The sequence below is a fragment of the Paracoccus sp. Ld10 genome (assembly GCF_045064235.1).
Lineage (GTDB): Bacteria > Pseudomonadota > Alphaproteobacteria > Rhodobacterales > Rhodobacteraceae > Paracoccus.
The window spans coordinates 165,967-222,737 of the sequence record NZ_JBISHD010000027.1; the positions used below are offsets into that span (position 1 = coordinate 165,967).

Consider the following 56,771-nt stretch of genomic DNA (forward strand, 5'->3'; position numbering starts at 1 on the left):
TCTTCAACTTCGAGGGCGGCTGCTACGCCAAGACGATCAACCTCTCGGCCCAGGCAGAACCCGAGATCCACGCCACCACCAGCCGCTTTGCCACCGTGATCGAGAACATGGTCTTTGACGCCGACACGCTGGAGCTGGATTTCGAGGATAACTCGATCACGGACAACATGCGTTGCGCCTATCCCCTGGACGCGATCTCGAACACGTCTCCGACCAGCCTGGGCGGACACCCAAAGAACGTGATCATGCTGACCTGTGACGCCTACGGCGTGCTGCCACCCATCGCGCGACTGACACCAGCACAGGCGATGTATCACTTCCTGTCGGGTTTCACCTCCAAGACGCCGGGCACCGAGGTCGGCGTCACCGAACCGATCCCGACATTCTCGACCTGCTTCGGGGCGCCGTTCATGCCCCGCCGCCCCGAGGTCTATGGCAAGCTGCTGCAGGAAAAGATCGCCCAGCATGGCGCATCCTGCTGGCTGGTGAACACCGGCTGGACCGGTGGCGCCTTTGGCACCGGCAAGCGGATGCCGATCGCGGCCACCCGCGCCCTGCTGACGGCCGCGCTGGACGGCAGCCTGAACGCGGTGCAGTTCCGTCGCGATCCCAACTTTGGTTTCGACGTGCCGGTCAGCGTGCCGGGCGTCAGCCCCGTGTTGCTGGACCCGCGCCAGACCTGGGCAGACCCTGCTGCCTATGACGCCCAAGCCAGAAAGCTGGTACAGATGTTCTGCGACAACTTTGCCCAATATCTGGACGCCATCGACGACGAAATCCGCGCCGCAGCCATCGGCTGATCGCAGGGACGGCCCCCGCACGGGGCCGTCACGCGTCTGGGCGTCCGATACCTCGGGGATATTACCGCCCCCATCCGGCCACTTTGGCCCGCACACGGCATACCACCCCCGTTGCGGCTGTCCTCAGATACGGCAACTGTCGACGACATCACCACCGGTTCAGCCACACAGACAGCACATATGGCACCTATGCTGCACGCGGCCTGCTGCCGGTGGCCGATCTGTCGTCCGACCGTTGCTGCTGACACAGAATTTGCGCCGACCCATCGAATGCGATTGTGACAGGCGACCCAGCGCGCAGTTGAACAGGCATCTATCGGCTGTTTCTACACCGTCGTGATCTGTGGTTTCGCGCGCAGCCGCACAGCCATCGTCGCCGATACGTTCTTGCCGAACGAAGGGGGCAAACCCGGCACGTGTCGTCCCGATCACGGTCCGGAAACTGCCCTAGTCAACGCCTCCCGGGCGTCGAACCATGATCAGCCAGATCCCGACATACAGAGCGTATCTGGACGGGCCCCGCCTCGGGGCCTGTCCTCATGTCGTCGGGCGGCCTCTGGCCGCCCGCCATTCAGGTCACAGTCCCAGACAGTGCCGCATGATCGCCTTTTGAGCGTGCAGCCGGTTCTCGGCCTCGTCCCAGATGACGGATGCGGGGCCGTCCATGACGGCGCTGGTCACCTCATCCTCGCGGTGGGCGGGCAGGCAGTGCATGAACAGCGCATCCGGTCGCGCCTGCGCCATCAACGCCTCGTTGATCTGATAGCCGCGCAGCTGGTTGTGGCGGCGTTCCTTGGCCGATTGCGGATCGTGCATGCTGACCCAGGTGTCGGTGACGACCAGATCCGCCCCCTTTACCGCGCGTGCCGGATCGCGTTCGATCGTGACTGGACGCCCCTGCGACGCGGCATAGTCGAGGCAGGCCGCCTCGGGGTCCAGCGGCGGCGGTCCGGTAAAGGTCAGGTCGAACCCGAACTGCCCCGCTGCATGGGCAAAGCTTGCAAAGACATTGTTGCCGTCGCCCGACCAGACGACCTTCTTGTCGGCGATGGGGCCGCGATGCTCCTCAAAGGTCATCACGTCGGCCATGATCTGGCAGGGATGGGTGCGGTTCGTCAGCCCGTTGATCACCGGCACGGTGGCATGTTCCGCCATCTCCAGCAGGGTCGCCTCCTCAAAGGTGCGGATCATGATCAGGTCGACGTAGCGCGACAGCACGCGTGCGGTGTCCGCGATGGTCTCTCCGTGACCCAGCTGCATTTCCGACCCGGACAGGATCATCGTCTGACCGCCCAACTGGCGCACACCGACGTCAAAGCTGACCCGGGTGCGGGTCGATGGCTTTTCAAAGATCAGTGCGACCATGCGACCTGCCAGCGGCTGTTCGTCGTCTGGGGTGCCCTTGGGACGGCTGTTGCGGGCGGCTTTCATCGCGTGCGCGCTGTCGATGATGCTGCGCAGGGCGGCGCGCTCTGTGGTGTGGATATCCAGGAAATGGGTCATCGGTATGGGCTTTCGGCTTTTTGTCAGGAAGCCCCGCCGGACGGGCCGGGTCAAGAGGCGGATCAGGCTTTCTGCGCACCCACCGTTGTAGAAAACAGCCTGGCGGGGAAAGCCGCGTATTTGAACACGGAAAAAGCACGGTGCGCGCGCGTCGTTCAAGGCGGGTCATCATGCGGAGGCGTCGGCTCCGGGCGACAGGGCAAAGGTCGTCGCCTGCACCGCCCGACTGATGGTCGGCGGCGATGCGCAGGTGACCCAGCGCGGGACCGGTGGGCGGGATCGAATAATCCTGCCACAGCAGATTGCCAAAGCATACGCATCCAATCCGCGTCCCGGCCCAGCCAGTAAAGGCAGGGCAAGGACATTCCGCAACACGGTATCCTCGATCAGTGCCGTGACACGCCACGCGGGCCGGTGACTGCTGCCTAGAGCGACGCACCCATCGGTTCGACGGTGACCGGCATCATGACACCAGCACACTGCCGATGCGGTCCAGACCATCGCGGCACAGGGACAGGTGGCGGCCCGGACACGACCATCACGCGACGGGTTGCGACCGTGCGGGCCAGCCTGGGCCGTGCGTCATCGGTGGCCGTGCGGGCAGCGAAATCAACCCTCCATGGCAGCGGCGGCCCGGTCCAGACGCGCCACGGCCTCGGCGATCTCCTCATCCGTGATGTTCAGGGGCGGCAGCAGGCGCAGCGTATCATCGGCGGCGGGCACCGTCAGCAGATGCTGATCATAGGCGGCGCGGACCAGGTCGGACGGTGCCACACGGCACTTCAGCCCCAGCATCAGCCCTTGGCCCCGGACCCCCTCAAAGACCTGCGGACGGGCCGCAATCAGCCCCTCCAGCTTTTGGCGGAACAGCGCGGCCTTGCGGTTCACCTCGGCCAGAAACGCAGGATCGGCCACGATCTGCATGACGCGCGCGCCCACCGCGCAGGCCAGCGGGTTGCCGCCATAGGTCGAGCCGTGCGTGCCCGCGACCATGCCCGCCGCAGCACCTTCGGTCGCCAGCACCGCGCCCAGGGGAAAGCCGCCGCCGATCCCCTTGGCAACCATCATGATGTCGGGCGCAATGCCCGCGTATTCATGCGCGAAAAGGCGGCCCGTGCGGCCCATGCCGCATTGCACCTCGTCCAGAACGAGCAGCGCGCCGGTCCGGTCGCACAGATCGCGCAGCCCCTGCAGGCAGGCATCGGGCAGCGGGCGGATGCCGCCCTCTCCCTGCACCGGCTCGACCATGATCGCGGCGGTGCGGTCGGTGACGGCGGCCTTCAGCGCCTCGTGATCGCCAAAGGGCAGCGTGCGGAAACCGGGCATCAGCGGGCCGAAACCCTTGACCATCTTGTCGGACCCCGACGCGGCGATGGCCCCGGTGGAGCGCCCGTGGAACGCGCCGGAGAAGGTCAGGATCTCGATCCGGTCCGGATCGCCCGCGTGGTCCCAATGCTTGCGCACCATCTTGATGGCCAGTTCGGCGGCCTCGGTGCCGGAATTGGTAAAGAACACCGTGTCGGCGAATGTATGCTCGACCAGCAGGTCGGCCAACCGTTCCTGTTCGGGGATCTGGTACAGGTTCGACACGTGCCAGATCCGGCCGGCCTGTTCGGTCAGCGCCGCGACCAGGTCGGGGTTCGCATGGCCCAGCACGTTGACCGCGATGCCCGCGCCCAGGTCCAGGTATCGCGTCCCGTCGGCCGTGATCGCCCACGCCCCCTCGCCGCGTTCGAACGCCAGAGGGGCGCGATTATAGGTCGGCAGGACGTGCGGGATCATGGCAAAGCTCCGGCGGTGTAAGGGGGAATGGCGGAAACGACGACAGGGACGCGGGCCCGCAAAGGGGCCGGCATCAGCGTCGCGAACGGATGGTGCGTCGTTTCGTCATGGCGCAAAGGATGCGCAGCTTTGCCCCCCAAGGCAAGCGCAAATCAGGGCTTCATCCGATAGCCCGACCGCAGCCAGCGCCATGCCAGAAACAGAACGCCCGCCACGACGCCCGCACAGATCAGCGCGCCCCGCCAGACCGGCGCATCGCTGACCCCGGTCACGCCATAGCGCGCCCCGTCGATCAGGTAGAAGATCGGGTTCCAGTGCGACAGCGTGCTGAACGGCTGCGGCAACGCCTGCACCGAATAGAAGGTGCCCGACAGGAACGACAGCGGGGTGATCACGAAATTGGTGATCGCCGCCATCTGGTCGAATTTCTGCGCCATGATGCCCGCCAAGATGCCCAAGCCCCCCAGCATCAGCGCCGCCAGCAGCACAAAGGCCAGCGTCCAGCCCGGATGCGCGATGCCGCGCCCGGTGACCAGCACCATGCCGGTCCCGATCACCGTCGCCACCAGACCGGCCCGTACGACGGACCCGGCCAGGTACCCCGCCAGCAGTTCGGCCGCGGACAAAGGCGGCATCAGCGTGTCTATGATGTTGCCTTGGACCTTGGCCGACGTGATCGAGCTGGAGGTGTTGGCAAAGGCGTTCTGAATCACCGTCATCATCAGGATGCCCGGCCCCAGAAAGACCAGATAGGGCAGGCCCATGATCTGTCCCCGCCCCTGCCCCAGGGCCATCGCGAATACGACGACGAACAGCCCCGCCGTCATCAGCGGCGCAAAGATCGTCTGCTGCCACACGGCCATGAAGCGCATGACCTCGCGTCGGGCCAGCGTGCGCAGGCCCAGCCAGTTCACGCGGCCAAAGCGGCGCACGCCCATGGCGGGGCTGTCGGAAAGCGGGGGCAGGCCGGGCTTTGTGTGCGGGGTCATCTGGCGGTCCTTGAATTTCTGCGCTTCGGCGGCTAAATCTCGGCATCCCGTATGTGACGGGACCAATCGCAGGTTACAAGATGGGGCGGCAGGTCAGACCCGCCCGGAAAGGCTGCCATGTCCTGGACGGATGATCGCGTCGAGACACTGAAACGCATGTGGTCCGAGGGCCAGTCGGCCAGCGCCATCGCCAAGGAACTGGGTGGCGTGACCCGCAATGCGGTGATCGGCAAGGTCCACCGCCTTGGCCTGTCGAACCGCACCGAAGAGCCGGAGGCCGCACCCGCAGCCCCGCCCCCCGCACCCGAACCGGTCGCCCGTGAAAAGCCCGCGGCACCCCGCGTGGTTCCGCAGCCGGCGGCGGCGCCCGTACGCCCCGAACCCACACCGGAACCGGTCGCGGCACAGCCCGAACCGGAACCCGAGCCCAGCACGCAACCGGCCTTTGTCCCGGTTCCGCGTCGTCCGATCGTGCCGGCGGGCCAACCCCTGCCGCCCCAGCCCTCGGCGAACGAGATCTCTCCCGAAGCGTTGGCCTCGGTCCGTGAGGTCGAGAAACGCGCCAAGAAGCTGACCCTGATGGAACTGACCGAGCGGACCTGCAAATGGCCCATCGGCGACCCCGCGACGGACAAATTCTGGTTCTGCGGTTTGCCCTCGGTTGCGGGCAAACCCTATTGCGAGGCGCATGTCGGTGTCGCATTCCAGCCGATGAGCAGCCGCCGCGACCGCCGCCGCTGAATGCCGTTCACGATTGATGTGATAGGGTCGCCCTTGACGGGGCGGCCCTTTTTTCGGCGCGTGCCGGGGCGCGCGGGTTCAGCGCAAGAACGCTGATCCAGACGACCTGAAGGATGATGATGGCGGCAAACAGCTCCATCGCCTCCTCGCCGCGCCCGGCTGTGCGATTGGCCCAGTCAGAGATTTCGATCCCCCAGGGGGCCAGCTTGCGCCCCAGACCATCCAGTGTCTTGGCCACGCCATACAGGGTCAGACCCGTCAGCATCAGCCAGGCCCACGCGGATGACGCGCGCAGTCCGGCCAGCCACGGTCGCAGATCTCGCCGCAACAGCCGCATCCCCGCCCAGATCAGCACGACCAGGACCACCGCGCCGCCGACCTTCTGGATTATCGGCGCGTTGCCCGAATACAGGCCCAATGACAGGACGCCGCGGTCGGTGAAAGCCTTGTCCCAGTCCAGTTCCCGGAACGCGGCCGCGGCAACCAAGGCAACCAGATGCCACCGGCCCCAGGCCCTGCGCCGGACGACATCAACCCCAAGAGCCGCGACCGCAACGATCAACACCCTGACGGACGCTCCTTCGATGGGGCCTGATTCGGCAAACACCTGATCCATCGATTCCATCGGCACCAACGCGATCAACAGCCACCCCAATGCCAGTGCACAGGACAGGGCAAACAACAGGGCAGGATCGCGCAGGCGGTCAAAGGATATCATCGGACAGCTCATGACAGTTTTATGAAGGTCCTGAACCTGTGTATTCCCGGCGCCGATTGCAACGCCCGCGCCCCATGCGTGTCCGCGGCGCGGCCCGCTTTTCATCACGGCGCAACAGGGCTAGAGATGCGCGACCCCGAAAGGACGCACGCCATGGCCCGCCACCTGATCACCTCTGCCCTGCCCTATATCAACGGCATCAAGCATCTGGGGAACCTTGTCGGTTCCCAGCTGCCCGCCGACCTGTATGCCCGATACCTGCGGGCGCGGGGCCATGAGGTCATGTTCATCTGTGCAACCGACGAACACGGCACCCCCGCCGAACTGGCCGCCGCCAAGACCGGAGAGGCCGTGGCCGATTACTGTGCCCGGATGCATGGCGTCCAGACCGCGCTGGCTGACGGGTTCGGGCTGTCCTTTGATCACTACGGCCGGTCGTCCAGCGACCGCAACCGCGCCCTGACCCAGCATTTCGCAGGCCGCCTGGCGGACCAGGGTTATATCCGCGAGGTCGTCGAAAAACAGGTTTATTCCCACGCCGACAATCGCTTCCTGCCGGACCGCTACATTGAGGGCACCTGCCCCAATTGCGGCTATGACAAGGCCCGCGGCGACCAGTGCGAGAACTGCACCAAGCAGTTGGACCCGACTGACCTGATCAACCCGCGCAGCGCCATTTCCGGCAGCACCGACCTTGAGGTGCGCGAGACGAAACATCTGTATCTGCGCCAGTCCGCGTTGAAGGGCGACATCGCCGCCTGGATCGACGGCAAGGCTGACTGGCCGATCCTGACGACATCCATCGCCCGCAAATGGCTGAACGACGGCGACGGCCTGCAGGACCGGGGCATCACGCGTGATCTGGACTGGGGCGTTCCGGTCAAGCGCGGCGATGCCGACTGGCCGGGGATGGAGGGCAAGGTCTTTTATGTCTGGTTCGACGCGCCCATCGAATATCTGGGCGCGACCGCCGAATGGGCCGATGCGACAGGCGCGGACGACGCCGCATGGCGCCGCTGGTGGCGCCTGGACGAGGGGGCCGATGACGTGACCTATACCCAGTTCATGGGCAAGGATAACGTGCCGTTCCACACGCTCAGCTTTCCGGCCACGCTGATCGGGTCCGGAGAGCCGTGGAAGATGGTTGATTACATCAAATCCTTCAACTACCTGACCTATCAGGGCGGACAGTTCAGCACGTCGCAGGGCCGTGGCGTGTTCATGGACCACGCGCTGGAGATCCTGCCGGCGGATTACTGGCGCTGGTGGCTGCTGTCCCACGCCCCGGAATCCGGCGACAGTGAGTTCACGTGGGAAAATTTCCAACAGTCCGTGAACAAGGACCTGGCCGACGTGCTGGGCAATTTCGTCAGCCGCATCACCAAGTTCTGCCGCGCCAAGTTCGGAGAGGCCGTCCCCGAAGGCCCCGAATGGGGTCCCGCCGAACTGGCGCTGATCGACACGCTGACCACCCGCATCCGTGCCTATGAGGCCAACATGGAGGCGATGGAGGTCCGCAAGGCCGCGTCAGAGCTGCGCGCGATCTGGGTGTCGGGCAACGAATACCTGCAATCGGCCGCGCCCTGGACCGTGTTCAAGACCGACCCTGATCAGGCGGCGATGCAGGTGCGCATGGGCCTGAACCTGATCCGTCTCTATGCGGTGCTGTCGCAGCCCTTTGTGCCATTTGCCTCGGCCGCGATGCTGCAGGCGATGGATGCACAGGACGCCGACTGGCCCGCGGACGTGGCGCACGCCCTGCAGGCACTGGCCCCCGGCCACGCGTTCACCGTCCCCGAAGTGATGTTCGCCAAGATCAGCGACGAAGACCGCGAGACATGGTCCGCACGCTTTCAAGGTGTCCGCACCTGATGGCCACTGGTTCGCCACAGTAAGATGACAGGGCGGCCCAGTCCCTTTGGACCGCCCCGCCATGTCGGCGCCCAAGCGACCGGCTGTCTGGTTTACCAGCACCGGCGCCGGTCCGGCAGGTCACCATGGCAGGGGTGGTCTGGAACAACCGTCATGTCCTGATTTGGACAGGGGATAGCCAAAGGACCTGACGGGGTTCCCTCGGCCCGGGTGCCACGGCTGATACGATAGACCCTTCCGACGCTGCGAAGGCCGCCGCGATGATCCGGCGTCACCCGTGGACACGGTATCGGCATTTCTGACCTGTCGGGCCATATTGTGCCGATCGCGGCGAATGCCCCGCACCGATGCGCATGCATTGCTCCCAAGACAAGGTGCCGATGGAATCAGGCAGATCCAATTCCCCGGGCGTGTCGATACGGCATTGCATGCCAAAGCTGCCTCACCGAATGGAAACCAAAAGCCGCGCCGGTCCCTGTGATATGGTGGATGCAGATCACCTGCGGATCGTGGCGTGTCGCGGGACGTGGGTGTGTTCCCGGCGAATTGCCCAGCATTACCGCCGGGCGGCGCAATCCGCACGGTGCGGGGATGACCTGCACCGGTATTGCCAGCGATGGCATCGTCCTGCACGGCCGGATGAACCCCGATATACGGGGCCTTGCGCCCGGCTGGTGGACTTTCCCCGGTCCGGCGTGTTCAAACAGGGCACAATCCTCTCGGAGAGCCCCATGACCCATTGCATCCTGATCGGAGCCCCCGTGGACGAGGGCCAACGCCGCCCCGGCTGCTTGATGGGTCCCGCAGCCTATCGCACCGCGGGCCTGGCCGCGACCCTGTCGACCCTGGGCCACAGCGTCGAGGACAGGGGCGACATCACCCCGGACCCGTTGGGCGACGAAACCTGCACCAACCCCGCGGTCCACCACCTGCCGGAAACCATCGCCTGGACCGGCGCCCTCCAAAAAGCCACCCGCGAGGCCCTGCCGCATGGCATGCCGATCATCATGGGAGGCGACCATTCGCTGGCCTTGGGCACCGTCGCCGGTGTCGCCGCCCATGCCGCCGCACAGGGTCGGGCCCAATTCGTGATCTGGCTGGATGCGCATAGCGATTTCCACACCGTCGCCACCACCACGTCGGGGAACCTGCATGGCACACCGATGGCCTATGCCAACGGTCTGGACGGATTCGACCCGTTTCCGCCCTTTCCCGCGCCGATTCCGGGCGAGAACATCTGCATGTTCGGCATCCGCAGCGTCGACCCCGCCGAACTGGCACTGATGCAGCCGACCGACATCACCGTGAACGACATGCGGGTTCTGGACGAACAGGGCATCGTGGCCCCGCTGCGGGCGTTTCTGGACCGTGTCCGGGCCGCTGACGGGCTGTTGCATGTCAGCTTGGACGTGGATTTCCTGGACCCTTCTATTGCCCCCGCGGTCGGCACCACGGTGCCAGGCGGCGCGACCTTCCGCGAGGCGCATCTGGTCATGGAATTGCTGCACGAATCAGGGCTGGTCACATCGCTGGACCTGGTCGAGCTGAACCCGTTCCTGGATGAACGCGGGCGCACTGCGAAACTGATGGTCGATCTGGTCGGCAGCCTGATGGGTCGCAAGGTATTCGACCGCCCGACCCGCAGTTACGGTTGAAAAAGGGGCGGACCAAACGGCCCGCCCCCTTTCATTCAACATTGACGGACAGGACCTACCAGACCTTGGCTTCGCGGTCATGGAACCGCTGCGCTGCCGCCTCGACAAAGGCTGCCGCATCCAGCTTGGTCACGCCCTTGTCCGGCTGCACCCCGGCGGCTGCCAGCAGCTTGGCACTGGCATCGTCGGCCCCGATCGCCTTGAGATGCGCAAAGGCATCCGACACGAAATCAACCGCGGGCTTGAACTTGGCCAGCTTGGCTGCGTCATCGGCACTGATCACCAATGCCACGGCATCGAACAGCACTGACGGCGATCCGGCCAGCTGTGCCTCGGCCTTGCCGCGTTCCTTGGCGATCAGCACCACCGTGCCGCCCTGTACCTCGACCGCATCGCGCAATGCATCGACCTTGGCCTGATCACCACTGTCGCCCACCAGAATGCCGACCTTGCGGCCCATCAGAGTGTGTTTGGCGCGTTTCATGATCGACAATGCGTCCGACGGCGCCATGTCGATCGGGGCGCGCATCGGCGTTGCCGCGTCGGGCAGATCCTCTGCCAGACCCTCGGCCACGGTTTCGGCCAGATCCTCGTCGATGACACGCAGATGGCCCAGAACGCGTTGGATCACGTGACCCAGCCCGACCTTGGACAGCTCGAACGTAATCGCGTCGGCGATATGCGTCTGTTCGACCTCGGTCTGGCTGCGATAGAACATCCGCGCCTGGCTGTAATGATCGCCGAACAACTCGGCCCGGACACGCAGCTTTTCATCGGGCTGATTGCCCAGTTCGGTCATGTCCTTGTACGTGGCAAAGCCTTCGGCGCTGGCACGGGGGCCGGGCTCCTCTCCAGCCTGATCGAGGCTGTTGGGCTCATAGTTGGCGCGCCCTTTGGGCACCGCCATCTGCATCATGCCGTCGCGCTGGAAATTGTGCATCGGGCATTTCGGCGCATTGACCGGAATCTGATGGAAGTTCGTTGTACCAAGACGCGACTTCTGCGTGTCCAGATAGCTGAACAACCGTCCCTGCAGCAGCGGGTCGTCAGAGAAATCGATGCCGGGCACGATATTTGTCGGCAGAAACGCCACCTGCTCGGTTTCGGCGAAAAAGTTGTCAGGATTGCGGTCCAGCACCATGCGCCCGACGATGCGAACAGGAATGTCCTCTTCGGGGATCAGCTTGGTTGCGTCCAGCACGTCATAGGGCTGCTGGGCAGCCCACTCTGCGTCGAACGTCTGGATGCCCAGCTCCCATTCGGGGAAATCACCGGAATCAATGGCTTCCCACAGGTCCTGACGGTGATAGTCCTGATTCGCCCCAGCAGTCTTGACTGCTTCGTTCCAGACTTGGCTCTGCAGGCCCAGTTTGGGCTTCCAGTGGAATTTGACAAAGGTCGACTTGCCTTCGGCATTGACCAGACGGAACGTGTGGACACCGAACCCCTCGATCATGCGCAGACTGCGGGGAATGCCGCGGTCGGACATGGCCCACATGATCATGTGCATCGATTCGGGCATCAACGACACGAAATCCCAAAACGTGTCATGTGCGCTGGCGGCCTGCGGATAGCCACGATCGGACTCCATCTTGACCGAATGGATCAGGTCCGGAAATTTGATGGCATCCTGAATGAAAAACACCGGGATGTTGTTGCCGACCAGATCCCAATTGCCTTCCTGGGTGTAGAATTTGACGGCAAAACCGCGCACATCGCGCGGCGTGTCCACGCTGCCGGCACCACCGGCCACGGTGGAGAAACGCACGAACACGGGCGTCTTGCCCGGATTGGCCAGAACGCCCGCGCGGGTCAGTTCGGGGATCGGGTCGGTGCATTCGAAATAGCCGTGCGCACCTGACCCCCGGGCATGCACGATCCGCTCCGGGATACGCTCATGGTCGAAATGAAAGATCTTTTCACGAAGGACGTAATCCTCCAGCAGGGTGGGGCCGCGCGCCCCCGCTTTAAGGCTGTTCTGATTGTCGGAAATCGGAACCCCGTGGTTGGTTGTCAGGGCCTCTCCGCCGGTCTGGTGGATTTCTCCGCCGTTGCCGCGTGTTTCGCTGATGTTGGACATGACGTCCTCCTGTGGTGGCGCGTTGCCTATCAAACCAAGGTCGGTGCAAAGGGTTCCGGATTCGCGTGGCTATGATTTGTTCATCCGCTTGCCCTGCGCGGCGTGGCCTGCGATACGCAATGTTGATGATGATGCGGACGTGGCGAAATCGGTAGACGCACCAGACTTTGACAATTGGAGTGCCCGTCGGGAAACCGTCGGTGCAGAACCGCTCAAATTCGGGGAAAGCTGTGGGTTCGCCCGTGCCAATCCCGAGCCAAGCCCCTTTTGGGGAAGGTGTAGAGACTAGACGGGTGGCGCCTAAAACCCCTGCGGGTCATGGCGAAGGGATAGTCCAGACCACGAACGGGGCATCGCACCCCCGGCGGCGAAAGTCGAAGTGGTATGAAAATCTGTTTTCCGTAAGGAAGTGCGGGTTCAAGTCCCGCCGTCCGCACCATCATCGCGCGATATGGCACCGGCGCGGTCACGCACCGGCGCGGTCACGCACCGGTGCGCACAGGCGTCAGGTCTCGACCGAGGCCGGTTCACGCGGCGGGCGGCCGATGATGTCGCGCAACGCGTCCAGCTCAATGAAATTGTCGGCTTGGCGGCGCAGATCGTCGGCGATCATCGGTGGCTGGCTGCGGATCGTGGACACGACCGACACCCTGACCCCCTGACGCTGCAGCGATTCGACCAGCGGACGAAAATCGCCATCGCCGGAAAACAGCACCGCATGGTCCAATCTGGGCGCCAGTTCCATCGCATCGACCGCCAGTTCGATGTCCATGTTGCCTTTGACCTTCCGTCGGCCCAGTGCATCCGTGTATTCGCGCGCCGGTTTGGTCACGACGCAGAAACCGTTGTAATGCAACCAATCCACCAGCGGGCGGATCGGGGAATACTCTTCGCCCTCGATGAGCGCGGTATAGTAATACGCACGCATCAGTTTGCCGCGACGGTCGAATTCCTGACGCAAAAGCTTGTAATCTATATCAAAACCCAGCGCCTTTGCTGCAGCATAGAGATTGGCGCCGTCGATGAAGATCGCCAATCTGTCGTCTTTGTAGAACATGGATGTTGCCTTTAATGAACACAGACGTCACGGCACAGGCGCGGGCCAGGGTGAGGGACCTGTGATGCGCGGGCCCATGCCATGGACCTGTAAGGAAAGAGGAAAGCGTGGTTAACCTGTCTTTTGGTATCGTTGGTTTTGGGGCAAACCTTCCCGTGTCGGATCGGGACCCCGTTGCGACCCTATGCACGACGGTAAGCATTGTGCACAGCACACCCGGTATTTCAATCACCGCAATAAGTCGCATCTGGCGAACTCCCGCCATGCCTGCAGGGTCGGGCCCCGAGTTCGCCAATGCGGTGGCGTTGATCGCCACATCACTTGGCGCCAGTCAGGTTCTTGAGGCGCTGCACGAAATCGAGGCCCGTCACGGGCGCGACCGCAGCACGGGCCGTTGGTCCGCGCGCGTGCTGGACCTGGACCTGATCGCGATGGACAACCAGATCGTACCCGACGCCGCGCATCTGCGCACATGGATGGAGCTTTCCCCGGAACGTCAGAGGATCCAAACCCCTGACCGGCTGATCCTGCCCCACCCCCGGATGCAGGATCGACCCTTTGTTCTGGCCCCATTGGCCGAGATCGCGCCCGACTGGCACCATCCCTTGACCGGAGCCACCGTGGCCACGATGCTGGCGGCGCTTGGGCCCGCTGCACTGGAGGGATTGACCCCGGTCGAATTCCCAGGTTTTTCTTGACAATCAAGGCTGCACCGACCATCTGTCCGGTTCGCCCCGAATGTCCGATTCGCAACTGCACAGGTGATCCATGGCCCGCGTAACGGTCGAAGACTGCGTCGACAAGGTTCCCAACCGCTTTGATCTGGTGATGCTGGCATCGCATCGTGCCAGAGAGATCGCGGCTGGCAGTGCCGTCACTGTCGATCGCGACAACGACAAGAACCCGGTGGTCGCGTTGCGCGAAATCGCCGAGGAAACCCAGCCCGTCGATGATCTGCGCGAGCGGATGATCGAATCGACCCAGACACAGATCGAGGTCGACGAACCCGAAGAGGACGCCATGGCCCTGCTGCTGGGCGCCGAGGTCGATCGTCCCAAGCCGTCCGACGAGGAATCCGAGGAACGGATGCTGCGCATGATGCTGGAAGCAAACCAGCGCGCCTGACACGGTCACATCACAGAGGTCTTCGACACCATCATGATCGACGTCGAAGACCTGCTGGCCCTTGTCCGGAATTACAATCCTCGCAGCAACTGTGCCCTGATCAGCGACGCCTATGAATATGGCATGCGCATGCACGAAGGGCAGTTCCGCCATTCCGGCGAACCTTATTTTACCCACCCCATCGCCGTCGCCGCCATCCTGACGGAAATGCGGCTGGACGACGCGACCATCGTGACCGCGCTGCTGCACGACACGATCGAAGATACGCGGTCGACCAAGGATGAGGTCGTCGGCATGTTCGGCGCCGAGATCGCCGAGCTGGTCGACGGGGTCACCAAGCTGACCAACCTTGAACTGTCCAGCACCCAGTCCAAGCAGGCCGAGAATTTCCGCAAGCTGTTCATGGCCATGTCCCGCGACATGCGGGTGATCCTGGTCAAGCTGGCCGACCGGTTGCACAACATGCGGACCATCCGCTCCATGCGCCCTGACAAGCAGGTCAAGAAGGCGCGCGAGACGATGGACATCTATGCCCCGTTGGCGGGCCGGATGGGTATGCAGTGGATGCGCGAGGAGCTGGAAGATCTGGCCTTCAAGGTCATCAACCCCGAGGCCCGCAGTTCCATCATCCGCCGCTTTGTCAGCCTGCAGCGCGACAGCGGCGACATCATCGGCCAGATCACCGCCGACATCCGCACCGAGATGGAGAAGGAAGGCATCGAGGCCGACGTGTTCGGTCGCGCGAAAAAGCCCTTCAGCGTTTGGCGCAAGATGCAGGAAAAGCAGCTGGCGTTTTCGCGGCTGTCCGACATCTATGGCTTTCGGATCATCACCCGGACGGAAATGGACTGTTATCGCGCGCTTGGTGTGATCCACCATCGCTGGCGCGCCGTGCCGGGCCGGTTCAAGGATTACATCAGCCAGCCGAAATCGAACGGCTACCGGTCGATCCACACCACCGTGTCGGGCCGCGACGGCAAGCGGGTCGAGGTACAGATCCGCACCCGCCAGATGCACGAGGTCGCCGAGGCCGGTGTTGCGGCGCACTGGGCCTATCGCGACGGTGTGCGCACCCGCAACCCGTTCGCGGTCGATCCAGCCGAGTGGATCGCCCAGCTGACCGACCGTTTCGATACCGAGGACCACAATGAGTTCCTCGAACACGTCAAGATGGAGATGTATCAGGACCAGGTGTTCTGCTTTACCCCCAAGGGCGACGTGATGCAGTTGCCGCGCGGTGCGACGCCGATCGATTTCGCCTATGCGATCCACACGCGTCTGGGCAATTCCTGCGTCGGGGCCAAGATCGACGGCATCCGGGTGCCGCTGTGGACGCGTCTGAAGAACGGTCAGTCGGTGGACATCATCGCGGCCTCGGGGCAGCGGCCGCAGGCGACATGGCTGGACATCGTGGTCACGGGCCGTGCCAAGGCCGCGATCCGGCGGTCCCTGCGGGAGGAAGACCGCGACCGCTTTGTGCGCCTTGGCCGTGAACTGGCCCGCGTCAGCTTTGAGCATGTCGGCCGCAAGGTCACCGACAAGGCGCTGCGGACGGCGGCCAAACAGATGGGCCTGCCCTCGGCCGAGGATCTGCTGGCCCGCATCGGCAGCGCCGAGAATTCCGCCAAGGAGGTTCTGGGCGTCCTCTATCCGGAACTGGCCGACCACCACGACGAGATCGACGGCAAGCGCCCCTTTGCGGGGCTGGAGGCGGACGCCAACTTCAAGCGCGCGCCCTGCTGTGCGCCCCTGCCGGGCGAACGGATCGTGGGCATCACCTATCGCGGTGCAGGCGTGGTCATCCATGCCATCGACTGCCCGGTGCTGGCAGAGTTCGAGGACAGCCCCGATCGGTGGGTCGACCTGCAGTGGCGCGAGGGGCGGCACCCCGCCGCCTATTCGACCGTGCTGAATTTGACGATCCGGCACGATGCCGGCGTGTTGGGGCGCATCTGCACCTTGATCGGGGCGCAGGGGGCGAATATCTCGAACCTTGAGTTCATCGCCCGCAAGCCCGACTTTTACCGTATCGAGGTCGAGGTCGAAATGCGCGACCATGAACATCTGCACAACCTGCTGACCGCCCTCGAGGCGGAAAGCGATGTCGCGCAGGTCTCGCGCGTGCGGGACCCGGCGCTGAAACCCTGAGGCAGGCGCCCCCTGCCCGTCACGGATCGGGTTCGCCTTGTTCAAACGCCGCAAACCGCGCAGCTACGGCCAGTTGGCCAGCCAGATGATCTATCCGCCGGGCGGCTGGCGGCGTGCCGGCGCCTATGTCGTACACAGGCTGCGCCGCCTGCCTGACCAGCCCCACCGCATCGCGCGCGGTGTGGCGGCGGGGATCATGGTGAATTTCACGCCGCTGTTCGGGTTCCATTTTCTGTCGGCAGCGGCGGTTGCATGGATCATCCGCGGCAATGTGCTGGCAGCATTGCTGGCGACATTTGTCGGCAACCCGGTGACGCTGCCGTTTATCGCGCTGATGTCGGTCAAGCTGGGCCGTGAGATCCTGGGCCAGCCGGGCGACATGACGCCCCAGTTCATCTTTCATGAGTTTTCGAGGGCCACGGGCGAATTGTGGCACAATCTCAGCGCCGCGTTCGGCCCATCCCGGATGCACTGGCACCACATGGGCGATTTTCTGACACAGGTGTTCTGGCCCTACATGGTCGGCGGCGTGATTCTAGGGTCCATTGCGGGGGTTATCACGCATTACCTGACGGTGCCGATCTTTCTCGCCTATCAGCGTCGCCGCGAGAAAAAGATGGCAGACCGCATCACCCGCGCTTCGACCCGCGCGGCGCAACTGGCGGCAGAGCGGGCCAAGGGCGACACGGATCAATAACCGCGGTCGCGGTCCACCAGATGCAGCAGCGGTCGCCCGTCCATCGCCCGGCGCAGATTGTCGGAAACCACCGGGGCCGCGGTTGCGGGGCGGGTCTCGGCGGCGATATGCGGGGTGACTGTGACCGCGGGATGCGCCCAGAACGGGTGATCAGCAGGCAGCGGTTCGGTACGGAACACGTCCAGCACCGCGTGCCCCGGTCGGCCCCGGTCCAAGCCCCGCAACAGTGCATCGTCATCGATCAGCGTGCCGCGGCCCGGATTGATCAGCCACGCCCCGTCTGGCACCCGTGACAGGCGATCGGCGTCCAGCAACCCGTGCGTGGCGGGCGTATCGGGCAGCAGGCAGATCAGGATCTGTGCGCGTGCCAGCGCCTGGTCCAACTGCGCGATCGGGAGCACCGACACCCCCGGCGCCGCCCGCCCCGAGGCGCTGACGCCGGTCACCGGAAACCCCAGGGCGGTCAGCATCGTCGCCGTGGCCCGCCCCAACTCTCCCATCCCCAGCACGGTCACAGGGCGTTCAGCGGCCAGCGGCGGGACCTGTCCGTTGCGCCAGATGCCGTCCTGAGCATAGCGGTCCATGCCCAGATGGGCGCGCATCGCCCATCCGGCGCAGTATTCCGCCATTCCCTGCCGCAGGCCCGGATCGACCATCCGTGCCAACGGCTGGGTCAGCGTCGCGTTGCCGACGATGCGTTCGACCCCGGCCCACAGGCTCTGCACCAGCCGCACGTTGGCATAGGGCGCGAAATCGGTGATGTCGCCGCCGGGCGCGTAAATGATCGCGTCGAACGTGGCGGGGTCGCCGTCCCGCTGCAGCCGCATCTCGGGGCAGGCCGCGCGCAGGGCGGGGGCCCATTCGGACCACGCGTCATCGCGGGCAGAGAACCGGACCCTCATCGGGGCCTGTGGACATGGGCGGATTGCACCAGCCCGAACCCCAGCATCAGGATCATCAGCGACGTCCCCCCATAGCTGACCAGCGGCAGCGGCGACCCCTTGGCGGGCAGCAGCCCCATCACGGTCGCCATGTTGATCGCGAAATACAGAAAGAACGCGCCGGATATGCCGATGGTGATCAGGCTGGCAAATCGGTCCCGATTGCTGAGCGCCGAATACAGGCAGAACCCCAGGATCAGCATGTACAGCACCAGAAGGGACGACGCGCCGATGAAACCGAACTCTTCGGACAGGACGGTAAAGATGAAGTCGGTGTGCTTTTCAGGCAGAAAATTCAGCCGCGACTGTGTGCCCTGCATGAACCCGCGGCCCGACAACCCGCCCGACCCCAATGCGATCTGGCTTTGAATGATGTTATAGCCCGCACCCAGAGGGTCGGAGGTCGGGTCCAGGAACGTGTCGATGCGGCGGAACTGATAGTCGCGCAGCAGTTGCCAGTCGGTGCCACGGCTGCGCATGACCGCAACCACCAGCCCGACCGCCGCCCCGATCACCACCCCGAAATACCACAGCGACACGCCCGCGGCGAACATGACGATCCCGCCCCCCGCGATCAGCATGATCGAGGTGCCAAGGTCCGGCTGCATCAGCACCAGCGCGGTGGGCGCCAGGATCAGCAGCACTGGCACAATGACCCACAGGGGCCGTGATACGCGGGTCAACGGCAACCAGTCGTAATACGCGGCCAGCAGCAGGACCAACGAGATCTTCATCAGTTCGGACGGTTGGATGCGAATCGGGCCGATGTCGATCCAGCGCTGTGCACCCATGCCGATGACGCCGAACATGTCGACCGCCACCAGCATCAGGAAGCACGCCACATAGGCGGCGACGGAAATCCCCCGCCAGAACCACATCGGCACAAAGGCCAGCCCCAACATGATCACCATGCCCACGGCAAAGCGGATCATCTGCGGCTCGGCCCAGGTGTCCATGCGACCGCCCGCGACCGAATACAGCATCAGAAACCCGATGCAGCAGACGGCGGTGATCAGCAGGACCAGCGGCCAGTTGATGTACAGCACCTTGCGGAACCCCGTCGGGACCTGCGCCACCTGATAGTCGAGATAGGACATCGCGTTACGCCCTGCTGCGGCCGGGGCGCGGGGCCTCGGGCTGGTAAAGGTGCATGGCGTCGTGGCGGGCCTCCAGCGCGGCGCGCTGATCGGACGGCACGGCGTCGGATGGTGGCAGCCCGCCGTTCAGCGCGAACAGCAGGATGTCGCGCGCGATGGGCGCGGCCACGGCCGATCCGCCGCCGCCATGTTCGACCACCAGCGAAATTGCGTATTTCGGCGCGTCAAAGGGCGCATAGGCCACGAACAGCGCGTGATCGCGCCGCTCCCACGGCAGCTGGTCGTTCGAGATGACGCCGCGGGCGCGCTCGGCGGCGGTGATGTTGCGGACCTGGCTGGTGCCGGTCTTGCCCGCCATGCGCCATTCGTCGCGCGTGATGCGGGCGCTGCGGGCCGTGCCACGCGCGCTGTTCATCACCGCATCCATGCCAAGCCGCGCGACACGCAGCGATGCCGGGCTGATGTCCAGCAGCGGGTATTCGGGCGGCGGCTGCCGGACGCCATCGACGGACCGGATCAGCTGTGGCCGGACCTCGCGCCCCGACGCGATGCGTGCGGTCATCACCGCCAGCTGCAGGGGCGATGCCAGCACAAAGCCCTGCCCGATGGACGCATTCAGGCTGTCGCCGATCTGCCACGCCTGACCGTGGCGGGCCATTTTCCAGGCACGGTCGGGGGCGATCCCCTCGGCCACCGCAGACATGGGCAGGTCGTGGCGCTGACCCAGGCCCAGTTTTCGCGCCATGATGGCGATGCGGTCGATGCCAACCCGCTGCGCAAGCTCATAGAAATAGACGTCACAACTTTCTTCCAGGCTTTTGATCGCATCGACGGTGCCATGCCCGCCGCGCCGCCAGCAGTGGAACCGACGGCCGCCCAGTTCCGTGTGGCCGGGGCAATAGAACCGGCTGCCCGCGTCGATGACCCCAGCCTCCAGGCCCGCCATCAGCGTGACCATCTTGAAGGTCGAGCCGGGGGGATAGACGCCCTGCACCGTTTTGTCGGCCAGGGGTCGGTGGTCGTGGTCCATCAGCGCGCGGTATTCGGGGCTGCTGATGCCACGCACGAACTTGTTCGGATCGAAACTGGGCGACGAACAGATCGACAGCAATTCGCCGGTCTGACAGTCGGTGACCACGGCGGCGGCGCTTTCGGTGCCCATCCGCTGTGCGGCGTAATTCTGCAACGCCGCGTCCAGCGTCAGCTGCAGCGTGGCCCCCTGTTCGCCCTGCTGGCGCGACAGCTGGCGCATCTCGCGGCCCTGGCTGTTCACTTCGACGCGGCGGGCGCCCGCCTTGCCGCGCAGGATCTCCTCCATGCGGCCCTCGACGCCGATCTTGCCCAGCTGGAAATCCGGCAACAGCAGGACCGGGTCCGGGTCCTCGATCCGCGACAGGTCGTAATCACTGACGGGGCCGACATAGCCCATGACATGCGCGAAATCGCCCGCCCGCGGATAGGCCCGCGACAGCGCCGATTCGGGCGTGACGCCGGGCAGCGACGGCGCGTTGACGGCAATGGCGCTGAACTGTTCCCACGACAGCCGGTCCGCCAGCACGATGGGGGTGATGGCGCTGCGACGGGAAAACTCCTCCATCAGCTCGGCCATGCGGGCATCGGTCATGGGCACCAGCCGCGACAGGCGATGCAGCACGGCCTGCACGTCGCCGCCAGCCTCTTCGCGGGTCAGGGTGACGCGGTAATTCTGTTCGTTGCCGGCGATGATGATCCCATTGCGGTCCAGAATCAGCCCGCGCGACGGCGGCAACAGCCGGATCTTGATCGAGTTTCCATCCGCCAGGGTGCGGTATTCCTCGGCATGGTCCAGCTGCATCGACCGCATCTTCAGCGCCAGCGTGGTGACGGTGGCCACCTGAATCCCGGCCAGCATCAGCCCGCGCCGGGTGATCTGGCGGGTGCTGTCCATGATCTCGCGTTGGGACTTCTTCATGTCGTTGTCCTCATGTCGGATCGCCGCGGCCCGGACGCCGCAGCCCGATCAACCCGCGCGCACCAAAGACGACCAGCGGATAGGCCGCAACCGTCGCCAGGAATTGCAGGATCACCTGCCCCAGGGCCGCCACCTGCAGCATGAACACGATCAGCACCAGGCGATAGCCCAGCATCATCAACCCGATCAGCATGCCCACGCGAAGCCATTCAACCATGAATGGCTGGTCGCGCCAACGGGGCTCTCGCAGACGTGCGGCCTCGGACCCCAGCAGGACCATCGCGGTCCACAGGCCCAGGGGGCGCATCAACAGCATGTCCTCGATCACGACGGCCAGCACGATGACCGGGGCCGCCAGCTGGTCGGGACGGCGCAGCACCCAGGCCAGGATCAGCGCCAGCCCCAGATCGGGACCGGGCCAGCCCATGATCCCCGCCGACAGCGGCAGCAACCGCACGAACAGCAGCGCCCAGATTGACGCCAGAAACACCAGCGTCCCCAGGACAAAGCTGCGGCTTGGCAGCTGGATCATGGCGTCGAGCCCGGGTCCAGCGGATCGCTGGCCGCCGCCGCATCGACCGGAGAGACGGGCAGCTGCGGCCCGATCAGCCCGGTGTCCTGACCCAGAATCACGGCGGCGCTGTCGATCACGGCCTCGGCCGGGTGGGACCGCAGGACGCGCAGGAATTCCAGCCGTTCGTAATCGGCGGCCATGCGCAGGCGCAGCCGCCCGTCGCTGCCCTGTGCGACCTGCCCGACCAGCAGACCGCCGGGAAACACGCCGCCGTCGCCCGATGTCACCACCCGGTCGCCGGGGCGCACGTTGTCGCCCTGTTCGACGAATTCCAGCAGCGGCAGGGGCGTGTTGTCACCCGTCAGCAGCGCGCGTTCGCCGGTCGGCTGGACCGTCACCGGCAGGCGCGACGACGGGTCGGTCAACAGCACGACACGGCTGGTCCGGTTGCCGACGCCCGAAATGCGCCCGACCAGACCCAGCCCGTCCATCGTGGCCCAACCCTCGATGATGCCGTCCTGGGCGCCGACATTCAGCAGGACCGACTGGCGGAACGCCGACCCGCTGTCGACCATCACCACGCCGGTGACGCTGGTCAGCGCCGGGTCGATGCGCACGTTGTTCTGCGCCATCAGCTTGGAGTTTTCCTGCTCCAGCTGGACGGCGGCCTCGCGCCAGGCGGACATGCGCTGCAATTCACGGCGCAGTTCCTGGTTCTGTTCATAGATGCGGGCATAGCTTTGAAAGCCCGCGACCATCTGCGTGACCTTGGTCACCGGCGACACGGCCCATTCGAACCGCGGCACGATGCGGTCGATCATCGCCGTGCGCATCATCTCGGCCCGCGGGCTGTCGATGCGCCAGAACAGGAACACCGCCAACAGCGCAAGCGCCATCACCGCGATCAGGACGCGGCGGACGGGGGTGGCGAAATCGGTGCTCTTCTGCGCCATTCAGGCGCTCCCTGCCTGCGCGATCAGCTGTCGTAATCGATGACGTGACGCAGCTGCTTTTCGAACTCCAGCGCCTTGCCGGTGCCCAACGCGACACAGCTCATCGGCTGGTCGGCCAGGCTGATCGACAGACCGGTCTGCTCGCGCAGCGCCAGATCCAGCTCGCCCAGCATCGCGCCGCCGCCGGTCAGCATCACGCCCCGGTCGACGATGTCGGCGGCCAGATCCGGCGGCGTCGCCTCCAGCGCCACCATCACGGCCTCGCAGATGGCCTGCACAGGTTCGGACAGGGCCTCGGCGACCATGGCCTGGCTGATCTCGATTTCCTTGGGGATGCCGTTCAGCAGGTCGCGGCCGCGCACCATCAGCGTGGCGCCGCGCCCATCATCGGGCATGCGGGCGGTGCCGATGCTGGTCTTGATGCGTTCAGCGGTCGATTCGCCGATCAGCATGTTCTGGTTGCGGCGCAGATAGTTGATGATCGCCTCGTCCATGCGGTCACCGCCGATGCGGACGGACCGGGCATAGACGACGTCGCCCAGCGACAGGACCGCGACCTCGGTGGTGCCGCCGCCGATGTCGACGACCATGCTGCCGGTGGGTTCGGTGATGGGCATGCCCGCGCCGATGGCGGCCGCGATGGGTTCAGCGATCAGACCTGCCTTGCGCGCGCCTGCGGACAGAACCGACTGGCGGATCGCCCGTTTCTCGACCGGGGTCGCGCCGTGGGGGACGCAGACGATGATCTTGGGCTTGGAAAAGGTCGTGCGCTTGAACACTTTCTTGATGAAATGCTTGATCATCTGCTCGGCGCTGTCGAAATCGGCAATGACGCCTTCGCGCATCGGGCGGATCGCCTCGATGGATCCGGGCGTGCGGCCCAGCATCAGTTTCGCGTCCTCTCCGACGGCCAGAACGACCCGCTTGCCGTCCTTGACGTGATAGGCCACGACCGAGGGCTCGTTCAGGATGATGCCCTTGCCCTTGACATAGATCAGCGTGTTCGCCGTCCCCAGGTCGATTGCGATGTCGGTCGAAAACAAACCGCCGAATGCCATGCCCGTATCCTTTTCCTGCCGGTTGGCCCGGCCTGCCCTGTTTTGAAGGTTCGTGATCGCCCTGACGGACGTGGCCCCGTATAGAGTCCCTTCGCGCATGCGAAAAGCCCCGATCCATACGATGGCGGCATCTTGCGGACGGTCGTTGCGGCACGGGCGCGGCAGGGCGCCCCCGTGCCACGCGATCAGTGCGAATACATGCTGATCTGTTTGGCATCCGTGTCGCGACCGGTCATCGCCCGGCGCACGATCAGCCGGTTCAGCGCACCGACATAGGCCTTGACCGACGCCAGGATCGTATCGGTGTCGGCGGCCTGACCGGTGACGATGCGGCCCTCTTCCTCCATCCGGACGCTGACGGTGGCCTGGGCATCGGTGCCCTCGGTCACGGCGTGAACCTGATACAGCTGCAGCCGCGCCACATGCGGAAAGATCTCGCGCACCGCGTTGAAACAGGCGTCGACCGGGCCGTCGCCGGTGGTCTCGGCCCGCTTTTCGACGCCGTCCACGATCATCGTCAGGTCGGCCGACTGTCCATCGCTGCCGCAGATGACGCGCAGGTGTTTGACCTGCAGGTGATCCTCGGCAGTGTTGGCGGCGGCGTCCAGCACCAGCGCGATGATGTCGTCGTCAAACACCTCTTTCTTGCGGTCGGCCAGGGCCTTGAACCGCACAAAGATGTCCTTCAGCTGATTGTCACCGACCTCGTATCCCAGATCGGCCAGTTTGGCACGCAGGGCCGCACGGCCCGAATGCTTGCCCATGGCAATGTTGTTCTCGTTCAGGCCGATATCGGCGGGGCGCATGATCTCGAACGTCTCGACGTTCTTCAGCACGCCATCCTGATGGATGCCGCTTTCATGCAGAAACGCGTTCTTGCCCACGATCGCCTTGTTGAACTGCACCGGAAAACCCGACACGGCCGCCACGCGACGCGAAATCCCCATGATCTTGGTCGTATCGATGCCCGTCTGATAGGGCATGATGTCGTTGCGGACCCGCATCGCCATCACGACCTCCTCCAGCGCGGTGTTGCCCGCACGTTCGCCCAGACCGTTGATGGTGCATTCGATCTGGCGCGCGCCTGCCTCGACGGCGGCCAGCGCGTTGGCGGTCGCCATGCCCAGGTCGTTGTGACAATGCGTGGCAAAGATGATCTGATCCGCGCCGGGCACCCGCTCCAGCAGCATGCGGATCAGGGCTGCGCTTTCGCGGGGCGCGGTATAGCCGACGGTATCGGGAATGTTGATCGTCGTGGCACCGGCCTTGATGGCGATTTCCACCACCCGGCACAGGTAATCATGTTCCGTCCGCGTGGCATCCATGGGCGACCATTGCACGTTGTCGCACAGGTTGCGCGCGTGGGTCACGGTCTGGTGGATGCGGTCCGCCATCTGGTCCATGTCCAGGTTCGGGATCGCCCGGTGCAGGGGCGACGTGCCGATGAACGTGTGGATGCGCGGCTGGCGGGCATGCTTCACCGCCTCCCAGCAGCGGTCGATGTCCGGGATCTGCGCGCGGGCCAGGCCGCAGATGACGCTGTTCCGCGACAGTCGCGCAATTTCGGACACGGCAGCGAAATCGCCTTCGGATGCAATGGGAAACCCGGCCTCGATCACATCGACGCCCATTTCGTCCAGCATGGCGGCGATTTCCATCTTTTCCGCATGGGACATGGTGGCGCCGGGGGACTGTTCGCCGTCGCGCAGCGTGGTGTCAAAGATCACGACGCGGTTCTGTTCGGTCATTGGCTTGGTCTTTCTTACGTGGTCCTGTGGGGTGCCCGGGCGCTGACCTGTCTGAGCGGCGGCCCGGAAGACCCGCTCAGCGCAGCGTAAGAAGCAGCAGACCGCGAAGCTGCACGGCCAGACGCGCGCCATGGGGCGCGGTGCGGGCGGTGGCGATGTGGCGCGTTCGGGTCATGCCCGCGAATATGCCCATCCGCGCCCATCTTGGAAACCCCTGATCGACACCGCTCGTCCGCAAGGCAGTTCAGGCCTTTGCGATTGTAGCGACACATTTATGTCTGGCACCGCGCGGCAAGCCTGCCTATCCTTTCATCACGACAACGAAAAAAACGAAACCCAACAGATGAGGGCACGATATGTCACGCAAGATCGTCGTCGGATTCGACGGCAGTGATGCCTCGATCCGCGCCTTGGACTTTGCCATCTCCCGCGCGCAGGCACAGGGCGACAACATCCTGATCGCCCATGTCCTGGAATGGTCGCCCTACAGCTTTCTGACGCCAAGCGAGGTCGAGGAACGGCACCGGCGCCGCAAGGAAGAACTTCAGCGCGCCGAAGCCGCGATCCTGACGCCCATGGTCAGGCGGGTCGAGGATGCCGGCATCCCCTGCGCCACCACCCTTCGCTATGGCCACATCGCCGAAACGCTGTGCCGCATCGCCAAGGATGAAAGCGCGGCGATGATTTTCATCGGGCGGATGGGCGATTCGGGGTTCGCCTCGCGCATCTTCGGATCAGTCGCGGCAACCCTGGCGCAGGTCGCGCCGGTGCCCGTGGTCATCGTGCCATGACCGGCCAAGCAACAGGGATGACAGCTATGAAAACACGCATCACGGCCGCAGCCCTCGCGGCGCTGGCCGCAGGCCCCGCCGCGGCCCAGGGCATCGACGAGGCCGTCAACCAGGTCTTTGCCAATTCGACCGGCTGGTTCGTCAGCCTGATCTTTTCCAATTTTCCGGGCACCAGCTTTCCCTGGATCGTGGCGTGGCTGGTGATCGCCGCGTCGACCTTTACCGTCTATTTCGGCGTCATCCAGCTGCGCGCCTTCGGCCATGCCTTGGCGCTGGTGCGGGGCGATTATTCCGACCCCAACGACGCCGGAGAGGTCAGCCACTTTCAGGCCCTGACCACCGCCCTGTCGGGCACGGTGGGCCTGGGCAACATCGCGGGCGTCGCGGTGGCGGTCAGCATCGGTGGACCCGGTGCCACATTCTGGATGATCCTGGCGGGCCTCATGGGCATGGCGTCCAAGTTCACCGAATGCACGCTTGGCGTCAAATATCGCAATGAATACGCCGACGGCACCGTGTCGGGCGGTCCGATGTACTACATGGTCAAGGGTTTTGCCGAACGCGGCCTGCCGGGCGGGCGCATCCTGGCGGTGCTGTTCGCGATCTTCTGCATCCTGGGCAGCTTTGGCGGCGGCAACATGTTCCAGGCCAACCAGGCCCATGCCCAGCTGATCAATGTGATGGGCGACTATCCCGGCTGGATCACCGGCGTGGTGATGGCCGTCATCGTGTTCCTGGTGATCGTGGGCGGTCTGAAATCGATCGCCAGCGTGACCGAAAAGATCGTGCCCTTCATGGCGGCGTTGTATGTCGCCACGGCGCTGATCATCATCGTCATGAACTATGACATGATCGGCACGGCCTTCTATCAGATCTTTGCGGGTGCGTTCACCAATGACGGGGTCGTGGGCGGCGCGATCGGTGCGCTGATCCAGGGCTTTCGCCGGGCGGCATTCTCGAACGAGGCCGGTATCGGTTCGGCCGCCATCGCCCACAGCGCCGTGCGCACCAAGGAGCCGATCACCGAAGGGTTCGTGTCGCTGCTGGAGCCGTTCATCGACACCGTGGTGATCTGCACCATGACCGCGCTGGTGATCATCATCACCGGACAGCTGATCGCCGACCCGACCACCGGCATGTTCGCCCTGAACGAGGCCGGTGACCAGATCCGCACCGTCACCGGCAACACCGGCGTCGCGCTGACATCGGACGCCTTCAGCAGCGCGTTCGGGTGGTTCCGCTATATTCTGGTGGTCGCGGTGGTCATGTTCGCCTTTTCCACCATGATCTCGTGGAGCTATTACGGCCTCAAGGCCTGGACCTTTTTGTTCGGAGAGGGTCAGACCAAGGAGCTGATCTTCAAGATCATCTTCTGCCTGTTCGTGGTCATCGGCGCTTCGGCCAGCCTGGGACCGGTCATCGACTTTTCCGACGCGATGATCTTTGCGATGGCGATCCCGAACATCATCGCGCTGTACCTGCTGATGCCCGTCGTCAAAACAGAGATGAACCGCTATCTGGCCCGCCTGAAATCGGGCGAGATCCGCAAGTACGAATAGCGGCCGCGATATCGGCACGCGACAGGGGGCGGGCAACCGCCCCCTTTTTCATTCGCGGTGGTCCCCCCCGCCGATCTGTGCCAGACGCCGCCCCGTCCGCGCAGGAGAAAGCCGATGCCGAAACCCCCCTTTGTCCACCCCGGAATGCGCGCGCCCTTTGCGCTGCTGGTGACCTGCTTTGCGGCCTGGGGGATCGCGGCGAACATGACCGATCCGCTGGTCCAGGTCTTCTCGCGCATCTTTTCGATGTCGACGCTGCAGGCGTCCTTTGTCCAGTTCGCCTATTACGGGGCCTATTTCCTGCTGGCCCTGCCTGCGGCCTTCATCAACCGGCGCTTCTCCTAAAAGACGGGCATCCTGACCGGCCTCGGTTGCGCGGTCGCGGGCGCATTCCTGTTCTATCCGGCAGCTCAGGCCATGACCTTTGGCTATTTCCTGGCGGCGCTGTTCCTGCTGGCGGGCGGGCTGTCGATCCTGGAGACCTCGGCCAACCCGTTCGTCATCGCGATGGGCCCTGACGGCAACGCCACGCGCCGCCTGAACCTGGCGCAGGCCTTCAACCCGGTCGGCACGAATATCGGCGTCTTTCTGGCCGCGACGCTGATCCTGCCGCGACTGAACCCGGCGACCGACGCCGAACGCGCCGCCATGCCCGCGACGGCGCTGGAACAGATCCAGCGCGCGGAGCTGTCCGCGGTCATGACGCCCTATGTCGGGCTGGCCTTCGTGCTGCTGGCGATCTGGGTCGCCATCGCGTTCCTGCGCATCCCGACCGACCGCGAATCCATCGCCCCCGATGCCGCACGCGTCCAGTTCGCACCGACCTTGCGGCGGCTGCTGTCCAATCGCCACTATGTGTTCGGTGTCGTGGCCCAGTTCTTCAACGTGGCCGCCCAGACCTGCGTCTGGACCTTTACCATCCAGTACGTGATCGCCACCATCGGCGGGACCGAGGCGCAGGCCGGATGGTATCTGCAGGCCAGCCTGATCGTGTTCCTGATCGCGCGGTTCGTGATGGTCGGCGTGATGGGCGTGATCCGGCCCGCCGCGCTGCTGAGCGTCATGGCGCTGGCGGGGACCGCCCTGTGCCTGTTCGCGGCGACCGGGCCGGGGCTGGCGGGCATCTGGGCGGTGGTCGCCGTGTCGGCCTGCCTGTCGCTGATGTTTCCCACCATCTATGGCATCGCCTTGCACGGTCTGGGCGATGACACCAAGTTCGGCGCCGCGGGGCTGGTCATGGCGATCCTGGGGGGCGCGATCGTGCCCCTGATCCATGGCGCGGTGATGGATTCCGGCGGGGCGGCGCTGTCCTATGTGGTGCCGGGGCTGTGCTTTCTGGTCGTGGCGGCGTTCGGGCTGTTCGACCTGCGATCGACGTGCCATGCCGATGGTGCATCGCCGCGTTGATCACCCGGACGGTTGTCCGGAACGTCGACGACCGGGCGGCGTACGGGAAACGACCGCCCCATATGGGGCCATGGCGGCTGTATGTGTCCTAGCGGCGGCGTTGCAGGATCATCTGCTGCGCGGCGCCCGCCACCAGCAACCACCCCGACGTCAGCACCAGCCCCCAGATCGCCCAGCTTTCCGGATGGAAATCGACCGCCGCGGCCCAGCCCGCGAACAACACCCAGGCCAACGCAACCGGGAACGACACCGCCTGCCAACGCTTGGTCCGGACGGGGTGGATGAACTTGATGTTGGTGAACATCGCGGCGCTCAGCATGGTCACGACCAGCAGGATGATGATCCAGTGCGGCTGGACCGCGAACAGGACCAGAATCACCATGTTCCAGCAGCCGGGAAAGCCCGCAAAGGAATTGTCCCGCGTCTTCATGCGTGTATCCGCGAAATAGACGACGCTGGTGAACACGATCACGATGATCGCGAACCACCCCGTCCAGCCCGACAGCAGGCCCGACTGGAACAGCGCGAAGGCCGGGATGAACACATAGGTCAGATAGTCGATGATCAGGTCCATCAGCACGCCGTCATAGGCGGGCCAGTTCTTCTTGACGTCGTAACGACGCGCCAGCGGACCATCGATGCCGTCAACGACAAAGGCCACTACCAGCCACAGGAACATCAGGGCCCAGTCCGCCTGCACGGCGGCCAGCATCGCCAGCATGGCCAGCACGGCTCCGGTTGCGGTCAGAAGGTGGACGGCGAGGGCTTTGTGACGCATCTGCATGCGGTTTAATGGCAAATTGAAACCCGCAGTGCAACCGGGCTTGCCTGTTCAGCGCAGGATCGGCGGACCCTTTGGGCGCGGTGCCGGTTCCTCGGGCGCGGGGGGCGTCAGATCGAACAGCAGCGATCCGGCAGGCGGCGGTGCGTCGGAAAAGCTGATATCGACGCCGCCGGGCTGGGCGGGCAGAAAGGCCAGCGCCTCGGCCAGGGCCTTGGCGATGGCGGGCTGGCGGTCGACGGGCGCGCCGGCGATGACCAGCAAATGCCCGGCACCGTCCCCCGATGCCCCGACCAGCGCCGCCCCTGCGACCAGACCGCGCAGGTCCGCCAGCCGTTCGGCCAGCGGATCGGCCAGGGCCTGTGCGACCTGCGCATCGGGCGCGGTCAGGCGCAGACGGGCCTGACCCTGTTCGGGCGCAGCATCCAGCGCACCGGTCAGCCAGTCCAGCATGCCGGTATCCAGCAGCATTTCCGACGGTTGGCCCGGATTGACCAGCAACCCGGCCCCGTCCGCATTCAACAGCCCCGCCAGCACCCGCCCCGGCAGCGCGGCGTAAGCAACTGAATGGCCAAAGAAATCAGCCAGCCGATCCTCGGCGTCGCAGGCCAGCGCGACACGGGTGCCGTCCAGATCAAAGATCTGCAGTTCGACCTGATCGTGGACGGGTTCACGCAGCAATGCCACGGTCAGTTCCGTATCGGCCAGCCGCGACAGCATGCGCGCGCGTTGCGGCGCGTCCGCGTCGTGGAACGGAACGGGGGCAAGATCATCCAGCGCGCTCATGGTCGGGCCTTTCCGCAGGGGCTGGCCAAGCGGTAAAGCCCGCGCCGCCCCCACGCAAGCGTGATTGCCCATGGCCAGCCCCCCGTCCCATATTGTGCGCATGAAAAGACGCGCCCTGATCCTGACCGCCGCCGCCCTGCCCCTATTGGCAGCCCCCCGCATCGCCCGCGCCAGCCTGACGCCCCTGCTATCGCAGGCCTCTGCGTTGGAGCCTTTGCGTGCCATCGCCCTGTGGCAGGACGATGGCGCGCAAGGGGTCGAACTGGCGGCACAGGGCTATCACGGCTTTACCCCGGACAGCCCCACGAACATCAAGTCGGCCTCGAAATCGGTCGTCTCCGCGTTGGCAGGGATCGCGATCGGGCGCGGCCTGCTGGAGGGTCCGGACCAGCCCATCGCGCCATTGCTGCGCAGCGACCTGCCCGCATCGGCCGACCCGCGCATGGCGCGTGTCACCCTGGGAAACCTGCTGTCGATGCAGGCTGGGCTGGAACGCCAGTCGGGGCAGAACTATGGCCGATGGGTCAGCAGTCCGAATTGGGTGCGCAGCGCGCTGGCCGCGCCCTTTGTCCAGGACCCCGGCACGCGCATGCAGTATTCGACCGCATCGACCCATCTGGTCGCCGCCATTCTGACCCGTGTCACCGAAAGCCCCCTGCTGGAGGTCGCGCGCGATTGGTTGTCACCGATCCCCGGTTTCCGCATCACCGGGTGGGACCGCGATCCACAGGGGATCTATCTGGGCGGCAACCAGATGGCGATGAGCACCCGGTCCCTGCTGGCATTCGGCGCGATGTACGCGCGCGGCGGCCAGGCGGGTGGGCGGCAGGTCGTTCCCGCCGCATGGATCGACGAAAGCTGGCAGCGCAGAACCTCCAGCATCTTCAGCGGTCAGGGTTATGGCTATGGGTGGTTTCTGGGCCGGATGGCCGGGCGGGACGTGCGCTATGGCTGGGGCTATGGCGGGCAGATGGTCTATGTGTTTCCCGCGACGCGCCGCCAGCCGGCCCTGTCGATCGCCATGACGTCGAACCCGGACCTGCCATCAGGGCGTACCGGGCACCGTGACGATCTGCATCGCCTGGCGGGTCAGTTGGCGGGCGCGGTCTAGACGACCGCGCCCCGCCCGATCATTCGATGAAGTCGCCGGCCTGGAAGTTGCCAAGGTTCCCCAGCAGCTGACCGATGAACGAGATGTCGGTCACGCTGCCATCCGTCACGCGACGCGACAGGGTGACGACGCGCCCACGTTCCAGGCCAAAGGTTTCGACATTGCTGACCACGCCCGTGGGCGCAAAGGAAACGGCGACGACGGTTCGGTCGATCTCTTTGGCGGCGGCGGGGCCAAGGCGCCGCCAGCGCGATCCGACATAGTACCAGCCGGACCCGGTCAAAAGGCCCTGGGCCGATGGGCGACCGATCAGGCCGGGCAGATCGTCCATCGTCGTCTGACCCGGCACGATCTGTGCCAGTTCCAGATCCGGGGGGACGTATCCGTGGTTCCGTTCGATGGGTGTACAGGCGGCAAGCCCGAGGACAGCCAGAAACGCCAGTGTCATCAGGCTTCTGATGGCGGACATGGGCGGGATCCCTCCTTGGGGCGGTTGACGCGGCCCGCCCTGACTAGCAAACTCGGCCACCCTGCTCAAGAATATCAATCCTCGGGGTCACGCGCCCCGCGCCGCATGACAAAGGCCCGACATGATCACCCCCGAATCGCACCCGCAACGGCTGCGCGTCGCGCACCTGAACCCGAACACGGCGACGACCTTTCACCTGCGCCCCGACGAAGGCGTGCGCAATGCCCTGGCCACCGAGATGGGACTGGACGCGCTGGCGCGCCTGGACTTTCGCGGAACGCTGCGCGCGCATGGCACTGACAGCTGGCTTCTGACGGCCACGCTGGCCGCGCGTGTGACGCAGCCCTGCGTCATCACGCTGAAACCCGTGCGCACGGACATTTCCGAACCGGTGCGCATCCAGTTCTCTCCGCATGTGGCCGCCCCCGAAGGCGACGAGGCCGAGATGCCGGACGAGACGCTGGAACCCCTGGGCAACTTTATCGACCTGACCGCCATCATGGTCGAGGCGCTGTCGCTGGCCCTGCCCGCCTATCCGCGGGCCGAGGGCGCCACCCTGCCGCAATCCCTCGCGGTCGATGACGACGAGGCGGCCGATACACGGCGACCCTTTGCCGGGCTGGACAAGCTGCTGGGCACGAACAAGCCCGAATCCTGATTGCCGTGGCGTGGCCATCGGGCCACAGGCGGGCGCGAAATGCGCCTGACGCCACCGGCGGGGGGCGCAATCGGGGGCATTTCACGGCAAGTGGGGGCGATGTGCGGTGCGTTTGCGACCGTCCCTTGGCCTTCGGGGCTTGCGGGCGCGGTCGTCATGGCGTATCTGCGCGGTTCATTTACGAATTCAAATCTGGTGTGATTGCGTTCTGGCGCCGCACCCTGACAACCGAGGTGGTGACATGGCTGTCCCTCAGAATCGCGTAACCCGGTCCAAGCGCAACATGCGCCGTGCGCATGATGCGCTGGTCGCGGGCAACCCGAACGAATGCTCCAACTGCGGCGAGCTGAAGCGCCCGCATCACGTCTGCCCGTCCTGCGGCCACTACGCGGACCGCGAAGTGATCGCAAAGGCGAACGAGATCGACCTGGACGACGACGCGGCCTGATTCCGGCGCGTCCGTCCTGATGTCCGTCCCCTCCGCGAGCACACCGACACCGCGCGTCCCCGGCACCGGGGGCAGCGTGGTGATATCGGTTGACGCCATGGGTGGCGACCGCGGCCCCGCCGTTGTCGTCGCCGGCATGGCCGAAAGCGCCGAAAAGAACCCCGAGATCCGCTTTATCGTCCATGGCGATGAGGCGGAGCTTGCGGGTTTGATCGCGCGTCGCAAGGTGCTGGCTGGTCGTTGTGACATCCGCCACGCCGCCGGCGTGGTGACGATGCATGACAAGCCTAGCCAGGTCCTGCGCAAAGGCGAGGGCACGTCGATGTGGTCCACGCTGGAATCGGTCAAGGCCGGAGAGGCGCAGGTCGCCGTGTCCTGTGGCAACACCGGTGCGCTGATGGCGCTGTCGATGCTGCGCCTGCGCAAGCTGCCGGGCGTGAACCGTCCGGCCATCGCGTGCCTGTGGCCATCGCGCAATCCCCAGGGGTTCAACATCATGCTGGACGTGGGTGCGGACATCCGCGCCGATGCGCATGATCTGTTGCAATATGCCCTGATGGGCGCATCCTATGCACGCAACGGTTTGGGTCTGCCCATGCCGCGCGTCGGTCTGCTGAACGTCGGGACCGAAGAACACAAGGGCCGCGCCGAGCTGAAGCAAGCGCACGAGATGATCGAACAGGCCGCGCCGGACACATATACCTATGTCGGCTTTGTCGAAGGCGGCGATCTGCCGTCAGACCGCGTGGATGTGATCGTCACCGATGGATTTACCGGTAATGTCGCCTTGAAGACCGGCGAAGGCACGGCCAAGCTGGTCGGAGATTTCCTCAAGGACGCCTTCTCCAATTCAATCATGTCCAAATTTGCGGCCGTTCTGGCCATGACATCGCTGAAGCGCCTGCAGAAACGCATTGATCCCCGTCGGGTGAATGGCGGCATCTTTCTGGGCCTGAACGGCACGGTGGTGAAATCACACGGATCGGCCGATGCGACCGGGGTGTCTGCGGCGATCAAGCTGGCCTTTACCCTCGCCAAATCGGGCTTTCAGGATCGTCTGGCAGCGCGCGTGGCCCAAGGTGTCGCGGCATCCGCCAGCGCCACCGATACAGGAGCATCGTCGTGACGCGTCGTTCGGTCATCTGCGGCACCGGGCATTACCTGCCCGAACGCATCGTCGAAAACAGCTGGTTCGAGGACAAGCTGGACACCACCGACGAATGGATCCGGTCCCGCACCGGGATCGAGCGTCGCCATTTCGCAGCCGAAGGCCAGACCACCAGCGACCTGGCCATCCGCGCAGCCAAGGCTGCGCTGGATCGCGCGGGCATGACCGCCGCGGACATCGATGGCATCGTGCTGGCGACCTCGACCCCCGATTTCACCTTTCCGGCCGTCGCGACCATGGTCCAGGCCGGCCTGGGCATGAAACGTGGTTTTGCCTATGACGTTCAGGCCGTCTGCGCCGGTTTTGTCTTTGCGCTGGCCAATGCCGACGCGATGATTCGCGCGGGTCAGGCCGACCGGATCCTGGTCATCGGGGCCGAAACCTTTTCGCGCATCATGGACTGGACCGACCGCGGCACATGCGTGCTGTTCGGCGATGGTGCCGGCGCGGTCGTCCTGCAGGCGCAGGAGGGCGACGGCACCAGTGACGACCGCGGCATTCTGGCAAGCGACCTGAACAGCGACGGGACCTATCGCGAACTGCTGTATGTCGATGGCGGCGTATCCTCGACCGGCACGGCCGGTCAACTGCGCATGCAGGGCAATCTGGTCTTTCGCCATGCCGTCGAAAAACTGGCCAAGACGGCGCACACGGCGTTGGACCGTGCCGGGCTGACGCCTGCCGACGTGGATTGGCTGGTGCCGCATCAGGCGAACATGCGGATCATCACCGCCACGGCGCAAAAGATGCAGCTGCCGTTGGAAAAGGTCGTCCTGACCGTGGCCGATCACGGCAACACCTCTGCCGCGTCGATTCCACTGGCCCTGTCGGTGGCCGATGGTCAGGGACGGTTCGAACCGGGCCAGGTTCTGGTAACCGAGGCAATCGGGGGTGGACTCAGCTGGGGCGCCGTCGTCCTGCGCTGGTAGGCTATTTCAACAATGCATCCTTGCTGGCACGACGATTCACGCCTCCCGCGGGACGTCGTGCGCGGTCCTGCCCCGACTGACACACGATGCACAGCTGCACACCGGGCTGTGCTGCCCGACGCGCCTCGGGGATTGGTTCGTCGCATTCCGCGCAATGGCGGGCGCTTTCTAAAGTTTGAGAACGCGTCGCCGCCGCGCGTGCGCGGGCGATCGCCTCTGCTGTGCTGACCTCGATCTGGTCATTCACCGCGCCGTCGCGCGCCCACCCGCCTGCCATCATGTCCTCCATCAGCGTTGTTTGGTTCCCTTCACGTGGGACGAACCGCGTCGAAATCAACAGCCCTATCGACTTGCACTATCTGCACGCACCCGACAAGTATCGGACAGGGAACGATTTCCCTGCGGCCCTCGTTGACAGCGATGGGAATTCAAACCATCCTTCCTACATTCAAGAGGACCAATCATGGGCGACAAGACCTTGACCCGGATGGACTTGGCCGAGGCGGTTTTCCGCGACGTCGGCCTGTCCAGGCACGAATCGGCACAATTGGTCGAAAGCGTGCTGGATCACATTTCCGATGCGCTGGTGCAGGGGGAGCAGGTCAAGATCTCATCCTTTGGCACATTTTCAGTGCGCGACAAGAACGAGCGTATCGGCCGCAACCCCAAGACGGGCGAAGAAGTGCCGATCACGCCACGACGCGTCCTGTCCTTTCGGCCCTCGCACCTGATGAAGGATCGCGTGGCGGTCGGAAACAAGCCATAGGGCCGGTTCAGCCAGATGGCAAAAAGTGCAGAGGCATTCCGATCGATCGGAGAGGTGGCGGCGGTAATCGGCGTCGCCCCGCATGTCCTGCGCTATTGGGAAACCCAGTTTTCGGCGCTCAAACCGATGAAGCGGCCTGATGGACGACGGTATTATCGTCCGGCCGATGTTGAGATGGCGGCAGGTATTTGTGCATTGCTTCGCGACGACGGCCTGACGATTCGCGGTGCGATCAGGCAAATTGCTGCGGATCGGGGTCAGTCGGTACGCCGCCGCGGGGTTCAACAACTGACCGTCGAACCTGCCCCGGCCCCGATGGCACCGGAACCGGTACCCCCGCAACCCACCGTCTGGCTGGTACGTCTTCGTTCGATGACGCACCACCTACAGCGAATTTCGCCGTCCGATCGCCACTGGCACCACACCAAACCCGCCGTGTTGAGACTGGCGCAGGCCATGTTGAGCCTGTCCTGAACCCGGCATGCGATTTGTCAAAGTTTTCCACGCCCAGGCCCTTGTGCTGGCCTGCCGGATCGCTTTATAGCATGCGCGTCGGGCCGTGGCGCAGCCTGGTTAGCGCGTCCGTCTGGGGGGCGGAAGGCCGAGAGTTCGAATCTCTCCGGCCCGACCATTCCGAAAACGCCCATCCTTTATCAAGGATGGGCGTTTCCCTTTTCCCCCACCCGCATCAGGGGTCTCCGACATGAATGGCGTTCTGCCCGACAGCGATATCCGCGACCTGATCGACCGGGGCGTCATCCGTTCCGATGCCCCCGTGACCCCCGAACAGATCCAACCTGCCAGCCTGGACCTGCGGCTTGGCACCACCGCCTATCGCCTGCGCGCCAGCTTTCTGGCTGGGCGCGGACGTCGCATCGCGGACCGGCTGGCCGATTTCCAGATGCACCAGATGGACCTGTCCCATGGAGCCGTTCTGGAACGCGGCTGCGTCTACCTGATCCCCCTGCAGGAACGAATTGCCCTGCCCGCAGGCATGTCCGCGGTCGCCAATGCCAAATCTTCGACCGGACGGCTGGACCTGCTGACCCGGCTGGTCACCGATGACGGAACCGAGTTCGACCGCCTGCCCGAAGGCTATGACGGACCGCTCTATGCCGAAATCTGCCCGCGCAGCTTTTCGGTGCTGGTGCGGCCGGGCATGCGCCTGAACCAGCTGCGCCTGCGCCACGGACAGGCTGTCCTGTCGGATGCCGACCTGACCGCGCTGCATGCGGAACAGCCGCTGGTGGGCGGTGCGCCGGTGCTGATCGACCACGGTTTGGGTTTTTCGGTCGATCTTCGTCCTGCCGACGGCGATCTGGTCGGCTATCGCGCCCGCCCGCACAGCGGGGTGATCGATCTGGACCGCATCGGCGCCTATCCCGTGGCCGAATTCTGGGACGAACTGCGCACGACCGAGGGCCGTCTGATTCTGGACCCCGGCGCGTTCTATATTCTGGTCAGCCGCGAATCGGTGGCGATCCCCGCGGATTACGCCGCCGAGATGGCCCCCTATCTGGCGATGGTCGGCGAATTCCGCGTCCACTACGCGGGCTTTTTTGATCCGGGCTTTGGCATCGGGGATGAAGGCCATGGCGCGCGCGGCGTCCTGGAGGTGCGCTGTCACGAGGCGCCCTTCGTGCTGGAGCACGGCCAGACCGTGGGCCGGCTGGTCTATGAACGCATGGCCGCGCGACCGCAGCGCCTGTACGGTGAAGGGATCAGGTCGAACTATCAGGGTCAGGGCCTGAAGCTGGCCAAACAGTTCCGCTAAAGCGGCCCGGTCTGCCACAGGCGGACCTTCAGCCCGCCATGCGCGACGATCGGTCCGGGCGCCTTCCACGGCAGGGCGGTGGCCTTGGCCAGCCCGGCCTCGGACGTGACGATGCCGATGCGCCAGCCCTGGAATCGCTCGCGGAACACCGCGCCCATTTGGCCATGCAGGCCGAACAGCGGGCCCTTGTTGCCAATCCGGGTACCATAGGGCGGGTTGACGATCACGATGCCCGGAGGGCCGTCGGGGCGTTGCAGGTCGGTCACCTGCCCCGCCTGAAACCGCGTCACATCGGTTACCCCTGCGCGGGCGGCATTGGCCTCGCTCATGCGGATCGCGCCGGGATCGCGGTCAAAGCCCAGGAACCGCACACCCGGATCGCGCGAAGCGGGGATGGCGTTCAGCGCGGCGAATGCGGCCGCGTCGTAATTGGCGAACCGCTGGAACGCGAACCCCCGGCTGCGGCCGGGCAACATGCCAAGCGCGATTTCCGCAGCCTCCAGCACGAAGGTCCCCGATCCGCACATCGGGTCCAGCACCGGCTGGCTGCCGTCAAAACCCATCTCGGCCAGAAACATCGCGGCCATGGTCTCGCGCATCGGCGCCTTGGCCACGGCCTCCTTGTGGCCGCGCTTGTGCAGCGATTCGCCGGTCGTATCCAGGCTGAAGGTCACCAGGTCATCTTCGATCCGCGCCTTGACGGTGATCGACGGACCGCGATCCTCGGGCGTGGCCAAGGGCGCACCCAGTTCCTCGATGATCGCGCGTTCGATGCGCTGCGTGGCGGCACCCGCATGATAGATCTTGGACGCCCGACAAATGCTCTCGACCCGCACCGGCAGGTCACGAGGCAGCAGGTCGCCCCACGGAAACTTGCGCGCGCGCTTGTCCAACTGTGCCAGATGCATGGCCCGGAACCCGCCGATGCGAGCCAGCACGCGGGTAGCGCCGCGCAGCAGCAGATTCGCCCGCCAGACATCGGACCAGCCGCCCTGAATCGTGACGCCGCCGGGTTGGATCACGCCGGTCCAGCCAAGGGCCTTGGCCTCCGCCGCAAGCGGTGCCTCAAGGCCAGGGGTGGCGACCAGAAATATCTCGAAAGGGGTGTTGTCCATTACGCAGCCCTAGCGCGGGTCGCGGTGAAAGGACAGCCTCAGCGGCCCGTCAACCGCGACAGCGTCCGCATCTTGCGCGCCAGGTCCTGCATCTGCGCATCGTTGCGCCGCGTGCCGGGCACGGGTTTGCCCAGTGCCCCCTTGCCGCGCGACAGTGTCCCCAGACCCTTGTTGATCCCCCAGTTCATCGCGCGGCGCGCGACGAGACGGGTGAACATGCTGATCAGCTGATTGGCATTCATCGCTCATTCATCCTCGAACAGGGTGTCTGGATCGATATCGGGGTCCGCCCCCCCGCCGACAAGGGGCAGCCCTAGACCATCGGCAGGCGGGCGCGATTCCAGCAGGCCCGCCGCGCGCAGTTCCGCCAAACCCGGCAGGTCGCGCGCCGATTCCAGCCCGAAATGATCCAGGAACGTCTCGGTCACGATATAGGTCGCCGGGCGGCCCGGCGTCATGCGGCGGCGGCCCACCCGCACCCACTCCATCTCGATCAACTGATCCAGCGTGCCGCGGCTGAGGGCGACGCCGCGCACCTCCTCGATCTCGGTCCGGGTGACGGGCTGATGATAGGCGATGATCGCCAGCGTCTCTATCGCGGCGCGGGACAGGCGGCGGGTGTCGACCGTCTCGGTCTGCATCAAAAAGGACAGGTCGGGGGCCGTCCGGAACGCGTGCCCCTCGCCGATGCGTTCCAGCACCACGCCCCGCCCCTGATAGGTCGCGCGCAACAGCGTCAGCGCCTCGGCCGGGTCGCATCCCTGCGGCATCCGCGCGGCCAGATCGCGCAGGGTCATCGGTTGCGTGGCGGCGAACAGGATCGCCTCGACCATGCGGGCCTGTTCGTCCAGCGCGGGGGGGGAGTGATCAGCTGTGGTCGTCATGGGGCTTTTGCCGATAATGGATGGGCGCAAATGTCTCGGCCTGCCGTATCTCCAGCCGCCCCTGGCGTGCAAGCTCCAGCGAGGCCGCAAAGGTCGCGGCGGTCGCACTGCGGCGACGTTTCGGGTCATTCGACCAGCCATCGGGCAGGAACACCGACAGGTCGGTCCACTGGCCGGTGAACCCGATCATCCGCCGCAGGCGGTCCAGCGCCTGTTCCATGGTAAAGATGTCGTGCCGATCAAACGCATAGGGACGGAATTCGTCGCGCGTCTTCAGCCGGGCATAGGCGCGCATCAGGTCGATCAACCCCGCCTGCCATTCGGTGCGCCGGCTGCGGGCCACGGTTTCGGGGGCACCGCGGGCAAAGCGCGACAGGCCCAGACGGTCGCGCGCCATCAGCTGTGCCGCGGCCTGCCGCATCGCGGCCAGACGCTCCAGCTGAAAGGCCAGATGGGCGGCCATATCCTCGGCCGAGGGGCCTTCGGCCTCGGGGTCCGGCGGCAGCAGCAGGCGCGATTTCAGAAAGGCCAACCAGGCGGCCATGACCAGGTAATCGGCCGCCAGTTCGATCCGCAAGGCGCGGGCCTCCTCGACAAAGACGAGGTACTGTTCGGCCAGATCCAGCACCCGAATCTTGAGCAGGTCCACCTTTTGCGTGCGTGCCAGCGTCAGCAACAGGTCCAGCGGGCCTTCATAGCCATCGACATCGACGATCAGCGCCTCGTCGGCGCGGCGCTGTGCGACATCCGGGTCGGCGACGGGCCGAAGATAGGGAACCTGTCTGGCCACAAAGCCTCCTTGGCATAGGCGCGAAGGGTCATGCCCGTCCGCCTGCCTGTCAAGCGCTCAGCACGCGCCACTGATTGGTCAGGGCGGCGATATCGACCGGTTCTGGCGGCGCGCGGCGGGCCAGCGCGGCATCTGCGCGGCGCATGGCGTCATGCGTCATCGGGCCCGCGGCCTGCACCACCGGCGCCATCTGCGCGATCGTGCCGTTGCAGTGCAGGACCAGATCGCAGCCCGCCGCGATGGACGCGGTCGCGCGTTCGGCCTGGGTCCCCGACAGGGCGTTCATGGTGATGTCGTCCGTCATCAGCAGCCCGTCGAACCCGATCCGGTCACGGATCAGACCGATCATCCGGCGCGATGCCGTCGCGGGCCCATCATCCAGCGCCGGAAACCGGATATGCGCAGTCATGCCCATCGGCAGATCGTTCAACGCCCGGAACGGCGCGAAATCGATGGCGTCCAGGTCGGCCTCGGACGCGTCCACCACGGGCAGGCCGTGATGGCTGTCGACCTGTGCGCGGCCATGGCCCGGCATGTGTTTCAGCACGGGCAGCACGCCCGCCGCCAACAACCCCTCGGCCGCCGCGCGACCCAGTTCGGCGACGCGGTCCGGGTCAGTGCCCAGACAGCGGTTGCGCAAAAAGGGATGCGTCGCGTCCTGCGCCACGTCCAGCGTCGGCGCACAGTTCGAATCGATGCCGACCGCGCGCAATTCCTGGCCGATCAGGTGATAGTACAGCCACATCGCCCGTGGCCCTGCCTGCGCCTGGTCCAGTGGCGCGGGCCAGTCGGTCCAATGCGGTGCGCGCAGGCGCTGCACGCGCCCACCCTCCTGATCGATGGTAATGACACAATCGCGGCCCACGGCCTCGCGCAGCTGCGCGGTCAGGCGGAGCAGCTGTTCAGGCGCATCCACGTTGCGCCCGAACAGGATGAAACCCCATGGATCGGCCTCGCGAAAGAACGCGGCCTCGTCCGGCGTCAGGGACAGGCCACCGACGCCGCCCAGAATGGTCGCGTTGTGCACGGCCTCAGCCGCCAAGCGCCAGGCAGTCGGTCCCCGACGATTGCAGCGCCGAACAGAACTGTCGCGCCTCGGACAGCGAGCCAAAGCCCGCGACCCGCAGCCGCCAGAAGGTGCGGCCGTTCGACTGGTGTTCCTGAATGACCGGCGACTTGCCGGAGAACAGGCCGCCGTTGCGCCCGGCCAGCCGTTGCCATTCGCCGTTGGCGATGGAATTGCTGTCGAACGCGCCGACCTGTACGACGGGACCGCTGGCGCTGCTCGCCGCGACCGGGGTCGGCGCGGGGGGCGCTGCGGGCCGTTCTGTGGGGGCGGGCGCTTCGGCCACGGCCGATTGGGCGGGCGCTGCAGCCGGGGCCGCAGCGACGCGGGTCACGCGGGGGCGCGGCGCGGGACGGACCGATGCGATGACCACGGCGGGGTTCGCCTCGGCCTGAGCCTGGGCCAAGGCCTCGGCGATGGCTGCGGATTGGGCGGGTACACCGTTTTCATCGGTGACGACCTCGGTCACCGGACCCTCGCTGGCGGGGGCGTCGATGATCGCGGCCTGGTTCACGGCCAGATCGGCAAACGCACGTTCTGCGGCCGCAGCGGCCTGCGCCTCGGCAAGCGCGCGCGCCTCGCTGTCGGACAGCGGCACGATGGGTTCACCGGCAAATGTCAGCGGTGTCTCGGACGGGTTCGAGGGCTCGCGCGCCGTCGCACCCAGTTCGCCCATCGCCACGTCATCAGCGGACAGATCCACCGGTGCCGGTGCAATCGCCACCTGATCCGTCGGCGACAGAACCTGTCCCCCGGCGACCGAATTCACGGCCAGGCCGGTATGGTTGGTCAATTGTCCGCCCGGCTCCTCGGCGGTGGTGCGGGCCTCGCCCTGAACCGCGCGAATGACGGGCACGCCCGACACGTCGCGCGACACCAGCTGCCAGCCCCAGGCCATCAGCCCCACCATCAGCGCGACCGATGCGACCGCGCCCATGTAATGGGTCACCCGCGCCAGCCGCGCGGGCAGGCCATCGGCCTGCGTCGGGTGGGGTGCCTGACCGGCAGCCGCTGCGGGCTGTCCGTTCTGATCGTAAGAGAATTCGCGCTTCACCTTGTGACGCGAGAAAACGTAGCCGCCTTCGCGGAAGTCCATCACTGCCATGTTCGCCTGCCCGCCGGTTGTCCCGGATTAACTTTTGCCTGCTCTCAGCCTTCCCCGGCAGCGACGCATTCAGTCAGCGCATTTCTTCCGCCGGAGTGACGCCAAGAATAGCGAGACCAGATGAAATAACAACGCCAACCGCCCGGACCAGCGCAATTTTTCCTTGGCTTGTGACCGCGTCGCCATCCTGGATGAACCGCAGCGACGTGTCGTCATTGCCGCGATTCCACAGCGAATGCAGGTCGGACGCCAGTTCATACAGAAAGAACGCGACCCGATGGGGCTCGTGCGCGCGGGCCGCGTTTTCCACCAGACGGGGCCATTCGGCGACCTTGCGGGCCAGTTCCAGCTCGGCCGGGTGGGCCAGCACGGACAGATCGGCATCGGCCAGGGTCGAATCGTCGACCGCGATCCCGGCCTCGGCCGCCCGGCGCAGAACGGAATGCACGCGGGCGCTGGCGTATTGGACATACCAGACCGGGTTGTCCTTGGACTGTTCCAGCACGCGGGCAAAGTCGAAATCCAGCGCCGCGTCGTTCTTGCGCGTCAGCATGATGAAGCGGGTGACGTCGGCCCCCGCCTCCTCGACCACGTCGCGCAGGGTGACAAAGGTGCCTGCGCGCTTGGACATCTTGAACGGCTCGCCGTTCTTGTACAGCTTGACCAACTGGATCAGCTTGACGTCCAGCGGCACGCGGCCATTGGACAGCGCCTTGACCGCGGCGTTCATCCGCTTGACATAACCGCCGTGATCGGCGCCGAAAACGTCGATCAGCTGGTCGAAACCGCGGTCGATCTTGTCCCAGTGATAGGCGATGTCGGGCGCGAAATAGGTCCAGGCCCCGTCCGATTTCTGGATCGGACGGTCCACGTCGTCGCCATGCGCGCTTGACCGGAACAACAGCTGCTCGCGCGCCTCCCAGTCCTCGGGCAGCTTGCCCTTGGGGGGCTCCAGCACGCCGCGATAGATCAGGCCCTGCGCGTCCAGACGCGCAATCGCGTCCTCGATCCGGCCCGTGCCGTACAGGGCCTTTTCGCTGGAATAGACGTCCATCTGCACGCCCAGAATCGCCAGGTCGCCGCGGATCTGTTCCATCATCGCCTGCGTGGCGAATTCGCGGATCTCCTGCAGCCATTCGTCTTCGGGACGCTCCAGCAGGCTGTTGCCGTATTTCGCCTTCAGCGCCTCTCCGACGGGGATCAGATAATCGCCGGGATACAGCCCCTCGCGGATCTCGGGCTCCAGCCCGTTGGCCTCGCGGTAGCGTTCATAGGCGGACCGCGCCAGCACGTCGACCTGCGCGCCGCCGTCGTTGATATAGTATTCGCGCGTGACGTCATGGCCGGAAAACGCCAGCAGCCGTGCCAGCGCATCGCCAAAGACCGCGCCGCGCACATGGCCCACATGCATCGGGCCGGTGGGGTTGGCGCTGACGAATTCGACGTTGACCTTGGCATTGGCACCCAGGTCCGACCGGCCGAATTCCGGGCCCGTCTGCAGGGCCGAACGGATCACGCCCTGCCAGACGACCGGCGACAGGCGCAGGTTCAGGAACCCCGGGCCCGCGACCTCGACCGCGCTGATGCGGGCATCGGTCAGGCGCGCGGCAAGGCGGTCGGCGATCTCGCGGGGCTTCATCCCGGCGGGCTTGGCCAGCACCATCGCGGCATTGGTGGCCATGTCGCCATGCGCCGGATCGCGGGGCGGTTCGACCGTGACATTGGCGGTATCCAGGCCTGCGGGCAGCTCTCCTGCGGCGGCCATCTGGTCCAGCGCCTCGACGACGACGCCGCGCAAATCGGTGAAAAGGTTCATCATGGGCTTCCTGATTGACCATCGGGGGTTACCCTTTCGGACGGGGAGAGGTCAACCGAAAGCCCCGCCCCGCCGCCCCACGGACGGGACAACACACGCAAAAGATTGACGCGGCAGCGCCTTTGGTCTACGCGATGCGGGCCTGCATCCGGCAGGCATCAAGGCGGGGCGTCCGTGATTGCGTCCCAACTTAGCCGCCACTGCGCCAGACGGGCGCGCGGCTTGGAACGCATCGCGCCAGAACGGGCGCGGCTTAATGGAAAGCCCCGAATGACCAAGTTCTCTGATCTGAAGCTGGACCCCAAAGTACTGCAGGCCGTGCTGGAAGCCGGCTACGAGACGCCGACGCCCATCCAGCAGGGGGCGATCCCGCCCGCCCTGGAAGGCCGCGACGTTCTGGGGATCGCGCAGACCGGAACCGGCAAGACCGCCAGCTTTACCCTGCCGATGATCACGCTGCTGGGTCGCGGACGCGCCCGCGCGCGCATGCCGCGCAGCCTGGTGTTGTGCCCGACCCGCGAACTGGCCGCCCAGGTGGCCGAGAATTTCGACACCTATGCCAAGCATACCCGCCTGACCAAGGCGCTGCTGATCGGCGGCGTCAGCTTTGGCGAACAGGACAAGCTGATCGACCGTGGCGTGGACGTGCTGATCGCGACGCCGGGTCGCCTGCTGGACCATGTCGAACGCGGCAAGCTGCTGCTGACCGGCGTGCAGATCATGGTCGTGGACGAGGCCGACCGCATGCTGGACATGGGTTTCATCCCCGATATCGAGCGCATCTTCCAGCTGACGCCGTTCACGCGCCAGACGCTGTTCTTCAGCGCCACGATGGCGCCGGAAATCGAACGCATCACCAACACTTTCCTGCATTCGCCCGAGCGGGTCGAGGTCGCGCGCCAGGCATCCGCCAGCGAAACGATCACGCAGCGCCTGATCCAGCTGACGCCCGCGCGCCGCGACACGGCCTCCAAGCAGAAACGCGATCTGCTGCGTGCCCTGGTCGATGCCGAGGGCGAGGGCCTGACCAACGCCATCGTCTTTTGCAACCGCAAAAGCGAAGTGGATATCCTGGCAAAGTCGCTGACCAAGTATGGCTATGACGCGGCCCCGATCCATGGCGACCTGGACCAGAGCCAGCGGACCCGCACCCTGGAATCGTTCCGCGACGGCAAGCTGCGCCTGCTGATCGCGTCCGACGTCGCGGCACGCGGGCTGGACATTCCGGCCGTCAGCCACGTCTTCAACTATGACCTGCCCAGCCATGCCGAAGATTACGTCCACCGCATCGGCCGCACCGGTCGTGCCGGGCGGTTGGGAACATCCATCAGCATCGCCATGCCGTCCGATGACAAGTATCTTGCCGCGATCGAACAACTGCTCAAGACCTCGCTGCCGCGTGTCGATGCACCCGCGGGCTTTGCGACCGGCGACGCGCCAGCGCGCGACGAGCGCAAGGCCGACGACAGCCCCGCCGAGGACCGCAAGGGCGGATCGCGCGAACGCACCCGCCGTCGTCGCCGCGACGAGCCCCGCCCCGAGGCGGAAACCGCAGCGCCTCCCGCACCCGTCGCGACCACAGCCGAACCGGAGGCCCGCATGGAGCCCAAACCGCAGCCCGAACCCCGCCCTGAACCCGAAGCGCGCGCTGAGCAGCCGCGCCGCGAAGAGCCGCGCAAGGACGATCGTCGCGGCGACCGCCGCGATGGCCGTCGCGGTCGCGATCAGGACAACCGCGGATCGCAGGTGATGGGCATGGGCGATCATGTCCCGCAGTTCATGCTGGTCGAATTGCGCAGCATCGGCCTGTCGGACGACGCCCCTGCCGATGCGACAGCCGAGGACGCCCCTGCCGCCGATCCTGCCCCCAAGCCCGCGCGCCGGTCGCGTGGCCGTGGTCGCGGCAAGGCACAGGCCGAAGCGACCGTGGACGCACGCGCCGACGCTCAACCCGCGGACGCCCAGCCTGCCGTCGTGCAGGAGGCCCAGCCCGTGGCCGACGCTTCGGTCGAGGCGGCCGAACCCGCAGCGGAACCCAAGCCCAAGCGTACCCGTGGTCGCAAGAAGGCGGAGGTGGCCGACACGCCCCCCGCTGCCGAGCAGGCCGAGGAAACCGCGCCCAAGCCCAAGCGGACCCGCAGCCGCAAGCCCGCCGCTGATGCGACCGAGGCCCCTGCCGACGCGGTAGCCGACGCACCCAAGCCCACCCGTCGCCGCAAGGCCGCGACGGCCGATGCGCCTGTTGCCGACGCCCCGTCCGCCGAAACCCCGGCTGACGCGCCGGAAAAGCCCAAGCGCACCCGCCGCAAAAAGGTCGATGCCGACGCGCCGCAGCCCAAGGACGCTGACGCCGAGGCCTGATGCGCCGCACGCTTCGCCCGCTATCTCGACTGCGCAGGGGCCGACCGCCCCTGCGCAGTCTTTTGCCCGATATGGCCCTTGGGCTGATCGCTGCCCTGGGCCTTGCGCCCTTTGGCATCTGGGCCGCGACGCCACTGGCGATGGCCGCCCTGATCTGGCGCCTGTCCCCCCTGCCCGCCGCCGCCGTGTTCTGGCACGTCCTGGCCGCGGGTTTTGGCTGGTTCGCGCTGTCGCTGTCCTGGATCACCGAACCCTTTCTGGTCGACATCGCCCGCCACGGCTGGATGGCTCCCTTCGCGCTGATCCTGATGGCGCTTGGGGGCGCGCTGTTCTGGGCGGTGCCTGCCTGCGCCGCCGCGCGCATGGCCCGCGGTTCGCGCCCACAGGCAGCGGCCATCGCCGCTGCACTGATCCTGTCGGACTGGCTGCGCGGCTGGATCTTTACCGGCTTTCCTTGGGCGCAGATCGGTCACGCGTGGATCGACACGCCGGTGGCCCAGATTGCGGCCTGGACCGGGGCCCTGGGCCTTGGCACGCTGACGATGATGCTGGCGGTCCTGCCCGTGCTGCTGCGGGGGCGCCCGGTCACGGCTGCGGCGCTGGCGATGGTGGTGTTGGCGGCCCCATGGATCGCCGGCGCGGCGCGGCTGGCCGCCCCGATGCCCGCCAACCGCCCCGTGACCCTGCGGATCGTCCAGCCGGACGCGGCGCAGCACCTGAAATGGGACCCCGAATGGTCCACCGTCTTTTTCCAACGCCTGCTGGACCTGTCCGCCGAACCCGGTCCCCGCGATCTGGTGATCTGGCCGGAAACGGCGGTGAACTTTCTGCTGGAAGATGCCGACGCAGTCCTGCCGATGATGTCGCAGGCCGCCGGCGCGCCCCTGATCATGGGCATCCAGCGGCGCGAGGGCAGCCGCTTTTTCAATAGCTTGGCGACGGTCGCACCGGGCGGTCAGGTCACGCAGGTCTATGACAAGTTCCACCTGGTGCCGTTCGGCGAATACGTCCCTTGGGGCGATGCGCTGGCCCGGGTGGGCATCGGCGCCTTTGCCGCGCGGCAGGGCAACGGCTATTCCGCAGGGCCGGGCCCGCAGATCATGTCAGCCCCCGGCGTCCCCGATTTCCAGCCGCTGATCTGCTATGAGGCGATCTTTCCCCAGCATCTGCGCAATCTGGACCAGCGCCCCGGCTGGCTGTTGCAGGCGACGAACGACGCATGGTTCGGGGCGCTGTCGGGACCGTATCAGCATCTGGATCAGGCCCGCCTGCGCGCAATTGAAACGGGGCTGCCGCTGGTCCGTGCCGCGAATACCGGGGTCAGTGCGGTGATCGACGCACGCGGACGCATTCTGGCCAGCCTGCCCCTGAACCAGCCGGGCAAGATTGACGCAGCCCTGCCGGGCGCGTTGCCCGCAACGCCGTGGCTGGCGACCGGGAACATCCCGGTCGTGGCTTTGCTGATGCTGGTTATGGCCGTGGCCCTGTGGCCGCGCCGCCGGGGGCGCGCGGCCTGACGCAGTCCTAGTCGCGGATAAAGCGGCTGTCCTTGATCTGATCCCAGGCCCAGACCACTTCGGACAGGCGATCCTCGTCGGACCGGTCGCCGCCGTTCATGTCGGGATGCAGGTCCTTGACCAGCGACTTGTACTGCTTGCGGATCTCGGGGCGGGTCCAGTGGTCCTTGGCTTCCAGAATGTCCAGCGCGCGGCGTTCGGTCGGGGGCAGCTTGCGTGCGCTGGACTGCGCGCGCGATTCGGGCGCGGTCCCGTTGGCCCCCAGGATCTCCAGCGGGTCACTGACGCCATGGCGCGCCCACTTGTCCTCGGCGGCCGCCTTGCCGAACGGTTTGGTCGGACGTTCCCAGACCGTGGCATTGTCGATGAACTGCTGGAACTCTTCCTCGGACTGGCCCTGAAAGTAGTTCCAGTTGGCGTTGTATTCGCGGACATGCTCTTTGCAGAACCAGAAATAGTCGTCCAGATTGCGCGGGTTCTTAGGCGCGCGGTACTGGCCGGGTTCGTCACAGCCTTCGCGTTCGCAGATGCGGGTCGAGGTCTCGAACGCCCCCGACATGCCGCGCCGTCCTTTGGTCTTGCGCTTCTTGTCCTTGGCGGCGGAAATGTCGAAACCGAACGGGTCGTTCTTGCTCATCCTAGGGCACCTTTGCGACTCAAGCCGGGCATTTTAGGCTATCTGACGGGACATGAAACCCCTTGACGGAAAGGATACGCGGATGATTGCGGACCAGATGACCGAACGGCTGGCAACCTTGCAGCCGACCACCCTGCAGGTGCTGGACGAAAGCGAGGATCATCGCGGCCATTCAGGCTTTCGCGATGGGGGAGAAAGCCATTTCCGCATCCGCATGGTCAGCCCCGCATTCGCCGGATTGACCCGGATTCAGCAGCATCGGCTGGTCCACGCGACCTTGGGCGACATCATGCCGCGGATCCACGCGCTGGCGCTGGAACTGTCGGAAAGCCCGGACCGTTAGCGCCGTCAGGCTTGCCGCCCCCGACGCTGCCGCCTAGAAAGCCCCCAACATGCAGAAAAAAGGGATGAGGCAAATGACCGCGCCTAAGGATTTCAACGACAGGATGCTGTCCCTGGGCCTTGCCCGCGTCAGCGAGGCTGCGGCCCACGCCTCGGCCCGGCTGATCGGGCGTGGCGACGAAAAGGCGGCCGATCAGGCCGCGGTCAATGCGATGCGCGATCAGCTGAACATGCTGGACATCAAGGGCGTCGTCGTCATCGGCGAGGGAGAGCGTGACGAGGCCCCGATGCTGTTCATCGGCGAAGAGGTCGGCACCGGTGACGGACCCGAGGTCGATATCGCCCTGGACCCGCTGGAAGGCACCACGCTGACCGCCAAGGACATGCCGAACGCGCTGACCGTCATCGCGATGGCGCCGCGCGGCACGCTGCTGCACGCGCCCGACGTCTATATGGACAAGCTGGCCGTCGGCCCGGGCTATCTCAAGGACGTCGTCAGCCTGGACATGACCCCGGCCGAGCGCGTCCGCGCCCTGGCCCGTGCACGCGGCTGCGAGGACGGCGACATCACCGTCTGCATCCTGGAGCGTCCGCGCCACGAGGAGATGATCGCAGAGGTCCGCCAGACCGGCGCCGCGATCCGCCTGATCACCGACGGCGACGTGGCCGGCGTGATCCACTGTGCCGAGGCAGAGCTGACCGGCATCGACATGTACATGGGGTCCGGCGGCGCGCCCGAGGGCGTCCTGGCCGCGGCGGCGCTGAAATGCATGGGCGGGCAGATGTGGGGCCGGCTGATGTTCCGCAACGACGATGAACGCGGACGCGCGCGCAAGGCAGGAATCACCGACCTGGACCGCATCTATACCCGCGACGATCTGGTCACCGACGACGTGATCTTTGCCGCGACGGGCGTCACCGACGGGTCGATCGTCGCCGGCGTCAAGCGTGAGCCGGGATACCTGACGACCGAAACCATCCTGATGCGGTCCAAGACCGGATCGGTGCGGCGGATGACCTATCGCAACCCGGTCAAGTGAGGTAGGGGGGCTGCGGCCCCCCTGTCCCGTCCCGGGACGACCCCGGGGGTATTTGGACGAAGAAGAAGCATGACGGCATTTCTGGGCATCGACAGCTCGTTGACCGGGCGGCGGTGGATCGGACCGCCCGCGGATCTGGAGCGGCTGGCCGAAGGGCTGGCCCAGCAGGCCGCCCTGCCCCTGCCCGTGGCGCGCGTGCTGGCCGAACGGGGCGTGCCGCCCGAGGAGGCGGCCGCGTTCCTGCTGCCCAAGCTGCGCGACCTGCTGCCCGACCCGCTGACCCTGCGCGACATGGGCGTTGCTGCCGACCGACTGGTCGATGCGGCCGCCAAGGGCCAGCGCATCGCGATTTTCGCCGATTATGACGTGGATGGCGGGTCGTCCGCGGCCCTGCTGATCGACTGGCTGCACCAGCAGGGGCGACAGGCCACGCTGTACATTCCCGACCGCATCGACGAGGGCTATGGCCCCAACGTTCCCGCCATGACCGCGCTGGCGGCCGCGCATGACCTGATCGTCTGCGTCGATTGCGGAACGCTGTCGCATGACGCGCTGGCCGCCGCGGCGGGCTGCGACGTGATCGTGTTGGACCACCACCTGGGCGGAGAGACCCTGCCCCCCGCGCTGGCCGTCGTGAACCCCAACCGCATGGACGAAGATGGCACATTGGGTCATCTGTGCGCCGCGGGCGTGGTGTTCCTGACGCTGGTCCAGGCGGGGCGGGTTTTGCGCGAACGCGGGCTGCCCCAGCCGGACCTGATGGCAATGCTGGACCTGGTCGCGCTGGCGACCGTGGCCGATGTCGCGCCGCTGATCGGCGTCAACCGCGCCTTTGTCCGGCAGGGTCTGGCGGTCATGGCAAGGCGGCAACGGCCGGGGCTGGTGGCGCTGTCCGACATCGCGCGGCTGGACGGGGCGCCAAGCGCGTTCCACCTGGGCTTTCTGCTGGGGCCGCGCATCAATGCGGGCGGGCGCGTGGGGCGGGCCGATCTGGGCGCGCTGTGCCTGTCCTGCCGCGACGCGTCGCAGGCCGATCAGCTGGCCCGCCAGCTGGACGCACTGAACACCGATCGCCGCGCGATCGAGGCCGCCGTCCGCGAGGAAGCCCTGGCCCAAGTCGAGGCGCGGGGCGATGCGCGCCTGTCCTGGGCCGCAGGCGCCGGCTGGCATCCCGGCGTCGTCGGCATCGTCGCCGCCCGCGTCAAGGAGGCGACAGACCTGCCGTCCGTGGTGATCGGCGTCGATCACGGCATCGGCAAGGGCAGCGCCCGGTCGGTCCCCGGCGTCGATCTGGGCCGCGCGATCCAGCGGCTGGCGCATGAGGGCCTGCTGCTGAAAGGCGGCGGGCACACCATGGCCGCCGGCCTGACCGTCGAGGAGGCGATGATCCCCGCCGCCATGGACCGACTGGCCTGTCTGATCGCCCGCGATCTGGCGGGACGCAGCGGGTCGGGCGACCTGCGCATCTCCGGCCTGCTGGAGCCGTCGGGCGCCACCGCCCCCATGTACCGCATGCTGGAGGATGCCGGCCCCTTTGGCCAGGCCGCCCCCGCGCCGCGGTTCGCCTTTGCCGACCAGCTGATCGACAGCGCCGCGACCATGGGCGACCGCCATCTGCGCCTGCAGTTCCGCAGCCCCGGCAGCCCACCCATGGAGGCCGTGGCCTGGGGTGCGATGGACGGCCCGCTTGGTCCCGGCCTGATCGGCGCCAAGGGTCGCCGTTTTCACCTGGCCGGCAAGCTGGAGCTGTCGACCTGGGGCGGACGCGAACGCCTGCGCCTGCGGCTGGACGATGCGGCGCCCGTGACCGGCAACCTTTGACCCCGGCGGGGGTTCTGGTCACGACCCGACGCGGCCGCTAACCTGCCGCGACAGCGCGAAGGAGACCCCATGAAACTGACCTGGCTTGGCCATTCCGGCTTTCGTCTGCAGATCGAACAGGCCGTGATCCTGATCGACCCCTGGTTCAGCGGAAACCCCGTCTTTCCCGACGACCGGCGTGACGAGGCGATCCGGGGTGCCACGCATATCCTGATCACCCACGGCCATGGCGACCACACCGGCGACACGCTGGCCTTGGCCAAGGAGCTGAAGATCCCTGTCGTGGGCATCTATGATCTGATCGGCCATTGGGAAAAGACCGACAAGATCGAGGGCATCGGTTTCAACAAGGGCGGCACGGTCGATCTGGGCGGCGCGCAGGTGACGATGGTCAACGCAACGCATTCCAGCTCAATCAGCGGACCGGACGGCCCGGTCTATGCCGGCCACGAATCGGGCTACATGATCGCGGGCGACGAGCACGTGGTCTATGTCTCGGGCGACACCGACATCATGGCGGACATGGAGTGGATGGGCGATCTGCACAAGCCCGACATCGGCATCCTGTGCGCGGGCGGGCATTTCACCATGGACATGTCCCGGGCGGCCTATGCCGCGAAACGCTATTTCGATTTCCGGACGGTGATCCCCTGCCACTATGGAACATTTCCCCTGCTGGAGCAGTCCGCGCAGGTGCTGATCGACGCCCTGCCCGGCGTCGACGTGATCGAACCGCAGGTCATGGAGGTGATCGCGCTATGAGCTTTCAGACCTTCGACGACCCGGCAGGCGGCGGCGACCATGCCGCACGTCTGGTCGCCCTGCGTCAGCTGATGGCCCGACAGGGGCTGGACGCGGTGATCGTGCCGCGCGCCGACGTGCATCAGGGCGAATACGTGGCCGATGCCGATGCGCGGCTGGCATGGCTGACCGGGTTCACCGGCAGCGCGGGCTTTGCCATCGTGACCGCCGATCAGGCTGGCGTGTTCATCGACGGCCGCTATCGCGTGCAGGTGCGCGGCCAGATCGATCTGACATATTTCACCCCGGTTCCCTGGCCCGAAACCCGCCCCTCCGCATGGCTGGCCGATGCCCTGCCACAGGGCGGGCGGGTCGGATTTGACCCTTGGCTGCACACCCGCAAGGAAATCGCCGGGATGGAAGGTGCGCTGACCGACACCGGCATCGCCCTGATCGCGCTGGATCGCAATCCGGTCGACGCGGTCTGGCCCGACCGCCCGGCCGCGCCGGTGGGCCCCGCCCGCGTCCATCCCGACGACATCGCCGGAGAGACCGCGGCGCAGAAACGCGCCCGTCTGGCCATCGACCTCAAGGCACAGGGTCAGGCGGCGGCGCTGCTGACGCTGCCTGATTCGATATCCTGGCTGCTGAACATCCGCGGCAGCGACCTGCCCAAGAACCCGGTGGTCCAATCCTTCGCGGTCCTGTCCGACAGCGGAGATCTGGCGCTGTTCGCGAACCCGGCAAAATTCGACGCCGATCTGCGGGCGCATCTGGGCAATCATGTCCACATCCTCCCGCATGACGCACTGGCCGCGGCGCTGACCGACCTCGAAGGCCCCGTCCGCCTTGACCCCGGCTCGGCCCCCGAGGCCGCGTTCCGCATCCTCGAGGCGGCGGGCACCGCGGTCGTGACCGGCCCCGACCCCGCCGTCCTGCCCAAGGCCCGCAAGAACGCGGCAGAGCTTGCCGGCATGCGCGCAGCCCATCACCGCGACGGGGTGGCCATGGTGCGCCTGCTGGCATGGTTGGACCGCCAGGACCCCGCCGCCCTGTCCGAAATCGACGTGGTCCGCCACCTGGAGGGGCTGCGCCGCGACCAAGGCATCCTGGACATCAGCTTCGACACGATCATGGGCGCAGGGCCGAACGGTGCCATCGTCCATTACCGCGTGACACAGGCGACCAACCGGCAACTGGCCGCAGGCGATCTGCTGCTGATCGATTCCGGTGGTCAATACGCCGACGGCACGACCGACATCACCCGCACCGTGGCCCTTGGCGATGCGCGCCCGGATGCCGTGGCACCCTTCACCGCGGTGCTGCGCGGCATGATCGCCCTGTCGCGGGCGCGCTTTCCGACGGGCGTGACGGGGGGCCATCTGGACGCGCTGGCCCGTCAGTTCCTGTGGGCGCAGGGTCTGGATTACGACCACGGCACTGGTCACGGCGTGGGCGCGGCACTCTGCGTGCACGAAGGCCCCGCCCGCATCAGCCGCGTCAGCGATGTCGCGCTGGAACCCGGCATGATCCTGTCGAACGAACCGGGCTATTACCGCGAAGGCAGCTTCGGCATCCGGATCGAGAACCTGATCGTCGTGACACAGGCCGACGCCGAACCGGGACGCGCGATGCTGGGCTTTGACACGCTGACGCTGTGCCCGATCGACCGGCGGCTGATCGACCGCGCCGCGCTGTCCGCCGACGATGTCGCATGGCTGGACGCCTATCACGTCCAGGTCCGGGCCAGCCTGTCGCCCGACCTGCAGGGCCCCGATCTGGACTGGCTGATGACGGCGACCGAACCGCTCGGTCAGGCGTGACGCCCGGGGGGTGCGGGGGGCGGGCAGCCCCCCGCCCTGCCGCGGGACGCAATCCCTACAACAGCGACAGGATGCGCGCCGCCTCGTCCTTGCAGGGCACCAGCGCGGACCGGTCCTCGCCCGGATAGAATCGCGCGCGGACAGCCGTTGGCATGGGCGCGGGCGAATCGATCAGGACGCGGGGGCCGGTCTGCACCGTCTCGGCCTGCCAACTGCGCGCCAGTGCGATCTGGGCCGCCTTGGTCGCGCCATAGGCGCCAAAGAACTTCTGCCCGCCACGCGCATCGTCAAAGAACATCGCCGTGCCCCCGCGCTGACGCAACAGCGGCTCCAGCATCGCGATCAGGCCGCGCGTGACCTCGACATTGACCAGCATCGACTTGGTCCAGTCGCGCCCTTCGATATGGGGGGCCGGGGACATGGGCGCCGCGTGGACCGCGCAATGCGCCCACAGGTCCAGCCCGCCCCACCGACCCGCGATGGCCTGTGCCATCTGCTTCATCGCCTCGGGCTCGGTGACGTCCATCGGCGCCAGCGTCGCCTGGCCACCCGCCGCGCGGATGCGGTCATCCAGCTCCTCCAGTGCGCCCACGGTCCGGGCGACCGCCAGCACATGATAACCCCGCGCCGCCAGCCCCTCGGCCAGCGCCGCCCCCAGGCCCCGAGAGGCCCCCGTCACCAGCGCCAGCCGGGCCGCGCCTGTCTGTTCGATCTCGCTCATGTTCGATCCCTTGCCACCCTGAGCCCCCCCGCGCAACCACGAAAAAGGGGCCCCCGAAGGGACCCCGATGCCTGACCCGGCAGGACGCTCAGCGCGACTTCAGGTCCACGTAATCGCGACGGTCGCTGCCGATATACAGCTGGCGCGGACGGCCGATCTTGTTCTGCGGATCGCCGATCATCTCTTTCCACTGGGCGATCCAGCCGACCGTGCGCGACAGCGCAAAGATCGGCGTGAACATGGCCGTGGGAAAGCCCATCGCCTCCAGGATGATGCCCGAATAGAAATCGACGTTGGGATACAGCTTCTTCTCGATGAAGTACTCGTCCTCCAGCGCGATCTTCTCCAGCTCCTTGGCGACCTGCAGCGTCGGGTTGTCGCCCACGCCCAGCAGGTCCAGAACCTCGTCGGCCGATTCCTTCATCACCGTCGCCCGCGGGTCGAAGTTCTTGTAGACCCGGTGGCCAAAGCCCATCAGCTTGAACGGATCGGACTTGTCCTTGGCGCGGGCGATGAACTCCGGAATGCGATCCACGGTCCCGATCTCGCGCAGCATCTCCAGGCATGCCTGGTTCGCACCGCCATGGGCAGGACCCCACAGGCAGGCGATGCCCGCCGCGATGCAGGCGAACGGGTTCGCACCCGACGACCCCGCCAGACGCACGGTCGAGGTCGATGCGTTCTGCTCATGGTCGGCATGCAGGGTAAAGATGCGGTCCATCGCGCGCGCCAGCGCCGGGTTGACCTCGTATTTCTCGGCCGGGACCGAAAAACACATGTTCAGGAAATTCGACGCGTAATCCAGGTCGTTGCTTGGATAGACGAAAGGCTGGCCGATCGAGTACTTGTACGCCATCGCCGCAATGGTCGGCAGCTTGGCGATCAGGCGGATCGCCGCGACCTCGCGCTGCCATTC

Annotated in this window: 53 protein-coding genes, 1 tRNA gene and 1 pseudogene (2 of these 55 only partly in view); 28 read left to right on the forward strand and 27 right to left on the reverse strand. The window is 66.0% G+C overall.

The window, feature by feature from the left end; translation table 11 throughout:
* A protein-coding gene (locus tag ACJJVR_RS09140; RefSeq protein ID WP_405403940.1) for a phosphoenolpyruvate carboxykinase crosses the window boundary here: on the forward strand, positions 1-800 show its 3' portion. 796 nt of this gene lie to the left of the window's left edge; 800 of the gene's 1,596 nt are visible here — the last part of the coding sequence; its start codon lies beyond the left edge, outside the window; the stop codon is at positions 798-800.
* A gap of 576 nt (positions 801-1,376) precedes the next feature.
* Here ACJJVR_RS09140 and argF read toward each other — a convergent pair.
* From argF to ACJJVR_RS09155, 3 genes are all read right to left on the reverse strand, one after another.
* Positions 1,377-2,303, reverse strand: a complete 927-nt coding sequence (gene argF / locus ACJJVR_RS09145) for an ornithine carbamoyltransferase (RefSeq protein WP_405403941.1) — start codon at positions 2,301-2,303, stop codon at positions 1,377-1,379.
* Positions 2,304-2,912: 609 nt separating this feature from the next.
* Entirely contained in the window at positions 2,913-4,085 is a 1,173-nt protein-coding gene (locus ACJJVR_RS09150) for an aspartate aminotransferase family protein (RefSeq protein ID WP_405403942.1), read from the reverse strand.
* Positions 4,086-4,237: 152 nt separating this feature from the next.
* Positions 4,238-5,074, reverse strand: coding sequence for an ABC transporter permease (locus ACJJVR_RS09155; protein ID WP_405403944.1), 837 nt, complete (start codon positions 5,072-5,074; stop codon positions 4,238-4,240).
* Positions 5,075-5,191: 117 nt separating this feature from the next.
* Between ACJJVR_RS09155 and ACJJVR_RS09160 the strand changes: the two genes are divergently transcribed.
* The gene (locus tag ACJJVR_RS09160) at positions 5,192-5,815 is read left to right on the forward strand and encodes a GcrA family cell cycle regulator (protein WP_405403946.1); all 624 of its coding nucleotides are present in this window, start codon (positions 5,192-5,194) and stop codon (positions 5,813-5,815) included.
* A 7-nt stretch (positions 5,816-5,822) separates the two neighbouring features.
* Here ACJJVR_RS09160 and ACJJVR_RS09165 read toward each other — a convergent pair whose 3' ends face one another.
* Entirely contained in the window at positions 5,823-6,533 is a 711-nt protein-coding gene (locus tag ACJJVR_RS09165; protein WP_405403947.1) for a hypothetical protein, read from the reverse strand.
* A gap of 153 nt (positions 6,534-6,686) precedes the next feature.
* Here ACJJVR_RS09165 and metG point away from each other — a divergent pair, with 153 nt between their 5' ends.
* Both metG and rocF read left to right on the forward strand, forming a co-directional pair.
* A complete protein-coding gene (gene metG / locus ACJJVR_RS09170) occupies positions 6,687-8,405 on the forward strand; it encodes a methionine--tRNA ligase (protein WP_405403949.1) in 1,719 nt (572 codons plus the stop codon).
* A gap of 731 nt (positions 8,406-9,136) precedes the next feature.
* On the forward strand, positions 9,137-10,060 hold the full coding sequence (gene rocF, locus ACJJVR_RS09175; protein ID WP_405403950.1) for an arginase: 924 nt from the start codon (positions 9,137-9,139) through the stop codon (positions 10,058-10,060).
* 55 nt (positions 10,061-10,115) lie between these two features.
* Here the strand turns inward: rocF and ACJJVR_RS09180 are convergent, their stop codons facing one another.
* Both ACJJVR_RS09180 and ACJJVR_RS09185 read right to left on the reverse strand, forming a co-directional pair.
* The gene (locus ACJJVR_RS09180; RefSeq protein ID WP_405403951.1) at positions 10,116-12,140 is read right to left on the reverse strand and encodes a catalase; all 2,025 of its coding nucleotides are present in this window, start codon (positions 12,138-12,140) and stop codon (positions 10,116-10,118) included.
* Positions 12,141-12,645: 505 nt separating this feature from the next.
* On the reverse strand, positions 12,646-13,197 hold the full coding sequence (locus tag ACJJVR_RS09185) for an NYN domain-containing protein (protein ID WP_405403952.1): 552 nt from the start codon (positions 13,195-13,197) through the stop codon (positions 12,646-12,648).
* Positions 13,198-13,304: 107 nt separating this feature from the next.
* Here ACJJVR_RS09185 and folK point away from each other — a divergent pair, with 107 nt between their 5' ends.
* The 4 genes from folK to ACJJVR_RS09205 all read left to right on the forward strand — a co-directional run bounded on the left by folK (position 13,305) and on the right by ACJJVR_RS09205 (position 17,167).
* A complete protein-coding gene (gene folK, locus ACJJVR_RS09190) occupies positions 13,305-13,895 on the forward strand; it encodes a 2-amino-4-hydroxy-6-hydroxymethyldihydropteridine diphosphokinase (protein WP_405403954.1) in 591 nt (196 codons plus the stop codon).
* 70 nt (positions 13,896-13,965) lie between these two features.
* Positions 13,966-14,322, forward strand: a complete 357-nt coding sequence (gene rpoZ / locus ACJJVR_RS09195) for a DNA-directed RNA polymerase subunit omega (protein ID WP_405403956.1) — start codon at positions 13,966-13,968, stop codon at positions 14,320-14,322.
* A 33-nt stretch (positions 14,323-14,355) separates the two neighbouring features.
* On the forward strand, positions 14,356-16,470 hold the full coding sequence (locus ACJJVR_RS09200; protein ID WP_405403958.1) for a RelA/SpoT family protein: 2,115 nt from the start codon (positions 14,356-14,358) through the stop codon (positions 16,468-16,470).
* A gap of 37 nt (positions 16,471-16,507) precedes the next feature.
* Positions 16,508-17,167 carry a DUF2062 domain-containing protein gene (locus ACJJVR_RS09205; RefSeq protein ID WP_405403959.1) on the forward strand — a complete coding sequence of 220 codons (660 nt, stop codon included), beginning with the start codon at positions 16,508-16,510 and terminating at the stop codon, positions 17,165-17,167.
* Here ACJJVR_RS09205 and ACJJVR_RS09210 read toward each other — a convergent pair.
* The 7 genes from ACJJVR_RS09210 to ACJJVR_RS09240 all read right to left on the reverse strand — a co-directional run bounded on the left by ACJJVR_RS09210 (position 17,161) and on the right by ACJJVR_RS09240 (position 25,429).
* Positions 17,161-18,069, reverse strand: coding sequence for a 2-hydroxyacid dehydrogenase (locus tag ACJJVR_RS09210; RefSeq protein ID WP_405403961.1), 909 nt, complete (start codon positions 18,067-18,069; stop codon positions 17,161-17,163). The genes ACJJVR_RS09205 and ACJJVR_RS09210 overlap by 7 nt on opposite strands.
* On the reverse strand, positions 18,066-19,205 hold the full coding sequence (gene rodA / locus ACJJVR_RS09215) for a rod shape-determining protein RodA (protein WP_405403963.1): 1,140 nt from the start codon (positions 19,203-19,205) through the stop codon (positions 18,066-18,068). The genes ACJJVR_RS09210 and rodA overlap by 4 nt, the downstream gene beginning before the upstream one ends.
* 4 nt (positions 19,206-19,209) lie before the next feature.
* Positions 19,210-21,156, reverse strand: coding sequence for a penicillin-binding protein 2 (mrdA, locus tag ACJJVR_RS09220; RefSeq protein ID WP_405403966.1), 1,947 nt, complete (start codon positions 21,154-21,156; stop codon positions 19,210-19,212).
* Positions 21,157-21,166: 10 nt separating this feature from the next.
* Positions 21,167-21,688 carry a rod shape-determining protein MreD gene (locus ACJJVR_RS09225; protein ID WP_405403968.1) on the reverse strand — a complete coding sequence of 174 codons (522 nt, stop codon included), beginning with the start codon at positions 21,686-21,688 and terminating at the stop codon, positions 21,167-21,169.
* Positions 21,685-22,623 carry a rod shape-determining protein MreC gene (gene mreC, locus ACJJVR_RS09230; protein WP_405403970.1) on the reverse strand — a complete coding sequence of 313 codons (939 nt, stop codon included), beginning with the start codon at positions 22,621-22,623 and terminating at the stop codon, positions 21,685-21,687. Before mreC ends, ACJJVR_RS09225 begins: the two co-directional genes overlap by 4 nt.
* A 23-nt stretch (positions 22,624-22,646) precedes the next feature.
* Positions 22,647-23,681, reverse strand: coding sequence for a rod shape-determining protein (locus tag ACJJVR_RS09235; RefSeq protein ID WP_045982734.1), 1,035 nt, complete (start codon positions 23,679-23,681; stop codon positions 22,647-22,649).
* Between the two features lie 185 nt (positions 23,682-23,866).
* A complete protein-coding gene (locus ACJJVR_RS09240; protein WP_405403973.1) occupies positions 23,867-25,429 on the reverse strand; it encodes a 2-isopropylmalate synthase in 1,563 nt (520 codons plus the stop codon).
* A gap of 356 nt (positions 25,430-25,785) precedes the next feature.
* On the opposite strand from ACJJVR_RS09240, the gene ACJJVR_RS09245 reads away from it, so the two are divergent.
* From ACJJVR_RS09245 to fucP, 4 genes are all read left to right on the forward strand, one after another.
* Positions 25,786-26,220, forward strand: coding sequence for a universal stress protein (locus ACJJVR_RS09245; RefSeq protein ID WP_405403975.1), 435 nt, complete (start codon positions 25,786-25,788; stop codon positions 26,218-26,220).
* Positions 26,221-26,246: 26 nt separating this feature from the next.
* On the forward strand, positions 26,247-27,779 hold the full coding sequence (locus ACJJVR_RS09250) for an alanine/glycine:cation symporter family protein (RefSeq protein WP_405403977.1): 1,533 nt from the start codon (positions 26,247-26,249) through the stop codon (positions 27,777-27,779).
* A gap of 114 nt (positions 27,780-27,893) precedes the next feature.
* A complete protein-coding gene (locus ACJJVR_RS09255) occupies positions 27,894-28,124 on the forward strand; it encodes a hypothetical protein (protein ID WP_405403978.1) in 231 nt (76 codons plus the stop codon).
* Between the two features lie 12 nt (positions 28,125-28,136).
* Positions 28,137-29,186, forward strand: a complete 1,050-nt coding sequence (gene fucP / locus ACJJVR_RS09260) for an L-fucose:H+ symporter permease (RefSeq protein ID WP_405404428.1) — start codon at positions 28,137-28,139, stop codon at positions 29,184-29,186.
* Positions 29,187-29,274: 88 nt separating this feature from the next.
* Here the strand turns inward: fucP and ACJJVR_RS09265 are convergent, their stop codons facing one another.
* The gene (locus tag ACJJVR_RS09265) at positions 29,275-29,970 is read right to left on the reverse strand and encodes a CDP-alcohol phosphatidyltransferase family protein (protein ID WP_405403980.1); all 696 of its coding nucleotides are present in this window, start codon (positions 29,968-29,970) and stop codon (positions 29,275-29,277) included.
* 48 nt (positions 29,971-30,018) lie between these two features.
* Positions 30,019-30,753 carry an SseB family protein gene (locus ACJJVR_RS09270; protein ID WP_405403982.1) on the reverse strand — a complete coding sequence of 245 codons (735 nt, stop codon included), beginning with the start codon at positions 30,751-30,753 and terminating at the stop codon, positions 30,019-30,021.
* Between the two features lie 100 nt (positions 30,754-30,853).
* Here ACJJVR_RS09270 and ACJJVR_RS09275 point away from each other — a divergent pair, with 100 nt between their 5' ends.
* Positions 30,854-31,864: a serine hydrolase domain-containing protein gene (locus tag ACJJVR_RS09275; RefSeq protein ID WP_405403984.1), complete on the forward strand. Its 1,011-nt coding sequence runs from the start codon at positions 30,854-30,856 to the stop codon at positions 31,862-31,864.
* Between the two features lie 19 nt (positions 31,865-31,883).
* Here the strand turns inward: ACJJVR_RS09275 and ACJJVR_RS09280 are convergent, their stop codons facing one another.
* Positions 31,884-32,333, reverse strand: coding sequence for an outer membrane protein assembly factor BamE (locus tag ACJJVR_RS09280; protein WP_405403986.1), 450 nt, complete (start codon positions 32,331-32,333; stop codon positions 31,884-31,886).
* A 121-nt stretch (positions 32,334-32,454) separates the two neighbouring features.
* Here ACJJVR_RS09280 and ACJJVR_RS09285 point away from each other — a divergent pair, with 121 nt between their 5' ends.
* From ACJJVR_RS09285 to ACJJVR_RS09300, 4 genes are all read left to right on the forward strand, one after another.
* On the forward strand, positions 32,455-32,991 hold the full coding sequence (locus ACJJVR_RS09285; protein WP_405403987.1) for a YceD family protein: 537 nt from the start codon (positions 32,455-32,457) through the stop codon (positions 32,989-32,991).
* Positions 32,992-33,232: 241 nt separating this feature from the next.
* Positions 33,233-33,439 carry a 50S ribosomal protein L32 gene (gene rpmF / locus ACJJVR_RS09290; protein ID WP_042251337.1) on the forward strand — a complete coding sequence of 69 codons (207 nt, stop codon included), beginning with the start codon at positions 33,233-33,235 and terminating at the stop codon, positions 33,437-33,439.
* A 19-nt stretch (positions 33,440-33,458) separates the two neighbouring features.
* Positions 33,459-34,565 (forward strand): phosphate acyltransferase PlsX, encoded by a 1,107-nt coding sequence (gene plsX, locus ACJJVR_RS09295; RefSeq protein ID WP_405403989.1) that lies wholly within the window; start codon positions 33,459-33,461, stop codon positions 34,563-34,565.
* A complete protein-coding gene (locus ACJJVR_RS09300; RefSeq protein ID WP_405403991.1) occupies positions 34,562-35,536 on the forward strand; it encodes a beta-ketoacyl-ACP synthase III in 975 nt (324 codons plus the stop codon). Before plsX ends, ACJJVR_RS09300 begins: the two co-directional genes overlap by 4 nt.
* Position 35,537: 1 nt before the next feature.
* Here ACJJVR_RS09300 and ACJJVR_RS09305 read toward each other — a convergent pair whose 3' ends face one another.
* Entirely contained in the window at positions 35,538-35,813 is a 276-nt protein-coding gene (locus ACJJVR_RS09305) for a DksA/TraR family C4-type zinc finger protein (protein WP_405404430.1), read from the reverse strand.
* A gap of 186 nt (positions 35,814-35,999) precedes the next feature.
* Here ACJJVR_RS09305 and ihfA point away from each other — a divergent pair, with 186 nt between their 5' ends.
* From ihfA to ACJJVR_RS09325, 4 genes are all read left to right on the forward strand, one after another.
* Positions 36,000-36,302, forward strand: coding sequence for an integration host factor subunit alpha (gene ihfA / locus ACJJVR_RS09310; RefSeq protein WP_405403992.1), 303 nt, complete (start codon positions 36,000-36,002; stop codon positions 36,300-36,302).
* A 15-nt stretch (positions 36,303-36,317) separates the two neighbouring features.
* Positions 36,318-36,776 carry a MerR family transcriptional regulator gene (locus ACJJVR_RS09315; RefSeq protein ID WP_405403994.1) on the forward strand — a complete coding sequence of 153 codons (459 nt, stop codon included), beginning with the start codon at positions 36,318-36,320 and terminating at the stop codon, positions 36,774-36,776.
* A 79-nt stretch (positions 36,777-36,855) separates the two neighbouring features.
* Positions 36,856-36,933, forward strand: a tRNA-Pro gene (locus ACJJVR_RS09320).
* A gap of 72 nt (positions 36,934-37,005) precedes the next feature.
* Positions 37,006-38,076, forward strand: a complete 1,071-nt coding sequence (locus tag ACJJVR_RS09325) for a 2'-deoxycytidine 5'-triphosphate deaminase (RefSeq protein WP_405403995.1) — start codon at positions 37,006-37,008, stop codon at positions 38,074-38,076.
* On the opposite strand, the gene ACJJVR_RS09330 is transcribed toward ACJJVR_RS09325, so the two are convergent.
* The 7 genes from ACJJVR_RS09330 to argS form a co-directional block, all read right to left on the reverse strand.
* Positions 38,073-39,191 carry a class I SAM-dependent RNA methyltransferase gene (locus ACJJVR_RS09330; protein ID WP_405403996.1) on the reverse strand — a complete coding sequence of 373 codons (1,119 nt, stop codon included), beginning with the start codon at positions 39,189-39,191 and terminating at the stop codon, positions 38,073-38,075. The genes ACJJVR_RS09325 and ACJJVR_RS09330 overlap by 4 nt on opposite strands.
* A gap of 38 nt (positions 39,192-39,229) precedes the next feature.
* Positions 39,230-39,433, reverse strand: a complete 204-nt coding sequence (locus ACJJVR_RS09335; RefSeq protein WP_405403998.1) for a hypothetical protein — start codon at positions 39,431-39,433, stop codon at positions 39,230-39,232.
* A 3-nt stretch (positions 39,434-39,436) separates the two neighbouring features.
* Positions 39,437-40,075 carry an SMC-Scp complex subunit ScpB gene (scpB, locus tag ACJJVR_RS09340; RefSeq protein WP_405403999.1) on the reverse strand — a complete coding sequence of 213 codons (639 nt, stop codon included), beginning with the start codon at positions 40,073-40,075 and terminating at the stop codon, positions 39,437-39,439.
* The gene (locus ACJJVR_RS09345; RefSeq protein ID WP_405404001.1) at positions 40,059-40,865 is read right to left on the reverse strand and encodes a segregation and condensation protein A; all 807 of its coding nucleotides are present in this window, start codon (positions 40,863-40,865) and stop codon (positions 40,059-40,061) included. The genes scpB and ACJJVR_RS09345 overlap by 17 nt, the downstream gene beginning before the upstream one ends.
* A 49-nt stretch (positions 40,866-40,914) precedes the next feature.
* Positions 40,915-41,907 (reverse strand): glycoside hydrolase family 3 N-terminal domain-containing protein, encoded by a 993-nt coding sequence (locus ACJJVR_RS09350; protein ID WP_405404003.1) that lies wholly within the window; start codon positions 41,905-41,907, stop codon positions 40,915-40,917.
* The gene (locus ACJJVR_RS09355; RefSeq protein ID WP_405404005.1) at positions 41,897-43,036 is read right to left on the reverse strand and encodes an SPOR domain-containing protein; all 1,140 of its coding nucleotides are present in this window, start codon (positions 43,034-43,036) and stop codon (positions 41,897-41,899) included. The genes ACJJVR_RS09350 and ACJJVR_RS09355 overlap by 11 nt, the downstream gene beginning before the upstream one ends.
* A 73-nt stretch (positions 43,037-43,109) precedes the next feature.
* Positions 43,110-44,852, reverse strand: a complete 1,743-nt coding sequence (argS, locus tag ACJJVR_RS09360; protein ID WP_405404433.1) for an arginine--tRNA ligase — start codon at positions 44,850-44,852, stop codon at positions 43,110-43,112.
* A 270-nt stretch (positions 44,853-45,122) separates the two neighbouring features.
* Here argS and ACJJVR_RS09365 point away from each other — a divergent pair.
* Both ACJJVR_RS09365 and lnt read left to right on the forward strand, forming a co-directional pair.
* A pseudogene (locus ACJJVR_RS09365) lies at positions 45,123-46,649 on the forward strand (DEAD/DEAH box helicase); the annotation flags it as partial.
* Positions 46,650-47,284: 635 nt separating this feature from the next.
* The gene (lnt, locus tag ACJJVR_RS09370) at positions 47,285-48,730 is read left to right on the forward strand and encodes an apolipoprotein N-acyltransferase (protein WP_405404435.1); all 1,446 of its coding nucleotides are present in this window, start codon (positions 47,285-47,287) and stop codon (positions 48,728-48,730) included.
* A gap of 7 nt (positions 48,731-48,737) precedes the next feature.
* On the opposite strand, the gene ACJJVR_RS09375 is transcribed toward lnt, so the two are convergent.
* A complete protein-coding gene (locus tag ACJJVR_RS09375; RefSeq protein ID WP_405404006.1) occupies positions 48,738-49,367 on the reverse strand; it encodes a DnaJ domain-containing protein in 630 nt (209 codons plus the stop codon).
* An 82-nt stretch (positions 49,368-49,449) separates the two neighbouring features.
* Here ACJJVR_RS09375 and ACJJVR_RS09380 point away from each other — a divergent pair, with 82 nt between their 5' ends.
* The 5 genes from ACJJVR_RS09380 (at position 49,450) to ACJJVR_RS09400 (ending at position 55,134) form a co-directional block, all read left to right on the forward strand.
* Complete coding sequence (locus tag ACJJVR_RS09380) at positions 49,450-49,710, forward strand: BolA family protein (RefSeq protein WP_405404008.1); 261 nt, start codon at positions 49,450-49,452, stop codon at positions 49,708-49,710.
* 73 nt (positions 49,711-49,783) lie between these two features.
* Positions 49,784-50,749: a class II fructose-bisphosphatase gene (gene glpX, locus ACJJVR_RS09385; protein WP_405404010.1), complete on the forward strand. Its 966-nt coding sequence runs from the start codon at positions 49,784-49,786 to the stop codon at positions 50,747-50,749.
* Positions 50,750-50,818: 69 nt separating this feature from the next.
* Positions 50,819-52,570 carry a single-stranded-DNA-specific exonuclease RecJ gene (gene recJ, locus ACJJVR_RS09390; protein ID WP_405404013.1) on the forward strand — a complete coding sequence of 584 codons (1,752 nt, stop codon included), beginning with the start codon at positions 50,819-50,821 and terminating at the stop codon, positions 52,568-52,570.
* A gap of 69 nt (positions 52,571-52,639) precedes the next feature.
* A complete protein-coding gene (locus tag ACJJVR_RS09395) occupies positions 52,640-53,332 on the forward strand; it encodes a metal-dependent hydrolase (RefSeq protein WP_405404014.1) in 693 nt (230 codons plus the stop codon).
* Positions 53,329-55,134 (forward strand): aminopeptidase P family protein, encoded by a 1,806-nt coding sequence (locus ACJJVR_RS09400; protein ID WP_405404016.1) that lies wholly within the window; start codon positions 53,329-53,331, stop codon positions 55,132-55,134. Before ACJJVR_RS09395 ends, ACJJVR_RS09400 begins: the two co-directional genes overlap by 4 nt.
* 55 nt (positions 55,135-55,189) lie before the next feature.
* Here ACJJVR_RS09400 and ACJJVR_RS09405 read toward each other — a convergent pair whose 3' ends face one another.
* Both ACJJVR_RS09405 and ACJJVR_RS09410 read right to left on the reverse strand, forming a co-directional pair.
* Complete coding sequence (locus tag ACJJVR_RS09405) at positions 55,190-55,855, reverse strand: SDR family NAD(P)-dependent oxidoreductase (protein WP_405404017.1); 666 nt, start codon at positions 55,853-55,855, stop codon at positions 55,190-55,192.
* A gap of 88 nt (positions 55,856-55,943) precedes the next feature.
* Positions 55,944-56,771: the 3' portion of a citrate synthase gene (locus ACJJVR_RS09410; RefSeq protein ID WP_405404019.1), read on the reverse strand. Its footprint extends 462 nt past the window's final position; 828 of the gene's 1,290 nt are visible here — the last part of the coding sequence; the start codon falls outside the window, past its right edge; its stop codon occupies positions 55,944-55,946.

Coding starts and splice junctions, on each gene's coding strand:
- argF (WP_405403941.1), bottom strand. CDS start 2,303: ATGACCCATTTCCTGGATATCCACACCACAGAGCGCGCCGCCCTGCGC.
- ACJJVR_RS09150 (WP_405403942.1), bottom strand. CDS start 4,085: ATGATCCCGCACGTCCTGCCGACCTATAATCGCGCCCCTCTGGCGTTC.
- ACJJVR_RS09155 (WP_405403944.1), bottom strand. CDS start 5,074: ATGACCCCGCACACAAAGCCCGGCCTGCCCCCGCTTTCCGACAGCCCC.
- ACJJVR_RS09160 (WP_405403946.1), top strand. CDS start 5,192: ATGTCCTGGACGGATGATCGCGTCGAGACACTGAAACGCATGTGGTCC.
- ACJJVR_RS09165 (WP_405403947.1), bottom strand. CDS start 6,533: ATGATATCCTTTGACCGCCTGCGCGATCCTGCCCTGTTGTTTGCCCTG.
- metG (WP_405403949.1), top strand. CDS start 6,687: ATGGCCCGCCACCTGATCACCTCTGCCCTGCCCTATATCAACGGCATC.
- rocF (WP_405403950.1), top strand. CDS start 9,137: ATGACCCATTGCATCCTGATCGGAGCCCCCGTGGACGAGGGCCAACGC.
- ACJJVR_RS09180 (WP_405403951.1), bottom strand. CDS start 12,140: ATGTCCAACATCAGCGAAACACGCGGCAACGGCGGAGAAATCCACCAG.
- ACJJVR_RS09185 (WP_405403952.1), bottom strand. CDS start 13,197: ATGTTCTACAAAGACGACAGATTGGCGATCTTCATCGACGGCGCCAAT.
- rpoZ (WP_405403956.1), top strand. CDS start 13,966: ATGGCCCGCGTAACGGTCGAAGACTGCGTCGACAAGGTTCCCAACCGC.
- ACJJVR_RS09200 (WP_405403958.1), top strand. CDS start 14,356: ATGATCGACGTCGAAGACCTGCTGGCCCTTGTCCGGAATTACAATCCT.
- ACJJVR_RS09210 (WP_405403961.1), bottom strand. CDS start 18,069: ATGAGGGTCCGGTTCTCTGCCCGCGATGACGCGTGGTCCGAATGGGCC.
- rodA (WP_405403963.1), bottom strand. CDS start 19,205: ATGTCCTATCTCGACTATCAGGTGGCGCAGGTCCCGACGGGGTTCCGC.
- mrdA (WP_405403966.1), bottom strand. CDS start 21,156: ATGAAGAAGTCCCAACGCGAGATCATGGACAGCACCCGCCAGATCACC.
- ACJJVR_RS09225 (WP_405403968.1), bottom strand. CDS start 21,688: ATGATCCAGCTGCCAAGCCGCAGCTTTGTCCTGGGGACGCTGGTGTTT.
- mreC (WP_405403970.1), bottom strand. CDS start 22,623: ATGGCGCAGAAGAGCACCGATTTCGCCACCCCCGTCCGCCGCGTCCTG.
- ACJJVR_RS09235 (WP_045982734.1), bottom strand. CDS start 23,681: ATGGCATTCGGCGGTTTGTTTTCGACCGACATCGCAATCGACCTGGGG.
- ACJJVR_RS09240 (WP_405403973.1), bottom strand. CDS start 25,429: ATGACCGAACAGAACCGCGTCGTGATCTTTGACACCACGCTGCGCGAC.
- ACJJVR_RS09245 (WP_405403975.1), top strand. CDS start 25,786: ATGTCACGCAAGATCGTCGTCGGATTCGACGGCAGTGATGCCTCGATC.
- ACJJVR_RS09250 (WP_405403977.1), top strand. CDS start 26,247: ATGAAAACACGCATCACGGCCGCAGCCCTCGCGGCGCTGGCCGCAGGC.
- ACJJVR_RS09255 (WP_405403978.1), top strand. CDS start 27,894: ATGCCGAAACCCCCCTTTGTCCACCCCGGAATGCGCGCGCCCTTTGCG.
- ACJJVR_RS09265 (WP_405403980.1), bottom strand. CDS start 29,970: ATGCAGATGCGTCACAAAGCCCTCGCCGTCCACCTTCTGACCGCAACC.
- ACJJVR_RS09270 (WP_405403982.1), bottom strand. CDS start 30,753: ATGAGCGCGCTGGATGATCTTGCCCCCGTTCCGTTCCACGACGCGGAC.
- ACJJVR_RS09275 (WP_405403984.1), top strand. CDS start 30,854: ATGAAAAGACGCGCCCTGATCCTGACCGCCGCCGCCCTGCCCCTATTG.
- ACJJVR_RS09280 (WP_405403986.1), bottom strand. CDS start 32,333: ATGTCCGCCATCAGAAGCCTGATGACACTGGCGTTTCTGGCTGTCCTC.
- ACJJVR_RS09285 (WP_405403987.1), top strand. CDS start 32,455: ATGATCACCCCCGAATCGCACCCGCAACGGCTGCGCGTCGCGCACCTG.
- rpmF (WP_042251337.1), top strand. CDS start 33,233: ATGGCTGTCCCTCAGAATCGCGTAACCCGGTCCAAGCGCAACATGCGC.
- plsX (WP_405403989.1), top strand. CDS start 33,459: ATGTCCGTCCCCTCCGCGAGCACACCGACACCGCGCGTCCCCGGCACC.
- ACJJVR_RS09305 (WP_405404430.1), bottom strand. CDS start 35,813: ATGGCAGGCGGGTGGGCGCGCGACGGCGCGGTGAATGACCAGATCGAG.
- ihfA (WP_405403992.1), top strand. CDS start 36,000: ATGGGCGACAAGACCTTGACCCGGATGGACTTGGCCGAGGCGGTTTTC.
- ACJJVR_RS09315 (WP_405403994.1), top strand. CDS start 36,318: ATGGCAAAAAGTGCAGAGGCATTCCGATCGATCGGAGAGGTGGCGGCG.
- ACJJVR_RS09325 (WP_405403995.1), top strand. CDS start 37,006: ATGAATGGCGTTCTGCCCGACAGCGATATCCGCGACCTGATCGACCGG.
- ACJJVR_RS09330 (WP_405403996.1), bottom strand. CDS start 39,191: ATGGACAACACCCCTTTCGAGATATTTCTGGTCGCCACCCCTGGCCTT.
- ACJJVR_RS09335 (WP_405403998.1), bottom strand. CDS start 39,433: ATGAATGCCAATCAGCTGATCAGCATGTTCACCCGTCTCGTCGCGCGC.
- scpB (WP_405403999.1), bottom strand. CDS start 40,075: ATGACGACCACAGCTGATCACTCCCCCCCCGCGCTGGACGAACAGGCC.
- ACJJVR_RS09355 (WP_405404005.1), bottom strand. CDS start 43,036: ATGGCAGTGATGGACTTCCGCGAAGGCGGCTACGTTTTCTCGCGTCAC.
- argS (WP_405404433.1), bottom strand. CDS start 44,852: ATGAACCTTTTCACCGATTTGCGCGGCGTCGTCGTCGAGGCGCTGGAC.
- lnt (WP_405404435.1), top strand. CDS start 47,285: ATGGCCCTTGGGCTGATCGCTGCCCTGGGCCTTGCGCCCTTTGGCATC.
- ACJJVR_RS09375 (WP_405404006.1), bottom strand. CDS start 49,367: ATGAGCAAGAACGACCCGTTCGGTTTCGACATTTCCGCCGCCAAGGAC.
- ACJJVR_RS09380 (WP_405404008.1), top strand. CDS start 49,450: ATGATTGCGGACCAGATGACCGAACGGCTGGCAACCTTGCAGCCGACC.
- glpX (WP_405404010.1), top strand. CDS start 49,784: ATGACCGCGCCTAAGGATTTCAACGACAGGATGCTGTCCCTGGGCCTT.
- recJ (WP_405404013.1), top strand. CDS start 50,819: ATGACGGCATTTCTGGGCATCGACAGCTCGTTGACCGGGCGGCGGTGG.
- ACJJVR_RS09395 (WP_405404014.1), top strand. CDS start 52,640: ATGAAACTGACCTGGCTTGGCCATTCCGGCTTTCGTCTGCAGATCGAA.
- ACJJVR_RS09400 (WP_405404016.1), top strand. CDS start 53,329: ATGAGCTTTCAGACCTTCGACGACCCGGCAGGCGGCGGCGACCATGCC.
- ACJJVR_RS09405 (WP_405404017.1), bottom strand. CDS start 55,855: ATGAGCGAGATCGAACAGACAGGCGCGGCCCGGCTGGCGCTGGTGACG.